This window comes from Burkholderia ambifaria AMMD, assembly GCF_000203915.1.
In the GTDB taxonomy this organism is placed as follows: domain Bacteria; phylum Pseudomonadota; class Gammaproteobacteria; order Burkholderiales; family Burkholderiaceae; genus Burkholderia; species Burkholderia ambifaria.
The window spans coordinates 344,915-400,983 of sequence record NC_008390.1 but is presented as its reverse complement, the minus strand read 5'-3'; the positions used below and the strand labels follow the sequence as shown (position 1 = coordinate 400,983).

Below are 56,069 nucleotides of genomic sequence, written 5' to 3'. Positions count from 1 at the left end.
CGAGCCCATCACGACGACGCCCCAGAACTTCGACTCCGTCAGGAACATGAACACGACGATCGCCGCGGCCAGCACCGGCAGGCCGATCTTCCACTTGCCGCGCGCGCGGACCAGGGCGAGCACGCCGAGCAGCGCGATCACGATCATCAGCACGATCTTGAACGGGTCGGTCGTCGCGCGCAGCATCGCGTAGAACGCGGTGAAATACCAGACCGGCGCGATTTCCGGCGGCGTCTGCAGCGGGTTCGCCGGCACGAAGTTGTTCGACTCGAGGAAGTAGCCGCCCATTTCCGGCGAGAAGAACACGATCAGCGCGAACACCATCAGGAACACGCAGACCCCGAAGAAATCGTGCACCGAGTAGTACGGATGGAACGGGATGCCGTCGAGCGGAATACCGTTCGCGTCCTTCTTCGCCTTGATCTCGATGCCGTCCGGGTTATTCGATCCCACTTCGTGCAGCGCCACGAGGTGCGCGATCACGAGGCCGACCAGAACGAGCGGAATCGCGATCACGTGGAACGCGAAGAAGCGGTTCAGCGTGACGTCGGACACCACATAGTCGCCGCGGATCCACAGCGACAGGTCCGGGCCAACAAATGGAATCGCCGAGAACAGGTTCACGATCACCTGCGCGCCCCAGAACGACATCTGGCCCCACGGCAGCAGGTAGCCGAAGAACGCCTCGGCCATCAGGCACAGGAAGATCGCGCAGCCGAAGATCCACACGAGCTCGCGCGGCTTCCGATACGACCCGTACATCAGCCCGCGGAACATGTGCAGGTACACGACGACGAAGAACATCGACGCGCCGGTCGAGTGCATGTAGCGGATCAGCCAGCCCCACGGCACCTCGCGCATGATGTATTCGACCGACGCGAACGCGAGCGTCGAGTCGGGCTTGTAGTTCATCGTCAGGAAGATGCCCGTGACGATCTGGTTGACGAGCACCAGTAGCGCGAGGGAGCCGAAGAAGTACCAGAAGTTGAAGTTCTTCGGCGCGTAGTACTCGGAAACGTGCTTCTTCCAGGTGGACGTGAGCGGGAAGCGCTGGTCGATCCAGCCGGTGAGACCTGTGGTGGAGACTTCCTTGTTGTCGACGGCCATCACGCTTCTCCTTTCTCGTCCTTGCCGATCACGAGGGTCGTCGCCGACGTGAACATGTAGGGCGGGATGTCGAGATTCTGAGGCGCCGGCTTGTTCTTGAACACGCGACCGGCGAGGTCGTAGGTCGAACCGTGGCACGGGCACAGGAAACCGCCCGGCCAGTCGTCCGGCAGGTTCGGCTGCGGACCCGGCGTGAAGCGTTGGCTAGGCGTGCAGCCGAGGTGCGTACAGACGGCCATCACGACGAGAATGTTCTTGCGATCGGTCCGCGCGCGATATTCGTTCGCGCAATACGCGGGCAACGGCATCGAATACGGAGATTTCGTGGTCGGATCGGCCACTTCCTTATCGGCCTTGACCACATCGGCCAGCATCGAATCAGTGCGATTCAGGATCCAGACGGGCTTGCCGCGCCACGGCACGGTGACCATTTCGCCCGGCTTCAGGCTGCTGATGTCGACCTCGACCGGCGCACCGGCCGCTTTCGCTCTCGCGGACGGCGCAAGCGACGCCGCGAAAGGTACAACGGTGGCGACACCTCCCACGCCACCTGCTACGGATGTCGCAATCAGCCAGGTACGGCGGCCGCTGTCGACGCGTTTCTCTTCCTTGTCTCGCATCACACGCCCCACTTCTGAGTTGGATTTTCCGTCACGACTTTCCATTCCGCCGCTAGTTTGCTCGAATGGAGTCGTCATTTACAAGGCCCGGAGATGAAAATCCCTTCGAAGTGATTGATAGTTAAGGGTTTTCCCGCACTATCTGAGCAATTAAATCATTCCACTTTTAAGCACTTGCTACATTGTGAAATTTCGATGCGGTGCCGCAAATCTGTCGTTCAGACCGGATTATGAATATCGATAAAAAGGTGTTCGATATCGAATTCTTCGGACAAGTGGCGTCCCAGCGCCTGGATTCCGTAGCGTTCGGTGGCATGGTGCCCTGCCGCAACGAACGCAACGCCGCTCTCCGCGGCCGCGTGCGTGACGGATTCCGATACCTCGCCGGTCAGGAACACGTCGGCGCCGGCATCGATCGCGGCATCGAAATAACTTTGCGCGGCGCCGGTGCACCACGCGATGCGGCGCAGTTGCATGTCCGCATCGCCGAGCACGAGCGGCGTGCGGCCGAGCGTGCGCTCAACCTTCGCGACGAAGTGCTCGAGCGTGACGGGCATCGGCAGCGTCGCCATCCAGCCGAGGTCGCCGTCGCCGAAACGCTGATCGCCGATCAGCCCGAGCTTCTGGCCGAGCTGCGCGTTGTTGCCGAGCTCGGGGTGCGCGTCGAGCGGCAGATGGAACGCGAACAGGTTCAGGTCGTTCGCGAGCAGCAGCTTCAGGCGCTGATACTTGCGGCCCGTGATCTGCGGCGCCTCGTTGCGCCAGAAATAACCGTGATGAACGAGCACCGCATCCGCCCCCCATTCGAGCGCGGCTTCGAGGAACGCGACCGACGCCGTCACGCCGGTGGCGATCTTCTCGATCTTGCGGCGCCCCTCGACCTGGAGGCCGTTCGGGCAATAGTCCTTGAAGCGCGCGGTTTCAAGGGTATTGTTCAAGTACAATTCAAGTTCGATCCGATCCATATAAACCTCTAATCCATTCAGATGCTTAGACGCTTCTGGCTGTTCTTCGCGCAGGCGGTGACCGTACTGCTCGCGCTGATGTTCATCGTCGTGACGCTCAAGCCGCAATGGCTGCAACGGCAAGGACAGCTCGGCAAGCAGCTCGCCACGCCGATCGTTGCGTTGCGGGAAGTAGCGCCGGGCATCGGCGGAGCGCCGGCGACCACGTCGTACGCGGAAGCCGCGCAAAAGGCGATGCCCGCCGTCGTCAACGTATTCTCCAGCAAGGACGGCTCGCTGCCGCCCGATCCGCGGGCGAAGGATCCGCTGTTCCGCTATTTCTTCGGCGACCGCAACGCACGCAAGCAGCAGGACGAACCGGCCGCCAACCTCGGCTCCGGCGTCATCGTGAGCCCTGAAGGTTACATTCTAACGAACCAGCACGTCGTGGACGGCGCCGACCAGATCGAAGTCGCGCTCGCCGACGGCCGCACGGCCACCGCGAAGGTGATCGGCAGCGACCCCGAGACCGATCTCGCCGTCCTGAAGATCAACATGACGAACCTGCCGACGATCACGCTCGGCCGTTCCGACCAGTCGCGGGTCGGCGACGTCGTCCTCGCGATCGGCAACCCGTTCGGCGTCGGCCAGACGGTCACGATGGGGATCATCAGCGCGCTCGGCCGCAATCACCTCGGCATCAACACCTTCGAGAACTTCATCCAGACCGATGCGCCGATCAACCCCGGCAACTCGGGCGGCGCGCTGGTCGACGTGAACGGCAACCTGCTCGGCATCAACACGGCGATCTATTCGCGCTCGGGCGGCTCGCTCGGCATCGGCTTCGCGATCCCTGTGTCGACCGCGCGCACCGTGCTCGAAAGCATCATCACGACCGGCTCGGTCACGCGCGGCTGGATCGGCGTCGAGCCGCAGGACGTCACGCCGGAAATCGCCGAGTCGTTCGGGCTCCAGCAGAAGACGGGCGCGATCGTCGCGGGCGTGCTGCAGGGCGGTCCGGCAGACAAGGCCGGCATCAAGCCGGGCGACATCCTCGTGAGCGTGAACGGCGACGAAATCACCGACACCACAAAGCTGCTGAACACCGTCGCGCAGATCAAGCCGGGCACGTCGACCAAGGTGCACGTCGTGCGCAAGGGCAAGGAATTCGACGTGAACGTCGTGATCGGCAAGCGCCCGCCGCCGCCGAAGCAGGCGCTCGACGAACAGGACAGCGACAGCGAGTGACATCCGGGCGGCGCGTCTGCGCCGCTTGCACGCAGCAGCCGGAAACGAAAAACCCCCAAGGGCTGGAATGATATCCAACGCTTGGGGGTCGACTCAATTCGCGGCCCTTCCGCTTTGCAACGAAACGCTTTCGTCGCGGTGAAGCCGTGATCCCGCCCTCACCACCTGCCCTTCCCGCCGCTCGCCGGCTGCGATGTTGCTTGCGACGGCAGCCAGCATGCCGGCCACCGCGCACCCTTTCCTGCTCAACTGGCGGCGCCGTTCTCCGGCTCGGGTTCTTCCGTCGTCGGCTTCGGCACGAAGAACCGCGCGGCCAGCAGCCCGACCTCGAACAGCACGATGAGCGGCAGCGCGAGCATCAGCTGCGAGAACACGTCCGGCGGCGTGACGACTGCCGCGACGACAAACGCGCCGACGATCACGTACGGCCGCATCTCCTTCAGCTTCTTCAGCGTCAGCACGCCCATCCGCACGAGCAGCACGACGATGATCGGCACCTCGAACGTGACCCCGAATGCGATGAACATCCCGAGCACGAAGCTCAGGTAGTTGTCGATGTCGGTCGACATCTCCGCGCCGAGCGGCGCGTTGTAGTGCGCCATCACGCGGAAGATCGTCGGGAACACGAGGAAGTACGCGAACGCCATCCCGCACAGGAACAGGAAGTAGCTGCTGCCGACGAGCGGCATGACGAGCTTCTTCTCATGCTGGTACAGGCCCGGCGCGACGAACGCCCAGATCTGGTACAGCACGATCGGCAACGCGATCACCAGCGCGACGAGCATCGTGACCTTCATCGGCACGAAGAACGAGCCGGTGACGTCGGTCACGATCATCCTGCCGCCCTTCGGCAGGTTTTCCATCAGCGGCCGCGCGAGCAGCCGGAAGATGTCGGGCGCCCAGTACACGAGCCCGAGGAACACGACGATCACGGCCAGCCCCGCGCGAATGATGCGATCGCGAAGCTCGACGAGATGGGAAATGAAGGTTTCTTCCGGGGCGTCGCCCGGGTTCTGCTGGGGGTCGCTCACACCGGCCCTCGGTAGGATTGACGAGCGAGCATGCGCTCGACTCAGAGAAAGCGCGTCGGCCGGCGCAGGCTGGCCGGCTGGTGGCGCGCGACACGCGCGGCGCCCGACTGCACGTGCGTGCGGCGGGTCGTCGCGCGCTTGTACCAGACAGGCATCGCCGCCTGCTTCACACGCCAGTTGCGACGCTTGCGCGCAAGCGCGGCCGTACTGCCGCGCCACGACGGCGCCGCGGGGGTGTCGGAGCCGTACGTGCCGGCATCGACCGAGCCTTCGTTAAGACCGCCGACCGCGGAATGCCACGTGTCGTTCAGTTCCTTCTCGTGCTCGCGCAGGTTGTCGTGAATCGTTGTCTCGACATTGCGCGCGGCCGACTCGAAATCGGTCTTCATCGTCCGCAGCGCGTCGAGTTCGATTTCGCGCGAGACCTCGGACTTCACGTCGTTGATGTACCGCTGCGCGCGGCCAAACAATGCGCCGGCCGTACGGGCGACGCGCGGCAGGCGCTCGGGGCCGAGCACCACGAGCGCGACGACGCCGATCAGCGCCATCTTCGAAAGACCGAGATCCAGCATCGCGTATGCCTGTCAGCTTGCCGGCGTTACGCCTTGTTCGAGTCGGAACGCGTCGTTTCCTTCGCGTTGACGTCGACCGTGCCCGTGCGCGGCAGCTGCTGTGCATCCGCCGGCGTCTCGCCTTCCTTCATGCCGTCCTTGAAGCCCTTCACGGCGCTGCCGAGGTCGTTGCCGATGTTGCGCAGCTTCTTCGTACCGAAAACCAGCGCGACGATCAGCAGCACGATCAGCCAGTGCCAAATGCTCAATCCACCCATGATGAAACCTCTCCTCAACCATGCCGCGTGGCGGCGCAAATCGCCGGCGGCACGCCGGCTTCGACTATCGATGCGGGGAAACGCCCCGCTACGTCAACCCATCCGCAGCCACGGGCGCGGACCGGCCAGGATATGCGCGTGCAGGTGGTAGACCTCCTGCCCGCCGCCGGGGCCCGTGTTGATCACCGTGCGAAAACCGGTTTCGCCGCCCGTGTAGGCCACCCCGAGCTGGTCGGCCAGACGCGCGACGAGCAGCATCAGCCGGCCGAGCATCGGCGCATCGGCTTCGCTCGCCGCCGACAGCGTCGGCAGGTGCCGGCGCGGAATCACCAGCACGTGCGTCTCGGCCGCCGGGCGGATGTCGCGAAACGCGACGAATTCGTCGTCCTCGTGCACCTTCTCGCTCGGGATCTCGCCCGCCGCGATCTTGCAGAACAGGCAATTCGGATCGTGACTCATGTTGCTCCTGCGAAACGCCCCGCGCGCGGGTCAGAACCAGGCCTGCGGATCGAGCGTCTTGTTGTCGTTCAGGTACAGCCAACCCTTGATGATACGGTACAGCGTCCAGATCCACGTGACAAACATGATCACGAATCCCACCACCACGAACATCAGCGCGAAGCCGATCACGTAGGCGATCAGCGCGCGCCAGAACGTGCGGATCTGCCACTCGAAATGGTCGGCGTACTGCGTGCCGGCCACGTCGTCGCGCTTCACGTAGTTGATGATGATCGCGATGATGCCGGTCACGCCGCCCGTCAGCCAATGAATCGCGTAGAGGCCGTACAGCACGTGCGTCAGCGTGCGCAAGCCCTTCAACCGCTCGGCGTCCGCTGCGCCCGGCAGCGACGGCGTCGGAAACTCGCTCGGCGTATCGGTCATGATGCTACCCCCGTCAGATGACAATTCTTACAGCTTACCGCACTGTTGCCGGCGCGGCAGGCCGTGAGCCGTCACCCGCCGTTTTCTTCGCGCTCGCGGCGCTTGCGCAGCGCCTTTTCCTCGATGCCCGACAACCCTTCGCGGCGCTCGAGCTCGCCGATCACGTCGGCCGGGCTCAGGTCGAAATGCGACAGCATCACGAGGCAGTGGAACCACAGATCGGCCACTTCGCCGACCAGCGCCGTCGGCGCGCCGCCCTGGCGCACGTCCTTCGCGGCCAGCACGACTTCGGTCGCCTCTTCGCCGATCTTCTTCAGCACCGCGTCGTCGCCCTTGTGAAACAGGCGCGATACGTACGATTGATCGGGGTCGCCGCCCTTGCGGCTATCGATCACGGCCGCGAGGCGCAGCAGCGTGTCTTCGGTCGATTGCGTCATTTGTAGATGTGTTCGGGGTCTTTCAGCACCGGATCGACCGCGACCCAGTCGCCGCCGTCCACCGTGCCTTCGAATTTCTGGAAGAAGCACGAATGCCGGCCGGTGTGGCATGCGATGCCCGACACCTGCTCGACCTTCAGCAGCACGACGTCCTCGTCGCAGTCGAGCCGCACCTCGTGCACGTGCTGCACGTGGCCCGACTCTTCGCCCTTGAACCACAGGCGCTTGCGCGAACGCGAATAATAAACCGCGCGCTGCGTTTCGATCGTCTTCGCGAGCGCTTCGCGATTCATCCACGCGAACATCAGCACGTCGTTCGTCGATGCTTCCTGCGCGATCACCGGCACGAGGCCGTTGTCGTCCCAGCGGACCTTGTCGAGCCACGCGGGCAGCGCTTTCGTTTCCGTATTCATCACAGCCTCACCGGAATGCCCTGATCGGACATGAAGCGCTTCGCCTCGCCGACCGTGTGCTCGCCGTAGTGGAAGATGCTGGCGGCCAGCACCGCGTCAGCGCGGCCGTCCTTGATGCCGTCGGCCAGGTGCTGCAGCGAGCCGACGCCGCCCGACGCGATCACCGGCACCGGCACCGCGTCCGACACGCCGCGCGTGAGCGCGAGGTCGAAGCCCGACTTCGTGCCGTCGCGATCCATGCTCGTGAGCAGAATCTCGCCCGCGCCGAGCTCGGCCATCTTGCGCGCCCATTCGATCGCGTCGAGGCCCGTGTTCTTGCGGCCGCCGTGCGTGAACACTTCCCAGCGCGGCGTCTCGCCGTCGGCCGACACGCGCTTCGCGTCGATCGCGACGACGATGCACTGCGAGCCGTACTTGTCGGCCGCGTCGCGTACGAGCTGCGGATTCGCGACCGCCGACGAATTCATGCTGACCTTGTCCGCGCCCGCGTTCAGCAGGCGCCGCACGTCCTCGACGGCGCGCACGCCGCCGCCGACGGTCAGCGGAATGAACACCTGCGACGCGACGGCTTCGATGATCGGCAGGATCAGGTCGCGCTGGTCGGAGGTCGCGGTGATGTCGAGGAACGTCAGTTCGTCGGCGCCCTGGTCGTCATAGCGGCGGGCGATTTCGACGGGGTCGCCGGCATCGCGCAGCTCGACGAAATTGACGCCCTTGACGACGCGCCCGGCGGTCACGTCCAGGCAGGGGATGATGCGTTTAGCTAGAGCCATGATGTTGCGCCAAAGGCCGCGATGGGACGGCCGGTTACGGAAGCCTCGCGCGAGGCTTCCGGTCGGGGCCGCCAGCAGGCAGCCCCGGCGAACGGGACAACCGCGCTTACGCGTTGTCGAGTTCGCCGTTCAGTTCGTCCGCGCGCTTTTGCGCGGCCGCGAAATCGAGATCGCCGGAGTAGATCGCACGGCCGCAGATCACGCCTTCGACGCCGTGCTCTTCCACTTCGCACAGGCTGTCGATGTCCGCGAGGTTCGACAGGCCGCCGCTGGCGATCACCGGAATGCCGACCGCCTGAGCGAGCTTCACGGTCGCCTCGATATTGATGCCCTGCAGCATCCCGTCGCGGCCGATGTCGGTGTAGACGATCGATTCGACGCCGTAGTCCTCGAACTTCAGCGCGAGATCGATCACTTCGTGGCCCGTCAGCTTGCTCCAGCCGTCGGTCGCGACCTTGCCGTCCTTCGCATCGAGGCCGACGATGATGTTGCCCGCGAACGCGGTGCACGCATCCCGCAGGAAGCCCGGGTCCTTCACGGCCGCCGTGCCGATGATCACGTAGGACAGGCCGGCGTCGAGATACTTCTCGACCGTCTCGAGGCTGCGGATGCCGCCGCCGAGCTGTACGGGGATTTCGTCGCCGACTTCGTCGAGGATCGCTTCGATCGCATCGAGGTTCTTCGGCTTGCCGGCGAATGCGCCGTTCAGGTCGACCAGATGCAGCCGCCGGGCGCCGAGATCGACCCACTTGCGGGCCATCGCCGCCGGGTCCTCGGAGAAAATCGTGGCCTGGTCCATATCGCCCTGTTTGAGGCGCACACACTGACCGTCTTTGAGATCGATGGCCGGAATCAGCAGCATAGCAATCGGGTGTCGTCGTGGAAGAAGAAAAGAATCGGGCGCGCACCGGTCGATCCGGTACCGCGCCGCCTCGCTAGTTTAGTACAACTCTTTCGGCGCTTTCGTGTGCGCGCATCGTGCGACAGGCCGTTCCGGCCCGCCGACTGTAGCACGCACGCGACGCTCACGGCTTCCAGTGTACGAAGTTGCGATACAGACGCAACCCGACTTCCGCGCTTTTCTCGGGGTGGAATTGGGTCGCGAAGAGATTGTCCCGCGCGACCGCGGACGTAAACGGCGCGCCGTATGCCGTTTCGCCGACCGTATGTGCCGGGTTGTCCGGCCTCACGTAATAGCTGTGTACGAAGTAAAAGTATGCGTCGTCGGGCACGCCGTCCCACAGCGGGTGCGGCTGCGACTGGCGCACGCGGTTCCAGCCCATCTGCGGCACCTTGAAGCGCGAGCCGTCGTCCTGCAGCCGGCCGTCGAGCTCGAAGCGCACGACCTTGCCGGGCAACAGGCCCAGGCCCTTCGTGTCGCCTTCCGCGCTCCAGTCGAACAGCATCTGCTCGCCGACGCACACGCCGAGCAGCGGCTTCGTGCGCGAGGCCTCGATCACCGCGTCCTGCAGCCCCGATTCGCCGAGGCAGCGCATGCAGTCCGGCATCGCGCCCTGGCCGGGCAGCACGACGCGGTCGGCCGCGCGAATCGCGGCCGGCGTGTCGACGATCGCCACGTCGGCGGCCGGTTCGGCCTTCTTGAGCGCCTGCGCGACCGAGCGCAGGTTGCCCATTCCATAATCCACAATCGCAATCGAAGTTTTCATCTCAGTGCAGGCAGTAGCGCCCTCAGTCCGTTGACGATGAATTCCACCGCCAGCGCCGACAGCATCAGACCCATCAGCCGCGTGGCGATGTTGATGCCGGTGCGGCCGATCCAGTTCGCGATCGGCTCGGCGAGCCGCATCGCGACGAAACACAGAAAAGCCAGGGCCGCGCCGATCGCGACCAGCCCGGCCCGCTCATACCAGTGATGCGAGTTCGCCGCATAGATGATCACCGTGCTGATCGAGCCGGGGCCCGTGAGCAGCGGAATCGCCAGCGGCACGACCGCGATGTTGTCCTTCGACTCGGCCTCGTAGCGCTCCTCCGGCGTCGATCGCGTGTTGCCGATCTGCGCGTTCAGCATGTTGATCGCCATCAGCAGCATGATGATCCCGCCGCCCACTTCGAGCGAGCCGACCGAAATGCCGAAGAAGTCGATGATCTGCTGCCCGAGCAGCGTCGTCACCGTCATCACGCAGAACACCGACACCGACGCGATCCGGATCGTGCGGCGCCGCTCGCCGTCCGTTTGCTGCGCGGTCAGGCTCAGGAAGAACGGCACGGCGCCGACCGGGTTGATCAGCGCCAGCAGCGAAATGAACGATTTGAGCAGATCCATCGCAAGCCGGCGCGCCGCGCCGAAGCCGTGAGGTTGTCCTGGGCGTGCGCCCGTCCGGAAGGTTAGAGGCTGCCCTTCGTCGACGGAATCTGCCCCGCCGCGCGCTCGTCGAGCTCCACCGCCGCACGCAGCGCCCGGCCGAAGGCCTTGAACACCGTTTCGAGTTGATGGTGCGCGTTGATCCCGCGCAGGTTGTCGATATGCAGCGTGACGCCCGCGTGGTTCACGAACCCGCGGAAGAATTCGATCGACAGGTCGACGTCGAACGTACCGATCCGCGCTCGCGTGAACGGCACGTGGAATTCGAGACCCGGCCGGCCCGAGAAGTCGATCACGACGCGCGACAGCGCCTCGTCGAGCGGCACGTACGAATGGCCGTAGCGGCGAATGCCCTTCTTGTCGCCGATTGCCTTCGCGACGGCCTGGCCGAGCGTGATACCGACGTCCTCGACCGTGTGGTGGTCGTCGATATGCGTATCGCCATGCGCTTCGACCTCGAGATCGATCAGACCATGGCGCGCGATCTGATCGAGCATATGGTCGAGAAACGGCACGCCGGTGGCCAGCTTCTGCCGGCCCGTACCGTCGAGATCGAGCTTCACACGGATCTGCGTTTCGCTGGTATTGCGAACGACTTCCGCCACACGCATGGCAATTCCTTGATTGAGTCTGATGTAAATGGGGATTGATCGTCGCGCGCCGCCGCGCCCTGGGCTCAACCGGGCAGCGCGAGTTTCAAGGCAGCCAGCAGGCGCGCGTTTTCGTCGGGAGAACCGACGGTCAGTCGCACGCATTCGGCCAGCAACGGATGCATTTTACTCACGTTTTTGATCAGCACCCGCTCGGTGAGCAGCGCATCGAACACCGCCGCCGCGTCCGGCACGCGCACCAGCAGGAAATTGCCGGCGCTCGGGAACACCGTCGCGCCCGGCAGCGCGGCCACGGCCTGCGCGAGGCGCGTGCGTTCCGCACGCAGTTCGGCCGCCTGCGCATCGAGCACGTCGAGGTGGTCGAGCAGGAAATCGGCGCTCGCCTGGGTCAGCACGTTGATGTTGTACGGCGGGCGCACCTTGTCGAACTCGGTCAGCCAGGTGGGCAGCCCCGCGAGATAGCCGAGGCGGATGCCGGCCAGGCCGAGCTTCGACACCGTGCGCATCACGACGACGTTGTCGAACTCGGCGGCGCGCGGCAGCCACGAGCGCTCCGCGAACGGTTGATACGCCTCGTCGATCACGATCAGGCTGTGTTGCGCGGCCGCGATGATCCGCTCGACGTCGGCTTCGTCGTACAGCGTGCCGGTCGGATTGTTCGGGTACGCGAGATAGACGAGCGCGGGCCGGTGCTCGGCGATCGCCGCGATCATCGCGTCGGCGTCGAGCGTCAGGTCTGCCTTGAGCGGCACGCCGACGAATTCGAGCTGCGCGAACTTCGCGGACAGCTCGTACATCACAAAGCCCGGCACCGGCGCGAGCACCTTCGCGCCCGGCTTCGCGCATGCCACCGACATCATGCTGATGATTTCGTCCGAGCCGTTGCCGAGCAGCACGTCGCACGCGGCCGGCACGCCCATCGCGCGGCGCAGCTTGTCGAGCAGCGCGCCCGGGCGCGGCGCCGGGTAGCGGTTCAGCGCGACCTGCGCGAGGCGCTCGCCGAGCGCGGCCGCCAGCGGCGCGGGCAGCGAATACGGGTTCTCCATCGCGTCGAGCTTCACGAAGCCGCTCGCGTCGGGCACCGGGTAGCTCGTCATCGCGAGCACGTCGCGGCGGATGATGTCTTGGGGCGTCGTCATGGTCTCAAGCCGGCGTGCTTCGCGCCGGCGTCAAATGGTCTCGGCACGGTGGCGGCTGCCGCCGTGCGCAGGGTCTCCTCGTCGACCGCGGCCGATGCGTCGGCACCGGCCGCGGCGCGTGTCACCCCTTCATCCGCAGCTCGGCGCTGCGCGCGTGCGCCTGCAGCCCTTCGCCGTACGCGAGCTCGGAGGCGATTTCGCCGAGCGTCTGCGCCCCTTCGGCGCTGACTTCGATCAGGCTCGAGCGCTTGATGAAGTCGTACACGCCGAGCGGCGACGAGAAGCGCGCGGTGCGCGACGTCGGCAGCACGTGGTTCGGGCCCGCGCAGTAGTCACCGAGGCTTTCGCTCGTGTAGCGGCCGAGGAAGATCGCGCCGGCGTGGCGGATCTGCTGGCCCCATTGCTGCGGCTCCAGCGCGGAAATCTCGAGGTGCTCGGGCGCGATGTCGTTCGCGATCCGGCACGCTTCGGCCATGTCGCGCACCTTGATCAGCGCGCCGCGGCCTTCGAGCGACGCACGGATCACCTCGCGGCGCGGCATCGTCGGCAGCAGCTCGTCGATCGCCTTCTCGACGCGCTCGAGGAACGCGGCGTCCGGGCACAGCAGGATCGACTGCGCGAGCTCGTCGTGTTCGGCCTGCGAGAACAGGTCCATCGCGACCCAGCTCGGATCGGTCGTGCCGTCGCACAGCACGAGGATTTCCGACGGGCCGGCGATCATGTCGATGCCGACCGTGCCGAACACGCGGCGCTTCGCGGATGCGACGTACGCATTGCCCGGCCCGCAGATCTTGTCGACCGCCGGCACCGTGGCCGTGCCGTACGCGAGCGCGCCGACCGCCTGCGCGCCGCCGATCGTGAACACGCGATCGACGCCGCCGAGCAGCGCCGCGGCGAGCACGAGGTCGTTCTTCACGCCGTCCGGGGTCGGCACGACCATCACGATCTCGCCGACGCCCGCGACCCGCGCGGGAATCGCGTTCATCAGCACCGACGACGGATACGCGGCCTTGCCGCCCGGCACGTACAGGCCGACGCGGTCGAGCGGCGTGACCTTCTGGCCGAGCACCGTGCCGTCGCTTTCCGTGTACTGCCAGCTATGCGTGCCGCACTCGATCTTCTGCTTCTCGTGGTACGCACGCACGCGGGCGGCGGCCGCTTCCAGCGCCGCGCGCGCCTTCGGCGCGAGGCCGTCGAGCGCCGTCTGCAGCGCGTCCTGCGGCAGTTCGAGCGCGGCGACGCTGCTCGCGTCCAGCCGGTCGAAACGGTTCGTGTACTCGAGCACCGCGGCGTCGCCGCGCGACTTCACGTCGGCGAGGATCTGCGCGACCGATTGCTCGATCGCTTCGTCCTCGCTTGCCTCGAACGCGAGCAGCGCGCGCAGCGCGGCGCCGAAGCCGTCGCTCGTCGAATCGAGTTTGCGGATGGTGATGGCCATGGGAGTTCCGTTACGGTGATGCGCTCAATTGCCATTCTGCGACGCGCGTTCGAACGCGTCGAGAATCGGCTTGAGCGCCGCGCGCTTCAACTTCAGCGCAGCCTGGTTCACGACGAGGCGCGACGAGATCGCCATGATCTCCTCGACCTCGACCAGATTGTTCGCCTTCAGCGTGCCGCCCGAGCTGACGAGGTCGACGATCGCGTCGGCCAGCCCGACCAGCGGCGCCAGCTCCATCGAGCCGTACAGCTTGATCAGGTCGACGTGCACGCCCTTCGCGGCGAAGTGTTCGCGTGCCGTTTCGACGTACTTGGTCGCGACCCGCAGGCGCGCGCCCTGGCGCACCGCGTTCGCGTAGTCGAAGCCGGCCGGCACCGCCACCGACATCCGGCAGCGCGCAATGTTCAGATCGATCGGCTGGTACAGGCCCGATCCGCCGTGCTCGACCAGCACGTCCTTGCCGGCCACGCCGAAATCGGCCGCGCCGTATTCGACATAGGTCGGCACGTCGCTCGCACGCACGATGATCACGCGCAGGTTCGGATCGGTCGTCGGCAGGATCAGCTTGCGCGACGTTTCCGGATCCTCGGCCACCTGCACGCCGGCGGCGGCGAGCAGCGGCAGGGTTTCCTCGAAAATCCGGCCCTTCGACAGGGCGAGGGTCAGCGGCGCGGTCATGCTTGGCTCCCGGAGAGGCGGCGCACGTTCGCGCCGACGGCGGTCAGTTTGGTTTCCATGCGGTCGTAGCCGCGGTCCAGGTGATAGATGCGGTCGACGAGCGTTTCGCCTTCGGCGCGCAGCCCGGCGATCACGAGGCTCGCCGATGCGCGCAGGTCGGTCGCCATCACGTTCGCGCCGGACAGCTTGTCGACGCCCGTCACGAGCGCGGTGTTGCCGTCGATCGTGATGTTCGCGCCGAGCCGGTTCAGCTCCTGCACGTGCATGAAGCGGTTCTCGAAGATGGTCTCGACGATCTGCGCGGTGCCCGTCGCGACCGAATTGAGGGCCATGAACTGCGCCTGCATGTCGGTCGGGAACGCCGGGTATTCCGACGTGCGGATCGTCACCGCCGACGGGCGGCGGTCCATCCGCACGCGCAGCCAGCTGTCGCCTTCCTCGATCGACACGCCGGCCTCGCGCAGCTTGTCGATCACCGCGTCGAGGATGTGCGGGCGCACGCCCGTCAGCAGCACGTCGCCGCCGGCCGCCGCGACCGCGCACAGGAACGTGCCGGCCTCGATGCGGTCGGGAATCACCGAATGGCGTGCGCCGTGCAGCCGCTCGACGCCCTGGATCACCAGGCGATCGGTGCCGATGCCCGAGATTTTCGCGCCCATCGCGACCAGCAAGTGTGCGAGATCGCTCACTTCCGGCTCGCGCGCCGCGTTCTCGATCACCGTCTCGCCGTCGGCCAGCGTCGCGGCCATCAGCAGGTTTTCCGTCCCCGTCACCGTGATCATGTCGGTCACGATGCGCGCGCCCTTCAGGCGCTTCGCGCGCGCTTCGATGAAGCCGTGCTCGATGCTGATCTCGGCGCCCATCGCCTGCAGGCCCTTGATGTGCTGGTCGACCGGACGCGCGCCGATCGCGCAGCCGCCCGGCAGCGACACCTTCGCCTCGCCGAAGCGCGCGAGCAGCGGCCCGAGCACGAGAATCGACGCGCGCATCGTCTTGACGAGCTCGTACGGCGCGACGAGGTTGTCGACGCGCGACGCGTCGAGCTGCACGCGGCAGCCGTCCGTTTCGCTCTTCACGCCCATCTGGTTCAGTACCTTCAGCGTGGTGCGCACGTCCTTCAGGTTCGGCACGTTGTCGAGCTCGACCGGCTCGGCGCTGAGCAGCCCCGCGCACAGGATCGGCAGCGCGGCATTCTTCGCGCCCGACACGACGATCTCGCCCGAAAGCCGGCGACCGCCCTCGACCACCAGCTTGTCCATCCCGTGTCCCTGCGATTCCCCGTTGGCGGCCGGGTGTGCCGTGGCGACGCTCTGGACGGCGTCGCGCTCGTTGACGGTGACTTGCACTCAGTGGTTCCGGTTATGCGTTCTGCCATTCGGCGGGCGTCAGCGTCTTCATGCTGAGCGCGTGGATTTCCTGTTTCATGCGATCGCCGAGCGCCGCATAGACGAGCTGGTGCCGCTGGATCGGCCGCTTGCCTTCGAAGGCCGCCGACACGATCGTCGCGAAGAAATGCTGGCCGTCGCCTTCGACTTCCAGATGGGTGCAGGCGAGACCGCCGGCGATGTATTGCTTGACCTGTTCGGGAGTCGGCAACATGAGGGGGCTCCTGTCGGCGCGCGCCGCCCGGGGGCGGCCGCTGCCTGTCGATATCAATGACGCAGTTTGTAGCCGGTCGCGAGCAGCCGCATCGCGAAGATCGCGAGCAGCACGAAGAAACCGGTGACGATCGCGAGGCTCGCGAGCGGGTTGATGTCGGACGCGCCGAAGAACCCGTAACGGAAGCCGTCGATCATGTAGAAAAACGGGTTGAGACGCGAGATCTCGCGCCACACGGGCGGCAGCGAGTGCGTCGAATAGAACACGCCGGACAGGAACGTCAGCGGCATGATCAGGAAGTTCTGGAACGCGGCGAGCTGGTCGAACTTCTCGGCCCAGATCCCGGCAATCAGCCCCAGCGTGCCGAGGATCGCCGAGCCGAGCAGCGCGAATGCGATGATGAACAACGGCGCCGCGAAATGCATCGGGACAAACCAGATCGTCACGACGAACACGCCCGCGCCGACCGCGAGGCCGCGCACGACGGACGCGAGCACGTAGGCGCCGAAGATGTCGCGGTACGACAGCGGCGGCAGCAGCATGAACACGAGGTTGCCGGTGATCTTCGACTGGATCAGCGATGACGAGCTGTTCGCGAACGCGTTCTGCAGCACGCTCATCATCACGAGGCCGGGCACGAGAAAGCTCACGTACTCGACGCCCGGATACACCTCGACGCGGCCCGACAGCGCATGGCCGAAGATCGTCAGATACAGCAGCGCCGTCACGATCGGCGCGCACACCGTCTGGAACGACACCTTCCAGAACCGCAGCAGTTCCTTGTAGAACAGCGTGCGAAACCCGCTGCCCGCCACGACGGCGGGCTCGGGCGTTTGCAGGGAACGGGGCGGTCGCGCCTCCCCGGGCGAACGCAGTTCGCGTGTGGGTTGTTGATTCATGCCAGCCCCTCGATCACCTCGGCCCCGTTCATCACCTGGACGAACACATCTTCGAGGTCGGCCTTGCGGACCTCGATCTCGTCGAACGTGCAGCCCGCCGCGCGACACTGCGCGAGGATGCGCTCGACGTCGTCGTAGTTCGTCAGACGCAGCAGGTGCTCGCCCGGCGTGCGTGCGGCCGGATCGGTCTCCAGCGCTCGCAGCTCGGCAGGCAGCGCGCCCGTCGCGAGCCGCAGGTACAGCTGCAGTCCCGCGAAGCGGCGCAGCAGCGCGTCGGTGCGGTCGAGCGCGACGACTTCACCGCGACGCAGCATCGCGATGCGGTCGCACAGCGACTCGGCTTCCTCGAGGTAATGGGTGGTCAGGACGATCGTGTGGCCCTCGCGGTTCAGCCGCGAGATGAATTTCCACAGCGTCTGGCGCAGTTCGACGTCGACGCCGGCGGTCGGCTCGTCGAGCACGATCACGGGCGGCCGATGCACGAGCGCCTGCGCGACCAGCACGCGGCGCTTCATCCCGCCCGAGAGCGCGCGCATGTTCGCGTCGGCCTTCTCGGTGAGGTCGAGATTGGCCATCACCTCGTCGATCCAGTCGTCGTTGCGGCGCAGCCCGAAATAGCCGGACTGGATCCGCAGCGTCTCGCGAACGGTGAAGAACGGGTCGAACACGAGCTCCTGCGGCACGACGCCGAGCGCGCGGCGCGCACCGCGGAAGTCCTTGACGACGTCGTGGCCGAGTACCGAGATACTGCCTTCATCGGCCCGGGCGAGCCCGGCGAGGATACTGATGAGCGTGGTCTTGCCTGCGCCGTTCGGGCCGAGCAGACCGAAAAACTCGCCTTCCTCGACCGACAGGCTGACGCCCTTGAGCGCCTGAAGCGATTTGTAGCGCTTCTTGACGTGACGGATTTCTATGGCTGACATGACTGTGCGCGACGCCAAGGCCGCGACGCCTATTCTGTGCTTGCTGCGGATGAAAATGGGGGCCGGACGCCGATTGGCTGCCCCGCAAAACGCTTGATTATAGGGCAAACCGGCTGGAGGGGCCGGCGCTGAAGGCGCGCGGCCTGAAGCGTGCGCGCGCCGGCTGGCGCGGCAGGCTTCGATCGGACAGGGTCAATGTCGCCCGGTGCCTTCGATGAGCGCGTCGACGCCGTAGGCGTTCGCGAGGCTGGCGAGCTTCGGGGGGAGATTGAGGATGTCGAGGGTCGCGCCGCGGGCTTTCGCGGCGCGTTGCCATGCGAGCAGCACGGCGAGCGCGGACGAGTCGAACTGCGTCAGCGCCGCGCAATCGACGGCGGTGGCGCCCGCGTCGATGCGCGCGAGACCGTCCGCGAGCGCGGACTTCGCGCTCGCGACGGTCAGCGAGGAGCCGGCCGCGAAGCCGCTCACGAGGCTTGCTTGCCCGCGGCAAGTTCCTGGTTGCGCTGCGTCAGGAACTTGATCAGGCCGTCCACGCCGCTTTGCTGGATCTTCTCGTTGAACTGCTGCTGGTACGTCTGGATCAGCCACGCGCCGAGCACGTTCAGGTCATACACCTTCCAGCCGTTGGCCGTCTTGTACAGGCGGTAGTCGATCTGGACCGGCTGGCCGTTGTTCAGCGCGACCGTCTTCACGACGACGTCGGTGTCGGCCGGATCGGCGCGGAACGGCGGGTACTGGATTTGTTGATCCGGCTTCAGCTGCGCGAGCGCGCCCGAATACGTGCGGATCAGCAGCAGCTTGAACTGCTCCTGAACCTGCTGCTGCTGCTCGGCCGACGCCGCGCGCCAGTTGCGGCCCATCGCGAGCTGCGTGGTGCGACGGAAATCCGTGTACGGCAGGATGTCCTTGTTGACGATGGTGATGATGCGGTTGGTGTCGCCCTGCTTGATCGTCTGCTGCTTGACCTCGTCGAGCACCTGCTGGGTCGCCGTCTTGATCAGCGCCTGCGGGTTCGACTGGTCGACTTGCGCGTGAGCTGCGCTGCCGAACGAGAACAGCGCCGCGAAAACGGGAATCAGGAACAGTTTTTTCATCATAGTGACCTGCATGAAGAGTCGATGCGGAGGTTGGAGCCGGTAGCTTACGCGCAAGTTCGCGAACGCTACCGACTGAATCGTTTCCGGCTGTAACGAATGTAAATGGGTCAGTGCAGCCGGATGCTCGGGAAGCGGAACCCGCCCGGCGACGGCGGCGCAACCTGCATCGCCGGCACGTTCGTTTCGCTGGCCGGGTTCGGCGCTTCGGGCGTACCCGACGCCGGTGCGGGCACCGCCGCGCCCGATGCGCCTGCCGGCGCCGTCGCGCCACCCACCGCTGCCGCGCCCGCCGTACCGGCCGCGCCGGCTGCTGCCGGTGCCGCGCCGTCGTCCGGCAGCTCGTACTTCGGCAGCGCGTCGTTGCTCGACGTCGCCGCGGCCTCGCCCCGCGCATTGCTGATCAGCATCTGGCGGCGCTGCAGGTACGCGTTGCGTACGAACGAATACTTGTCGAGCGCCGCGGCATCCAGCACGTCGCCCGCGCCGAGCAGGTTCGCACGCGTGTTGACGAGGTTCACGCCGAACAGGCCCCAGCTCAGGCCGTCCGGCTTCACGTAGGTGAGCGGGTTGCCGACGTAGTCGACGCCGAGGCCGGCCGTGTCGCGCAGCGTGCTCGGGCCGAGCAGCGGCAGCACGAGGTACGGGCCCGACGGCATGCCGTAGCGGCCCATCGTGATCCCGAAGTCGGCCGTGTGCTTCGGCAGTTTCGCGATCGTCGCGACGTCGAACAGGCCGCCGACGCCGAACACCGTGTTGATCACGACGCGCATGATGTCGCCGACGCCGTCCGCGATCCGCAGCTGCACGATGTTGTTCGCCGCGATGTAGACGTCGCCGATGTTCGAGAAGAAGTTCGTCACGCTGTCGCGCACCGGCTGCGGCACCACGTACTGGTAGCCCTTCGCGACCGGCTTCAGCGCATACGTGTCGACCGTGTCGTTGAACTTGTACATCGACCGGTTGAAACCTTCGAGCGGATCGCCCTTGGTCGGCGTCTGTACGGTCGCGCAACCGCTCAACGCGGCGACTGCCGCCACTGCGAGCGCGGCGTGCCTGATGCGGATCGTCTGCATGGTCATTCCCTCTTGTCTTTCTCTCGTGTGGTTATTGGGCGGCCGAGCCGGCCACCGCGGACGCCGGCACCGCGACCGGTGCGGGCGCGGCCGGTGCTGCCGGTGCTGCCGGTGCGCCGGATGCCGGCTTCGCGCCGCCCGCGTCGGCCGCCTTGCTGTACAGGAACTGGCCGATCAGATTCTCGAGCACGATCGCCGACTGCGTCATCGTGATCGTATCGCCCGACTTCAGCATTTCGGTGTCACCGCCCGGATCGAGGCCGATGTACTGCTCGCCGAGCAGGCCGGACGTCAGGATCTTCGCCGACGAATCCTTCGGGAACGGGTATTGGCCGTCGACGTCGATCGTCACGAGCGCCTGATACGTATTGCTGTCGAAGCCGATCGCCTTCACGCGGCCGACCACGACGCCGGCGCTCTTCACGGCCGCGCGCGGCTTCAGCCCGCCGATGTTGTCGAATTTCATCCGCACCGAGTAGGTCGGCTGAAAGGACAGCGAGCTCATGTTGCCGACCTTGAGCGCCAGGAACAGCACCGCAAGGAAGCCCACCACCACGAACAGGCCGACCCAGAAGTCGAGAGCAGTCTTTTTCATCGTCATCCCAAAATTTGGCTTGGCTGAGGCTTAGCTGAACATCAGCGCGGTCAGCAGGAAATCGAGGCCGAGTACGGCGAGCGACGCGAACACGACCGTCTTGGTCGTCGCGCGCGACACGCCCTCGGGCGTGGGCTTCGCTTCATACCCTTGAAACAGTGCAATGAAGGTCACGGCGAACCCGAACACGATGCTCTTGATCACGCCGTTGCCGACGTCGGCCCACACCTGGACCCCGCCCTGCATCTGCGACCAGAACGCGCCCGGATCGACGCCGATCAGCACGACGCCGACGAAATACCCGCCGAGCACGCCGACCGCGTTGAAGATCGCGGCGAGCAGCGGCATCGCGATGATGCCGGCCCACAGGCGCGGCGCGATCACCGTCTTGATCGGGTCGACGGCCATCATCTCGAGCGCGGTGAGCTGCTCGCCGGCCTTCATCAGGCCGATCTCGGCCGTGAGCGACGTGCCCGCGCGGCCCGCGAACAGCAGCGCGGTCACGACCGGGCCGAGCTCGCGCACGAGCGACAGCGCGACCAGCAGGCCGAGCGCCTGCTCGGACCCGTAGCGGTTCAGCGTGTAGTAGCCCTGCAGGCCGAGCACGAAGCCGACGAACAGGCCCGACACGGCAATGATCACGAACGAATAATTGCCGAGGAAGTGGATCTGCTTCGTGACCAGCCGCGGCCGGCGCAGCAGCGGGAAGAATTCCAGCACGAGGCGCACGAACAGCCGCGTGCCGTAGCCCGCGCGCTCGAGGCCGCCGATGACGTAACGTCCGATCGCGCTGATCATGCGCGCCCTCCGCCGAGCCCGAAATCCGCTGCCAGCGGCGGGCTCGTGTAATGAAATTTGAACGGGCCGTCCGGCGCGCCGTCGATGAACTGCCGCACGCTCGGCTCGGTGGACGCGCGCAGCTCGGCGGGCGTCCCCTGCGCGAGCACGCCGCCGTTGGCCAGAAAATACACGTAATCGGCGATCGCGAAGGATTCCGGCACATCGTGCGTGACGAGGATCGACGTTGCGCCGAGCGCCTGGTTCAGCGTGCGGATCAGGTTCGCGGTGATGCCGAGCGAGATCGGATCGAGGCCCGCGAACGGCTCGTCGTACATGATGAGCTGCGGATCGAGCGCGATCGCGCGCGCGAGCGCGATACGGCGCGCCATCCCGCCCGACACCTCGGAGGGCATCAGGTCGCGCGCGCCGCGCAGCCCGACCGCGTTGAGCTTCATCAGCACGAGGTCGCGGACCAGGTCTTCGGGCAGGTCGGTGTGTTCGCGCAGCGCGAACGCGACGTTCTCGAACACCGACATGTCGGTGAACAGCGCGCCGAACTGGAACAGCATGCCCATCTTGCGGCGCAGCGCGTACAGGCCGTCGCGCGTCTGCGCGCCGACGTCGGCGCCGTCGAACAGCACCTGGCCGCGGCTTGCACGCACGAGGCCGCCGATCAGGCGCAGCACGGTCGTCTTGCCGCAGCCCGACCCGCCCATGACAGCGACGACCTGGCCGCGCCCGAAGCGCAGGTTCAGGTTCGACAGGACGAGGCGCTCGCCATAGCCAAAGTCGACGTCGCGAAGTTCCAGCAGAGTCTCGGTAGGAGTGGGGCTCACGGAGCGGACGGTCCTTTAACGCAGAACGCCGAATTATAGGGCCTGCATTGGAATGATGTCGTGACGGCGTTCCAGGCCCTGCGGTCAATGATTGTCAAATTGTCGGGCAAAACATTGCTGCAACGCAACAACCGCCGCCCGATAATCGATCGCGCCCGTGATCGCACTGACGACCGCGACGCTGCCGACGCCCGTCGCGAGCACGTCAGGCAACGCGTCGAGGCCCACGCCGCCGATCGCGACGAGCGGCGCCCGCGCGCCCGCGAAGCGCGCATAGCGGGCGATCCGCGCGAGTCCCTGCGGCGGCGCCGCAACTGCCTTGGTCGCGGTCGCGTACACGGGGCCGAGCGCGAGATAGCTCGGGCGCTCGTGCAATGCCCGCAACATTTCGTAATAGCCGTGGCTCGACAGCCCGAGCCGTAGGCCCGCGTGCGCGATCGCGGCCAGATCGGCCGTCTCCAGGTCTTCCTGACCCAGATGTACGCCGTACGCCCCCTCTTCTACCGCGATCTGCCAGTGATCGTTGATGAACACGCGCGCATCGGGATAGCGGCGCCCGGCCGCGACCGCACGCGCGATTTCGCCGCGCAACGCGGCAGGGTGCGCGCCTTTCACGCGCAGCTGCACGGTCCGCGCGCCGCAATCGAGCACGCGCTCGACCCATTCGGCGTCGGGGACGACCGGATACAGGCCGAGTTGCGCGGGGCACGGCGGGAATGCGGGCTCCGGCGCGGCGGCCAGGCCGGCGACGCGCGGAAATCGCGCGGCGTCGACCGGCCACGCATCCGCGCCGCGCGTTTCGTCGCCGTCACGCCACGCGAGCGCCAGCACCAGCGCGTCGATCGGCGCGAAACCGCAATCGAGGAATGCGGCGAGTGCCGCGATCCAGTCGTCGCCGAGCGGATGCGCGGCTTCCAGCGCATGGCGCACGCCCGCGGCATGCAGCGTCGCGCCGTGTTCGTCGAACTCGATCGCGACCGCATCCGGCGCCGCGGGGCGCGATGCGGCCGACGCGCGCGCCTGCGCGGCACGGTCGCCGGCCGACACGATCAGCACGTCGCCGTCGACCGGCACGTCGGGCGCCGCGACGCACAGCCGCCACGGCGTCGTGCCGGCCGGCCAGTCGCCCAGGCGGGCGCGAATCCGCTCGGCCGCTTCGGCCAGCTCGTCGGCCGGCGGCCAGAACGCATCGGCAAAGCGCTCGCTCATGCGCCGCCCCCGTCCTGGTGCCAGAACGGCATCCCGACGACCGGCGTGCTCGCGTGCGCGGTCTCGCGCGCGTCCATCGGCCCGGCGAGGTAGGCCGCACGGCCGGCCTCGACGCCCTGCGCGAACGCGCGCGCCATGATCTCCGGATGCGTGGCCTGCGACACGGCCGTGTTCAGCAGCACGCCGTCGAAACCCCACTCCATGACCTGGCACGCATGCGACGGCACGCCGAGCCCGGCGTCGACGATCAGCGGCACGTCCGGCAGCCGCTCGCGCAGCACGCGCAGCCCGTACGGGTTCACCACGCCCTTGCCGGTGCCGATCGGCGCGCCCCACGGCATCAGCGCCTCGCAGCCTACGTCGAGCAGGCGCCGGCCGATCACGAGATCCTCGGTGCAGTACGGCAGCACCTTGAAGCCGTCCTTGACCAGTTGCGCGGCCGCCTCGATCAGCCCGACCGGGTCGGGCTGCAGCGTGTAGTCGTCGCCGATCAGCTCGAGCTTGATCCAGTCGGTCTCGAAGACCTCGCGCGCCATATGCGCGGTCGTCACCGCCTCGGCGACGGTCTGGCAACCGGCCGTGTTTGGCAACAGCGGCACCGCGTGACGCTTGAGCAGGTCGAAGAAGCCGGCTTCGGCGGTGCCGCCCGTCATCTGGCGGCGCAGCGCGACCGTCACCATGCCGGGACGCGACGCGGCGATCGAATCGGACAGCGACTGCAGCGACGGATAGCGCGACGTGCCGAGCAGCACGCGGCTTGCGAAGGTTTCGCCGTACAGCGTCAGCGCGTCGGCAGAAGTGAGGGACGTCATGTCGTTTTCCTGGAAGAGCGGGGGCGAACCGGCGGCGCTCAGCCGCCCGCGACGGGGTGCACCACGTCGAGCTTGTCGCCCGTCGCGAGCGCGCGCGCCGCATGCTGCGTGCGCGCGACGAAATTGCCGTTCAGCGCGACCGCGTATGGCGGACGCGCGCCGAACGCGGCGAGTGCGTCGGCCACCGTCGCGCCGTCGGGCAGCGTCAGGGTCTGTTGGTTGATCTGGATGTCCATGAGGCTTGATCGAATTCGGTCGGCGGCGCGCATCAGGCCGGCTGGCGCACGTCGTCGCGGTGATGAAGGAGCGCCGGCCAGCGCGCGGCATCGCGCCATGCGGCGAACGCATCGGCATCGGCGAACGCGCCGCCGAGCGCGGCCTGCGCGAACGCGACCGCCGCATGCGCGACTTCCGGCGCGATCATGAAGCCGTGCCGGTACAGGCCGTTGACGGCGAGCGTCGTCGCGCCGTCCCAGATCACCGCCGGGCGGTGGTCGGGCAGCGTCGGGCGGCACTGCGCATTCAGTTCGAGGATGCGCGCCTCGCCGAACGCCGGGTGCACGGAGAACGCCGCGCTCAGCAGTTCGAGCGCGGAGCGCACGCTGACGGGCGACATGTCCTCGCCCTCCACCTCGGTTGCGCCGATCACGTACAGGTCGTCCTGCTTCGGCGCGATGTACAGCGGATAGCGCGGATGCAACAGCCGCACGGGCCGCGTGAGCCCGATGCCCGGCGCGTGCACCCGCGCGACTTCGCCGCGGATGCCGCGCAGCGCGGGCAGCGCGGCTTTCGCGCCGAGACCGCGGCAATCGATCGTGAAATGTGCGTCGGGCCGGTTCGCGTCGTCGATCGTCGCGTGCCAGTGCAGCTCGACGCCGCGCTGCGCGAGGCCCGCCGCCAGCGCGCGCAGCGCCTGACGATTATCGAGCTGCCCTTCGCGCGGCAGCAGCAGGCCGCGCGCGAAGCGCCCCGCGAGCGCGGGCTCGGCCGCGTCGACCTGCGCGCCGGCCAGCGTGACGAAGCCGCCGTCGAACAGCTCGGCCGGCGCGTTCGCGCGCACGCGCCGCTCGAACAGCGGCGCCTCCGCCCGATCCGCGTGATGCCAGACGACGAGCGTGCCGTGATGCTGGAAGAACACCGGTTCGGGCAGCTCCGCGAGCCATTGCGGCCAGCGCGCGAGCGACGCGGCGCCGAGCTCGGTGATCAGCAGTTCGGCGCTCGCCGCCTCGGCGAGCGGCGCAAGCATCGCGGCCGCGATCCACGCGGCCGATTGCTCGCCGTCCGGGCCGCCGCGCTCGTACAGCGCGACGCGATGCCCGTCGCCCGCGAGCCGCCAGGCGATCAGCCGGCCGACGAGGCCGCCGCCTAGCACCGCGAAATCCGGCCGGGAAGCGTGGACGTTCATCGCGCACCCTCCCCGCGAACCGCGCGTGCTCGTGCGACGGACGTCGACACGCGCGCGCCGTCCCGTGCCAACGCACGCGACAGCGGATCGGGAACAGCGCAAAAGACTGAAGATTGAGCGGTCATCATTCCTTCCGTAACGCGCAACGCGCGTACCCAAAAGGACGAAACCGGCAGCAAAGGCCGGCCGGGCGGGATTCGGGCGCTGACCATGTGGGATGGCGGCCAGCGCGGCCCGGCGGGATCAGAAACTTCCCTCGCCGGTATTACCCGGATCGGGTGCGAAGGGTCTTTCTCAGCCTCGCCGCGTCGCCCGGAATGAACCGTCGGCCGCGCTCGAAGCACCCCTGTTTCGTCGTCGGCCATTAGACCATAAAAGCGGAAAGCGCCGCAAACTGTCCCCCTTGCGGCAAATTCGCCGTCGCGCTGCGCCGCTCTGGCACAATGCCCGCAGGCCGGCCGCGCGAGCGGCCGGTTGCCGTGTCACCGCCGGCCCTTAAGCGCCGTTTAAGACGCGCGGGCGACCATCCGAGCGCCCGCCGTCAGTCGGCGCCGCGCCCCGGCATGCCTTATCGCGGCGCGCGCCCGGCTTCGCCCGGCCCGCGCGCCGGCTACTCATCAGGAAGCACATGACCCAATCGATCGATCCCGTCCGCTCCGCCTCAGACGCGCCGCAGGACGAGCGCCCGGTATCCGCATGGAGCCTCATCAAGCCCTACTGGGTGTCGTCCGAATGGAAAACCGCGTGGGGGTTGCTCGTCACGATCATCGTGATCAATCTCTGCGTCGTCTGGATCAACGTCAAGCTGAACAAGTGGAACGCGCAGTTCTACAACGCGCTGCAGTCGAAGGATGTCCACGACTTCCCGAACCTGCTGATGCAGTTCTCGGCACTCGCGTTTGGCTTCATCATCCTCGCGGTGTATGGCCGCTACCTGCGGCAGATGCTCGGGTTCCGCTGGCGCCAGTGGCTCACCGATCGCTTTCTCGGCCAGTGGCTCGGCGATCGCGCGTTCTACCGGATCGAACGCGACCGCCTCGCCGACAACCCCGACCAGCGGATCACCGACGACCTCCAGTCGTTCGCGACGACGACACTCGCGCTGTCGCTCGACCTGCTGTCGACGGTCGTCACGCTCGTGTCGTTCATCACGATCCTGTGGTCGCTCGCCGGCGCGCTGACGCTCTCGCTCGGCGCGACGCCGATCACGATCCCCGGCTACATGGTGTGGGCGGCCGCGTTGTACGCGGTGGTCGGCTCGCTGATCATCCAGAAGGTCGGCCACCCGCTCGTGTCGATCAACTACCAGCAGCAGCGCGTCGAGGCCGATTTCCGCTTCGGGCTGATCCGCGTGCGCGAGAACGCCGAGCAGATCGCGTTCTACGACGGCGAGAAAACCGAGACCCGCAACGCGCAGAGCCTGTTCATGCGCATTCGCGACAACTGGTGGCGCGTGATGAAGTACACGAAGCGCCTCACGTTCGTGCTGAGCTTCTACGGGCAGATCGCGATCATCTTCCCGCTCGTCGTCGCCGCGCCGCGCTATTTCGCGGGCGCGTTCTCGTTCGGCGTGCTGATGCAGATCTCGTCCGCGTTCGGCACCGTCAGCGATTCGTTCTCGTGGTTCATCAACAGTTACTCGACCCTCGTCGAATGGCGCGCAACCGTCAACCGTCTGCGTGAATTCAAGCGCGTGATGGGCACGTCGCACCTGAAGGAAAGCCTGTCGCCGGCAACCGAGCACGGCGGCATCAACCTGCACTACGTCGATGCCGCGAAGCTGTCCACATCGTCGCTGAAGCTCGCGCTGCCGAACGGCACCGCGCTCGCGAACATCGGCAGCCTGACGATCGAACCCGGCTCGCGCTGGCTCGTGATCGGCAAGTCGGGTTCCGGCAAGAGCACGTTCATGCGCGCGCTTGCGGGCCTGTGGCCGTTCGGCGACGGCGCGATCGACGCGCCGGTCGGCGCGCGGATGATGTTCGTGCCGCAGACGAGCTACTTGCCGATCGGCACGCTGAAGGCCGCGCTCACCTATCCGGCCGCGCCCGACGCGTTCACCGACGACGCGTGCCGCGACGCGCTGCGCGCGTGCCGCCTCGAAGACTACGTCGGTCGCCTCGACGAGACCGGCCACTGGACGCGCGTGCTGTCGCCCGGCGAACAGCAGCGTCTCGCCGGCGCGCGCGTGCTGCTGCACAAGCCGGACTTCCTGTTCCTCGACGAAGCGACGAGCGCGCTCGACGCGGACAACGAAGCGCGGCTCTATCACCTGTTCGCCGAACGGCTGCCGAAGGCCGCGATCGTCAGCATCGCCCACCGCGAGTCGCTGGCCGCGTTCCACGTCGGCATGATCAACGTCGAGCGCGTGACCGACACCGACAAGGTTGCCGCGTAAGCGCAAAAACAAAAGGCCGGCGCACACCGCGTCGGCCTTCTCTCGTTCGCCCCCCTTCCCTCTACGCCCGCCCGATCGGCACCGACACGATCGGCACATGCGACACACCGTCGTGCGACAGCCGGCTTTCGAACAGCGTCAGCGCGACGAAGCGCACCGCGACCGGCCGGCCGGTCGCGCCGCCGTGCGCGGGCTGTCCGTCGGCATCGCGCGGCAGCCGCGCGAGCGTCACATGCGGCCGGAACGGCCGGCGGTCGGCCGGCACGCCCAGTTCGCGCAATAGCGCGGATAAATCGGCATTCAGCGCCGTACAGGCGGGATCGGCGGCGAGTTCCGCGACGATCAGCCGCGCGCGCGGCAGGCTCGGCCACCACGCGATCCGCTCGACCCGCTGCAACGGCAGCGCATGCGCGCTCGCGAGCGCCGGCAACCGCTCGGCCAGCGCGTCGCACCGCGCACGTTCGATCGCGCCGATGAACGCAAGCGTTACGTGCAGTTGCGCGGGCAGCGTGCGCCGTGCACCGCGGGTGACCGGCAGCGCGTGCAGCGCGTCGCGCGATGCCGTATCGGGCATCAGCGCGACGAACGCACGGAGCCGGTCGCCGTTCATGACTCGCGCACCGCGACGCGGGCTTCGGCCACCGCGTCGTTCGCCGCTTCATCCGCCACATCGGCCGAAGCCGGACGCAGCGGCAGTGGGCCGTGCTCGCCCCACACGTCGGCCGGCAGCACGCGTGCGAGCTCGGGAATCGTGTTGCGCGTGAACACCGGCTCGGCAATGCCCTGCGCGCGCTGGTGGCGATAGTCGCGCCACGCGGCATGCGCATACTTGCCGAGCGCGAGAATCGCGACGAGGTTGATGATCGCCATCAGCCCCATGCTCGTATCGGCCATCGCCCACACCAGCGGCAGTTGCCCGACGCTGCCGAACATCACCATCCCCAGCACCGCGATGCGGAACAGCGGCAGCACGCCGCGCCGCTTCGTGATGAACTCGACGTTGCCTTCCGCATACGCGTAGTTGCCGATCACCGACGAGTACGCGAAAAAGAAGATCGCGACGGCCATGTAGATGCTGCCCCAGCCGCCGACGTGGCTCGCGATCGCGCGCTGCGTGAGCGCCGCGCCTTCCATGCCGGTGCCGAGCTCGTACTGGCCCGACAGCAGGATCACGAACGCGGTCGCGCTGCAGATCACGATCGTGTCGACGAATACGCCGAGCATCTGGATCAGCCCCTGCACGACCGGATGCCGCACGCTCGCGGTCGCGGCCGCGTTCGGCGCGCTACCCATGCCGGCTTCGTTCGAGAACAGCCCGCGTTTCACCCCCATCGCGACTGCCTGGCTGACCGCATAGCCGGTCAGGCCGCCCGCCGCCTGCTCGAGCCCGAACGCACTCTTCACGATCAGCGCGAGCACGCCCGGCACCAGCGCCGCGTGCGTCGCGACCGCGTAGACGGCCAGCCCGAGGTAGCCGATCGCCATCACCGGCACGATCACCTGCGCGACCGACGCGATGCGGCGAATGCCGCCGAAGATGAGCGGCGCGGTGAGCAACACGAGGCCGAGGCCGACGGTCTCGCGGCTCCAGCCGAACGACGTGTGAAATGCATCGGCGATCGCATTGGCCTGCACCGCGTTGAACACGAAGCCGAACGCGAGGATCAGCGACAGCGAGAACAGCACGCCGAAGCCGCGCGAGCGCAGGCCCGTCTGGATGTAGTAAGCGGGGCCGCCGCGATAGCTGCCGTCCGGATGCGACACCTTGAAGATCTGCGCGAGCGTCGCCTCGACGAACGCGGACGACATGCCGACGAGCGCCGTCATCCACATCCAGAAGATCGCGCCCGGCCCGCCGACCGTCAGCGCGACCGCGACACCCGCGATGTTGCCGGTGCCCACGCGGCTCGCGAGGCCGGTCGCGAACGCCTGGAACGACGAGATGCTGCCCGGCTCGCCCTTGCTGCCGACCAGCTTCATGCTGAGGAACAGCGCCTTCAACTGGATCATCCGGAACCGCAGCGTGAACCACGCGCCCACGCCGAGCAGCAGCGCGATCAGCACGTAGTTCCACAGCACACCGTTGACGGCATCGATCAGCCCTTGCACGAATGCTTCCATCCAGAATCCTTGTAAACGGGGTAAGTCATATTCGGCGGTCGCGCGAACGCTGCCGGTGGGGCGACATGATATGACAGTTTCCAAGGATTATTACGAATTGAAAGGATTTGGTGGGGCGGAAAATCAATATCCGATGTGATCAGGTTACGTGACGCTTCGGGGAAATGCCGCAGGTGCAAGAGGTGACACGGCGACGGGCGCATGCCGCCGCACTTACGCCCGTCGCCCAGTCCACATTCGCCAGCCATGCGGAGTACTTGACCTTAGCCCTTGCCTCCTGGACGGGGGCGATCCAACGCGAAAACCCTGTTGCGGACGATTCTCAACCTTTGACATTCCGAAACATTTTCAAGACCGGATCACCGAATAGGCGCCGCAGACCGTTGCTCCTTCTCATCGCCCAGCCCGGGCGCACAGTTTGATTCCTATCGGTCAATCCAAAATTTCACCAGACATGCCCTCGCGCCATGCAGTAGAAGCTTCCCGCGCGATCGGAACATCCTGAAACTCCAGGACTTCTCGCCAGATACCAAGACGGAAATTTTGCGCAAGCATTCGTCCGAGGGTGCAAAACTGAACACATCGTCGCCGCCAAAGACAACGACACATAGAGTCTCGCTTGCATCAATGCTCGAAAAGCACGAATCCTATCAACTTCGGATTGCAAACTATTTGACAGCGAAGGAGATGCAAAATGAGGAAGCGAGGCTCTTCATCGGACCACGTTGCCGAGCAAACGCAACGACATAGAAAAAGGAGAATGCTCGTCGCGGCGTCACCCTACCTCCCGATTTATGCACTGTTGAAACAATCAATCAGCTTGGCACAAACCAATGTGTTGCCGGAAATTTCAGTCAACGCACCGCGCCTCCCCAGTCTCGACGGATTTTCAAACAAGGTCGGTGGAGGAGGAGCGATGTCAGAGGCTGCACTCGGTTATCCCAAGCTTCTGTGCTTCGGTAGATACTGTTCCGCCACCGAGATGTTCAATAACGCTGACCATGGCGACATGATCTCCACCACGGAGGAATTCTTCAAATTCCTGTTCGAGTACCGCAATGAGATTTTCTGGCGCAACCAACTAACTTTGGTCGGCGAATTTACCGGGTGGCTGGCGCGAGGCGGTTATCAGAATTTCCCGGGAGCGAATTCATACAACCTTAACGTCGCCCTGGCCCAGCATGGTGATGTTTCGACACTGTTCGGCATCTATGCAAATCAGCTGAACGGGATCCGGCCGGTCTCCGAGTTTCAGTTTTACGGCAATCCCTTCATGTTCATCGGGGCCGTCTACTACTGGGTGTTCGGAAATGGCGAGCGCAGATCAATCAACCTGGAATCCATGAATTTGAGAATGAGTGCCTCCGATTTCAAGTTGATCCAGGACAGCATCGACAATCCAGGATATGGCCCGGGCACCTACTCAATCGACGGACCATTCAGCACAAACATCTTCAACCACGGTGCCCATGACTTCTGGTCCGCCACGACTGTAGGGCGTGTCTCGGGGCACGTACGAGGGACCTTGACGATGCAGCAGGACAATACCTATCGATTCGTTGGCTCCTACACGTTGAATCCAGACAAATTCGACGCCGATAGCTCCAATCGTCCGTTTCTACAAGAGTGGATGACTACCGTGTTGAGAGAAATTGGCTCCATGCTCGGACATGCCGATTATCAAATCTACTTCACTGGTGAAAAGGAGGTCTCGTTCTCAGGTCAAAGAACGATTCAGAACGGGCAAACGCGTCCACCGCAAGCGGTTCACCGGCCATCGTTCGGTGGCCTTATGCGCCCCGGACCCCAGTAGACTGCGATCAGTGTCACATTGGCCCTGTGTTCGTTGGGAGAGCCGACCGCCATGACTTCGACAGCTGCTAGACAGGTCGTTCGTATCGTACTTGCTAGTGTCGCTGTGGCCGCCGCGACCCTCATCGCATTTCTCGTCATTGTCGGAATTGCGAGATACGAGAAAGACGACGGCTACTGTCCGGGCGCTTCCGTCGCAGAGCTCGAAGCAAAAATTCTGGCGTTCGCGAAAGAACAGCACGTCTATCCGGACGACGCGGAATTCGTGGGAAAGCCGCGCTACCATGCCGACACGTATGGTTGGTGGGGATTCGATCTGAGAGCACCGGACGGAAACTACGTTGCGACGATCGATTGCAATGGCCGCGTCACCGGCTTCGGGAAGATTCAAAAACTTCCTCTTGTGCCTGCGACGCCGACGCAATGACTCCGCTCACAGGGAGCATCGCCCCCAATTGCTCCGAGCGGCCGCTCCTGTAACCGGTGTTCCATAAAAAAACCGGGCGCCCTTTCGGACGCCCGGCTGCTACGGCAGTGGCCCGCGAACCGCGCTTATCGCGGCAGGTTCGAATGCCCCATCAGATACGCGTCGACCGAGCGCGCGCACTGGCGGCCTTCGCGGATCGCCCACACGACGAGCGACTGACCGCGACGCATGTCGCCGGCCGCGAACACCTTGTCGACCGACGTGTAGTACGAGCGATCGCCTTCGGTTGCCGCACGCGCGTTGCCGCGCGCATCCTTCGCGACGCCGAACGCCTCGAGCACGGTGGCTGCCGGCTGCGTGAAGCCCATCGCGAGCAGCACCAGGTCGGCCTTCATCTCGAATTCGGAGCCCGGCACTTCCTGCATCTTGCCGTCCTTCCACTCGACGCGCACCGCGATCAGCTTCTCGACCTTGCCGTTCTTGCCTTCGAGACGCTTCGTCGCGACCGCCCAGTCACGCTCGCAACCTTCTTCGTGCGACGACGACGTGCGCAGCTTGATCGGCCAGTACGGCCACACGAGCGGCTTGTTTTCCTCTTCCGGCGGCTGCGGCAGCAGCTCGAACTGCGTGACCTGCTTCGCGCCGTGACGGTTCGACGTGCCGACGCAGTCCGAACCCGTATCGCCGCCGCCGATCACGATCACGTGCTTGCCCTTCGCGAGCAGCTGGTCGACGAGCTTGTCGCCCGCGTTCACGCGGTTCTGCTGCGGCAGGAAGTCCATCGCGAAATGGACGCCGGCGAGCTCGCGGCCCGGCACCGGCAGGTCGCGCGGCGTCTCCGAACCGCCCGCGATCACGACCGCGTCGAATTCTTCCTTCAGCTGCTCCGGCGAAATGGTTTCCTTCGCGAGGCTGCCGATCGACTCGGGCAGCGGATCCTTGCCGATGAACACGCTGGTGCGGAACGTCACGCCTTCCGCTTCCATCTGGCGCATGCGGCGATCGATCAGCCACTTCTCGAGCTTGAAGTCGGGGATCCCGTAACGCAGCAGGCCGCCGATGCGATCGTTCTTCTCGAACACCGTCACGTCGTGGCCCGCACGCGCGAGCTGCTGCGCGACGGCGAGGCCCGCGGGGCCCGAACCGACGACCGCGACCGTCTTGCCGGTCTTGTGCTCGGGCGGCAGCGGCTTCACCCAGCCTTCCGCCCAGGCCTTGTCGATGATCGCGTGCTCGATCGACTTGATGCCGACCGGATCGTCGTTGATCCCGAGCGTGCACGCCGCCTCGCACGGCGCCGGGCAGATGCGGCCCGTGAACTCGGGGAAGTTGTTGGTCGAATGCAGGACTTCGATCGCCTGCTGCCAGTCCTGGCGGTAAACGAGATCGTTGAAGTCCGGGATGATGTTGTTGACCGGGCAGCCGTTGTTGCAGAACGGGATGCCGCAATCCATACAGCGCGCGCCCTGGACCTTCGCGTCCGCGTCGGCCAGCGCCGCGACGAATTCCTTGTAGTGCTTCACGCGCGTGAGCGGTGCTTCGTACGCCTCGTGGCGGCGTTCGAACTCCAGAAAACCGGTTGCCTTGCCCATAAGGTGCTCTTCTGTTCGGTGTATCGGGTGGGGGAGCCACGCGCGGCAGTCATGCGCGCGCGGCATTCGCTATGTCGTTCGTCGCTCAGGCGGCCAGCACTTCCTTCGCCGCCTTCTTCGCACCGATCTCGCCCAGCGCGCGCTTGTATTCGTGCGGGAACACCTTCACGAACTGGCGGCGCGCCGCGTCCCAGTTTTCCAGCAGCGACTTCGCGCGCGGCGAACCCGTGAACTGGAAATGACGCTCGACGAGCCCCTTCAGCAGCGCTTCGTCCGTCATGCCTGCATGCCAGAGCGCGCGGTCGACCGTACGCTCCTGCTCGGCCTGCTGCAGCACCGGATCGAGTGCGACCATCGACTTGTTGCACTTCGCCGCGAACGTGCCTTCCGGATCGTAGATGTACGCGAGGCCGCCCGACATGCCGGCCGCGAAGTTGCGCCCGGTTTCGCCGAGCACGACGACCGTGCCGCCCGTCATGTATTCGCAACCGTGGTCGCCCGTGCCTTCGACGACCGCCGTCGCACCCGAGTTGCGCACGCAGAAACGCTCGCCCGCGACGCCGCGGAAGAACGCCTCGCCTTCGATCGCGCCGTACATCACCGTGTTGCCGCAGATGATGTTTTCCTCGGACTTGCCGCGGAAGTCGTTGGTCGGACGGATGATGATCCGCCCGCCCGACAGGCCCTTGCCGACGTAGTCGTTGCCGTCGCCGACGAGGTCGAGCGTCACGCCCTTCGCGAGGAACGCGCCGAAGCTCTGGCCGGCCGTGCCCTTCAGCTGGATGTGCACCGCGTCGTCGGCCAGGCCGTCGTGGCCGTGCTTCTTCGCGATCACGCCCGACAGCATCGCGCCGACGGTACGGTTCACGTTGCGCACCGGCTGGATGAACGACACATGCTCGCCGTTCTCGATCGCGGCCTTCGCCTTCTCGATCAGCACGTGGTCGAGCGCGCGCTCGAGGCCGTGATCCTGCACGTCGACGTGACGCCGCGCGACTTCCTCGCACTCCTCCGGCTGGTAGAACACGCGCGAGAAGTCGAGGCCCTTCGCCTTCCAGTGCTCGACGCCCTTGCGCGTATCGAGCAGGTCGGCGCGGCCGATCAGGTCGTCGAACTTCGCGATGCCGAGCTGCGCCATGATCTCGCGCACTTCTTCAGCGACGAAGAAGAAGTAGTTCACGACGTGCTCGGGCTGGCCCTTGAACTTCGCACGCAGCACCGGATCCTGCGTCGCGACGCCGACCGGGCACGTGTTCAGGTGGCACTTGCGCATCATGATGCAGCCTTCGACGACGAGCGGTGCCGTCGCGAAGCCGAATTCGTCCGCGCCGAGCAGCGCGCCGATCACGACGTCGCGGCCCGTCTTCATCTGGCCGTCGGCCTGCACGCGGATCCGGCCACGCAGGCGGTTCAGCACCAGCGTCTGCTGCGTTTCGGCCAGGCCGAGTTCCCACGGCGTGCCCGCATGCTTGACCGACGACAGCGGCGATGCGCCCGTGCCGCCGTCGTGGCCCGCGATCACGACGTGATCGGCCTTCGCCTTCGCGACACCGGCCGCGACCGTGCCGACGCCGACTTCCGACACGAGCTTCACCGAGATGCTCGAGCTCGGGTTCACGTTCTTCAGGTCGTGGATCAGCTGCGCCAGATCCTCGATCGAGTAGATGTCGTGGTGCGGCGGCGGCGAGATCAGGCCGACGCCCGGCACCGAGTAGCGCAGCTTGCCGATGTATTCCGACACCTTGTGGCCCGGCAGCTGGCCACCTTCGCCCGGCTTCGCGCCCTGCGCCATCTTGATCTGGATCTGATCGGCCGATGCGAGGTACTCGGCGGTGACGCCGAAGCGGCCCGACGCAACCTGCTTGATCTTCGAGCGCAGCGAATCGCCATCCTTCAGCGCAATGTCGCTGACGATCTCGTCGCCGATTACCGACTTCAGCGTCTCGCCCGACTTGATCGGAATGCCGCGCAGCTCGTTGCGATAACGCTTCTGGTCCTCGCCGCCTTCGCCGGTGTTCGACTTGCCGCCGATCCGGTTCATCGCGATCGCGAGCGTCGCGTGCGCCTCGGTGCTGATCGAACCGAGCGACATCGCGCCCGTCGCGAAGCGCTTGACGATGTCCTTCGCCGGCTCGACGTCGTCGATCGGGATCGCCTTGGTCGGCTCGACCTTGAACTCGAACAGGCCGCGGAACGTCATGTGACGCTTGGTCTGGTCGTTGATCAGGTGCGCGTATTCCTTGTACGTCTGGTACGAGTTGCTGCGCGTCGCGTGCTGGAGCTTCGCGATCGAGTCCGGCGTCCACATGTGGTCTTCGCCGCGCACGCGGTACGCGTACTCGCCGCCCGCGTCGAGCATGTCGCGCAGGACCGGGTTGTCGCCGAACGCATCGCGGTGCAGGCGGATCGCTTCTTCCGCGACTTCGAACAGGCCGATGCCGCCGACCTTCGAGGCCGTGCCCTTGAAGTACTTCTCGACGAGGTCGCTCGACAGGCCGAGCGCTTCGAAGATCTGCGCGCCGGTGTACGACATGTACGTCGAGATGCCCATCTTCGACATCACCTTCTGCAGACCCTTGCCGACCGCCTTCGTGAAGTTGTAGACGGCCTTCTCCGGCGACAGGTCGCCCGGCAGGCCTTCCGCCATCTTCGCGAGCGTTTCCATCGCGAGGTACGGGTGCACGGCTTCCGCGCCGTAGCCCGCGAGCAGCGCGAAATGGTGCGTCTCACGTGCCGAGCCCGTCTCGACGACGAGGCCCGTGCTCGTGCGCAGCCCTTGCTGGACGAGGTGCGTGTGGATCGCCGACGTGGCGAGCAGCGCCGGAATCGCGACGTGTTCGGCGTCCGTCTTGCGGTCCGACACGATCAGCATGTTGTAGCCCGACTTGACCGCGTCGACGGCTTCCGCGCACAGCGACGCGAGGCGTGCCTCGATGCCTTCCTTGCCCCATGCGACCGGGTAGCAGATGTTCAGCTCGTATGCGCTGAACTTGCCGCCCGTGTACTGGTCGATCGCGCGGATCTTCGCGATGTCCTTGAAGTCGAGCACCGGCTGCGACACTTCGAGACGCATCGGCGGGTTGATGTTGTTCGTGTCGAGCAGGTTCGGCTTCGGGCCGATGAACGACACGAGCGACATGACCATGTTTTCGCGGATCGGGTCGATCGGCGGGTTCGTGACCTGCGCGAACAGCTGCTTGAAGTAGTGATAGAGCGTCTTGTTCTTGTTCGACATCACCGCGAGCGGCGAGTCGTTGCCCATCGAACCGACGGCCTCCTCACCCTGCTGCGCCATCGGCGCCATCAGGAACTTCAGGTCTTCCTGCGTATAGCCGAACGCCTGCTGGCGGTCGAGCAGCGCGGCGCCCTGCGTGCGGCCGGCCGCGACGTCCTCGGCCTTCGGCTCGATCTCGTCGAGCTTGATGCGCACGGCGTCGATCCAGCTCTTGTACGGCTTCGCGTTCGCGAGGTTGTCCTTGAGTTCCTTGTCGTCGATGATGCGGCCGTGCTCCATGTCGATCAGGAACATCTTGCCCGGCTGCAGGCGCCACTTCTTGACGATCTTCGATTCGGGGATCGGCAGCGTGCCGGCTTCCGACGCCATGATGACGAGGTCGTCGTCCGTGACGATGTAGCGCGCCGGGCGCAGGCCGTTACGGTCGAGCGTCGCGCCGATCTGGCGGCCGTCGGTGAATGCGATCGCGGCGGGGCCGTCCCACGGCTCCATCATCGCGGCGTGGTATTCGTAGAACGCGCGGCGGTTGTCGTCCATCAGCGTGTGCTGTTCCCACGCTTCCGGGATCATCATCATCACCGCGTGCACGAGCGGGTAGCCGGCCATCACCAGCAGTTCGAGACAGTTGTCGAACGACGCGGTGTCCGACTGGCCCGGGTAGATCAGCGGCCAGAGCTTCGGGAGGTCGTCGCCGAGCACGTGCGATGCGATCGCGCCGGTACGCGCGTTCAGCCAGTTCACGTTGCCCTTCACGGTGTTGATCTCGCCGTTGTGCGCGATCATCCGGTACGGGTGAGCGAGTTCCCATGCCGGGAACGTGTTGGTCGAGAAGCGCTGGTGCACGAGCGCGAGCGCCGACACGACGCGCGCGTCCTGCAGGTCGCGGTAATACACGCCGACCTGGCCTGCCAGCAGCAGCCCCTTGTAGACGACCGTGCGCGCCGACATCGACGGCACGAAGTATTCCTTGCCGTGCTTGAGCTTCAGCGCCTGGATGCGGTGGCTCGCGGTCTTGCGGATCACGTACAGCTTCCGCTCGAGCGCGTCCGTCACCATGATGTCCTTGCCGCGGCCGATGAAGATCTGGCGGATCAGCGGCTCGCTCGCCTTTACCGTCGGCGAGATCGGCATCGCATGGTCAACCGGCACGTCGCGCCAGCCGAGCACGACCTGCCCCTCGGCCCGCACCGTCCGCTCGAGCTCCTGCTCGCACGCGAGACGCGACGCGTTTTCCTTCGGCAGGAAGATCATCCCGACCCCATATTCGCCGGCCGGCGGCAGCGTCACGCCCTGCTTCGACATTTCCTCGCGATAGAACGCGTCCGGAATCTGGATCAGGATGCCGGCGCCGTCGCCCATCAGCGGATCGGCACCGACGGCGCCGCGGTGATCGAGGTTCTCGAGGATCTTCAGACCCTGCTGGATGATCTCGTGGCTCTTCTTGCCCTTGATGTGAGCGACGAAGCCGACGCCGCAGGCGTCGTGTTCGTTTTGCGGGTCGTACAGACCTTGTGCGGCGGGCACCGCGGCGAGCGGCTTCTGGTGGTCGTTCATGGGGACACCGTCGTAAAGGGGGCCTCGAGGGCCGTTGAACCATTTTTTTGTTGCCGTCGATCCCGCTCCCGACGGGAGACGGCACGGCCGACAGTGGTTGGGCGAGCTTCACCCGGGCCACCGGAATTCGGAATATACGCGACGAATCAAAGGAATAGCAACAAAAACCGCTTGATCGCACCCCAATTAAAGCCACGCTCTGATCTGGTGCTGTTTTATTGGGGCCGTATCGTTTTGGTGCAAAAAGAAGCGGCGCCCGCGGCGCCGCCTCGTTATCCGCCTGTCCCGCGCTATTGCTGGATGGGCGGCGTGTTTTCACGCACCTTTCTGGGGCGTCCGCGCGGCAGCGGCGACACGCGACGATTGGCGGTGCGAGCCGCCCACTCGCGGTAATTCTCGCCGCCGAGCACCCAGCCCTTCAGCGTCGCTTGTTGAAGCTGATCGGCCTGCCGCTCGTCGAGCGGCTGTTCGCACAGCTCCTTGTACGCACGCTGCCGGTCGAACGGCGTGTTGCCGAGCGCCCAGTAGAGCGGATGGTCGGTGATCAGGCTGTCGACGGTGAGCCCGACGTGGTGCCGGTAGCTCGACCAGCGATAGGCGTCGGGCGTCGCGACCAGCTGCGCGCGCACCGGGCTCATCTCGACCACGCGGCTCGCGAGCAGGAAATAGCGCTCGCCCTCGATCACGGTCGCCCGATAGCGGCCTTCCCACAGGGTGCCGCGACGCGAATAGCGCCGGTTGAAATGCGCGACGTAGCGGCGGCCGACCGCCTGCATCGCCTTCGGCAGGCTCGCCTCGTCGCTCGGCGTCACGAGGAGTTGCACCTGACGCGGGAGCAGCACATAGGCATGCACCGAAAGATGGTGATCGCGTGCCGCGGCCTTCAGGCAATCGATGAAGAGTTCGTAGTCCTGGTCGTCGACGAACGCGGGTTGCTGATCCAGGCCGCGCAGTATCACGTGCTGCGGCTGGTCGGGAACGTAGAGTCGTGCTAACCGTGCCATGCTGAATGTCCGTTTGAACGCGTTAGGAAATACCCGAAGGTCCGAAAGTGCGCACCTGCGTAGAATGCCTGTCCCTACGGGGCGCGGAAGCGTACGGTCGTGCGAATCCTAGGGAGAAAGCTCTAACTTGCGAGCTTGTTTGGTTTTAAACGCAGTCGTCATAATGAGCACGCCTTTGATCGGAGGAGACACAATGAAACGAAAACTGGCCATTACGGGGGCCGCAGCGCTCGCATTCGCATTTGCGGGCGGCCCGGCACACGCACAATCCGCAGGTGACTTCTACGTCAGCACCGGCTGGCTGCACCTGTCACCGCAGGACAGCAGCGACCCGCTGTTCGTCTACCGCGTCGGCGGCACGCCCATCAACCAATCGATTCCCAACACGGGCGCCGGCATCAACGACGCCGATACGCTCGGCCTCGCCGCGGGCTACTTCGTTACCGACCACATCTCCACCGAGCTCGTCATGGGGATACCGCCGAAGTTCGACATCACCGGCAAGGGTCGGTTCGAAAACTTCGGCGTACTCGGCCGTGCGTACCAGTGGAGCCCCGCCCTGTTGCTTCGCTACCACTTCAACGACGCCAACGCGAAGTTCCGTCCGTATCTCGGCGTCGGCGCGACGTATGTCTGGTTCACCGGCGCAAAGATCACGAACAGCAGCTTCGAGAACGGCGTGCTCGGCGGCCCGACCAGCGCGACGACCAGCAACCAGTGGGCGCCCGTGCTCAACGCCGGCTTCACGTACAACTTCACGAAACACTGGTTCGGGGGCCTGTCGATCTCGTACATCCCGGTCAGCGTGACCGCCACCTTCACGACGGCCCGCCGCACGCCGGTCGGCACCCTGACCGAAACGTCGAAAGCGAAGATCTCGCTGAACCCGATCGTCACGTACCTGAACGTCGGCTACCGCTTCTAAGCGTAGTCGAATATTTGGGGAATGGTTAATCCTGCTGCAATTTGTAGCGGATTTTTCCCGACGTAACGTCTCCACGATGCAAAACGCCCCGGCGGGAATCCCGCCGGGGCGTCGTTTTTTCGCGTCACGCAGGTTCCCGGACAGAATTTTGCCCGGGGTGCGCGGCGCTATACGAGGTCGTCGAGTGCCGTCGGGCCGATCAGGTCGATCCGGTCCGTGCAGACCGCGTCGACGCCCCAGCGCACGAGTTCGCACGCCCGTTCGAGGTCGTTGACCGTGTAGACCAGGATGCGCAGCCCGGCCGCCTTGATCGCGCGCACGAGCGATTCGTCGAGCCGTGTGTGGTCTGCATGCAACGAAACGCAGCCGAGCGCTCCGACCACCTGGGCGTGCCAGTCGTCCGGCACGGCTTCGTAGAGCATCCCGCGCGGCAGCGCCGGCGCGGTCGCGCGCGCCTGTTGCAGCGCATCGAACGAGAACGACGACAGCAGCGGCGGCACCGCCGCATCGCGCCAGTACGCAGCCGCGTCGGCTGCCACGCGCTGCCCGGTTTCGCGCTCGCGCCCCGGGCACGGCTTGATCTCGACATTCGCGGCGAGCCCGTGCGCGATGCAGCACGCCGCCGCCGCATCGAGCGTCGGCATCCGCTCGCCCGCGAAGCGCGCGTCGAACCACGCGCCGGCGTCGAGCGCGGCCAGTGCCGCATAACGCATGCCCGCCGCCGGCCCGCTGCCGTTCGACGTGCGCTCGACCGTGTCGTCGTGCAGCAGGAACGTCACGTCGTCGGCGGACAGCTTCGCGTCGAACTCGACCATCCGGTGCCCGCGCCGCGCGCCCTCGTCGAGCGCGGCGAGCGTGTTCTCCGGCGCGAGCGTGCCGCCGCCGCGATGGGCGACCACGCGCGGATAGGGCCAGTCGGTACGGGAAGTCATCGTGCGCCTCGCAGCAGGTTCGTCAGGGTCAGCCGGCGCGCTTGCCGGTCTCGGGATCGAAGAAATGCAGCCGGTGCGCGGGCAGCGCCGCGCCCAGCGCCGTGCCGCGCGCGGGACGATCCGCGTGCGGCAGGCGTACCACGACGTCGTGGTTGCCCCAGCGGCCGTGCGCGAGGTTGTCCGCGCCGAGCAGTTCGCACGAATCGACAGGCAACGATGCCTGCGCGACGCCCGGCTGCGGCGTCATGTGCTCCGGGCGCACGCCGAGCACCCAGTCGCGCCCGGTGGCGATCGTGGTGCCGATGCCGGGCGCGCCGGCGACCGGCAGCGCCGGACCGCCGCCCGCGACCGCAAAGGTCGCGCCATCCTCGGACAGCCGGCCATGCATCAGGTTCATCGCCGGGGAGCCGATGAAGCCCGCGACGAACACCGTCTCCGGCTTCTCGTACACGTCGACCGGCGCGCCGATCTGCTCCGCATAGCCGCGGTTCATCACGATCACGCGCTGCGCGAGCGTCATCGCCTCGATCTGGTCGTGCGTCACGTACACGCTCGTCGTCGCGAGCCGCGCATGCAGCCGCTGGATCTCGAGCCGCATCTGCACGCGCAGCTTCGCATCGAGGTTCGACAGCGGCTCGTCGAACAGGAACACCGAAGGCTCGCGCACGATCGCACGCCCCATCGCGACGCGCTGCCGCTGGCCGCCCGACAGTTCGCGCGGGCGCCGCGCGAGCAGCGGCTCGAGTTCGAGGATCTTCGCGGCCGCGGCCACCCGCGAGTCGATCGTCGCGCGCTCGATGCCGCGGATCTTCAGCCCGTAGCCCATGTTCTGCGCGACCGTCATGTGCGGATAGAGCGCGTAGTTCTGGAACACCATCGCGATGTCGCGATCCTTGGGCTCCAGCGCGTTGACCACGCGGTCGCCGATCGCGATCTCGCCGTCCGTCACCGTCTCGAGCCCCGCGATCATCCGCAGCAGCGTCGACTTGCCGCAGCCCGACGGGCCGACCAGCACGACGAATTCGCCGTCGGCGATCTCCACGTCGATGCCGTGCAGCACGTGCTGCTTGCCGTCGTAGGATTTCCTGATGCCCTTCAAGCTCAGCGCAGCCATACTTGGTCCTTCTCCCGGTTGCCGTCCGTGTTCATTTCTCGGAATCGACGAGGCCGCGCACGAACCAGCGCTGCATCGCCAGCACGACGACGAGCGGCGGAATCATCGCCAGCAGCGTCGCCGCCATCACGTATTGCCATTCGGTCGCGGCGTCGCCGCTCGCGATCATCGTCTTGATGCCCACCACCGCCGTCGACAGCGACGCCTCCGTCGTGATCAGGATCGGCCACAGATACTGGTTCCAGCCGTAGATGAAGGTGATCACGAACAGCGCCGCGATGGTCGTCTTCGACAGCGGCAGCACGACGTCCCAGAAGAAGCGCATCGGCCCCGCGCCGTCGATGCGCGCGGCGTCCATCAGCTCGTCGGGCAGCGTCATGAAGAACTGGCGGAACAGGAACGTCGCCGTCGCCGACGCGATCAGCGGCAGCGTGAGCCCCGCGTAGGCGTTCGTCAGGTGCAGCGTCGACACCACCTGCACGGTCGGGAAGATCCGCACCTCGACCGGCAGCATCAGCGTGATGAAGATCAGCCAGAACGCCGTGTTGCGGAACGGGAAGCGGAAATAGACGATCGCGTACGCGGACAGGATCGACACCGCGATCTTGCCGACCGCGATCCCGAGCGCCATCACGAAGCTGTTGACGAGCAGCCGGCCGAACGGCGCGGTCGTGCCGCCGCTGCCGTGCCCCCAGATGTACGCGATGTTCTCCAGCAGGTGCGTGCTCGGCACCAGCGACAGCGGGATCGTGAACACCTCCTGCGCGTTCATCGTAGCCGCGCAGAATGCGACGTAGACGGGGAACACGATCGCCACGACGCCCGCGACCAGCACCGCGTGGCAGAACAGGTCGAAACCCTTGCGATTTTCGATCATGCGTATTGCACCCTGCGTTCGACGAAGCGGAACTGGATCACCGTGAGCCCGACGACGATGATCATCAGCACGACCGACTGCGCGCCCGAACTGCCGATGTCGAGCCCCTGGAAGCCTTCCGTGAAGATCTTGTAGATCAGCGTCTTGGTGCTTTGCGCGGGGCCGCCCGCGGTGGCAGCGTCGATCACCGGGAACGTGTCGAAGAACGCGTAGACGAGGTTCACGACGAGCAGGAAGAAGCTCGTCGGCGACAGCAGCGGCAGCACGATGTTGAAGAAACGCCGCACCGGCCCGGCACCGTCGATCGCCGCCGCCTCGATCAGCGAGCGCGGAATCGCCTGGAGCCCCGCATAGAAGAACAGGAAGTTGTAGCTCACCTGCTTCCACACCGACGCGAGCACGACGAGGAACATCGCCTGGCTGCCGTTCAACGCGTGATTCCAGACAATGCCGCCCTTTGCGAGCGCATAGGTGACGAGACCGATGCTCGGGTTGAACAGGAACGCCCACAGCACGGCGGCGATCGTCGGCGCGACCGCATACGGCCAGATCAGCAGCGTGCGGTACACGCGCGCGCCGCGAACCACGCGGTCGGCGCACGCGGCGAGCAGCAGCGACACGACGAGCCCGCTGACCGTGACGAGCGAGCTGAACACCAGTGTCGTGCGGAACGAGTCGAGGTACAGCGGATCGGCGAACAGGTGCGTGAAATTCGCGAAGCCGACGAATTCGCTCGACGTGCCGAACGCATCCTGCATCTGCGTCGACTGCCACAGCGCGACGCCGGCCGGCCACAGGAAGAACACGGCGGTGATCGCGAGCTGCGGCGCGATCAGCAGGTACGGCAGCAGGCTCGCGCCGAAACGGGAACGGGATTGCATCGCGGGCATCCGGTCAGGCGAAACGGAAAGGGAACCGCGCCGCCGGCCCGCGCGCATGCGCGAGGCGGCGGCCGGCGGCACGGACGCGATGCGGGATCAGCCGCCCGACTTCTCGAAGCGGCGCAGCAGCTCGTCGCCGCGCGAGGCGGCCGAGTCGAGCGCGTCCTTCGGCGACTTCTTCTGCGCCCAGACCTGCTCCAGCTCTTCGTCGACGACCGTGCGGATCTGCGGCATGTTGCCCAGACGCAGCCCCTTCGTGTAGGGCAGCGGCGGTTTGTTCAACATCTGCTTGATCGCGGTTTCCGCGCTCGGGTTCTTCGCATAGAAGCCCTGCTGGCGCGTGAGGTCGTACGCGGCCGTCGTGACCGGCAGGTAGCCCGTTTCCTGGTGCCACTTCGCGGCGACCGGCGGCGAGGCGAGGAACGCGAGGAATTTCGCGACGCCCTTGTAGGTCGCCGGATCCTTGCCGGCCAGCACCCACAGGCTCGCGCCGCCGATGATCGCGTTCTGCGGTGCGCCCTTCACGTTCGCGTCGTACGGCATCATGCCCGTGCCGTAGCTGAACTTCGCGAATTTCTGCACGTTCGCGAGCGCACCCGACGACGTCGTCAGGATCCCGCAGTCGCCGCTGTAGAACTTCGCCGACGCTTCGTCCTTGCGGCCCGCGTACGTGAACGTGCCGTCCTTCTGCATCTGCTGCAGGAACGCGATGTGGGCGATCTGCTGCGGCTTGTTGAATTCGAGCACCGCGTCGGCGCCGTCGAAGCCGTTGTTGCGGCTCGCGAACGGCAGCGCGTGCCACACGCTGTAGTTCTCGAGCTGGATCCAGCCCTGCCAGCCGGTCGTGAAGCCGCAGGTCATCCCCGACTTGCGCAGTTTCTCCGCATCGGCCTGCACGTCCGCCCACGTCTTCGGCGGCTGGTTCGGATCGAGCCCGGCCTTCTTGAACGCGTCCTTGTTGTAGTACAGCACCGGCGTCGAGCTGTTGAACGGCATCGACACGAGATGGCCCGTCTTCGCATCGCTGTAGTAGCTCGCGATGGTCGGCACGAACGCCTTTTCGTCGAGCGGCACGCCGGCCTGCTTGAACACGTCGTAGACGGGCACGACGGCCTTCTTCGCCTTCATCATCGTCGCGGTGCCGACTTCATAGACCTGGAGGATCGCCGGCGCGTTGCCGCTGCGATAGGCGGCGATGCCTGCCGCGAGCGCCTGGTCGTAGGTGCCCTTGAAGACCGGCACGATCTTGTAGTCGCTCTGCGATGCGTTGAACTGCGTGGCGAGCTCGTTTACGCGCTCGCCGAGCGCCGACTCCATCGCATGCCAGAACTGGATCTCCGTCGCGGCGAACGCCGCATGCTGCACACCGAACATCAGCGCGCCGCCAAGCGCGATCGAGCGAATCGTGGTCCCCGCAGGCTTCTTCTTCATCGACCTCTCCTATGAAAACGTTACCAACAGCGTGTGCAACATTCCCGTCGCCATTGAACCGGCGAAGTCTAGTGATCGTTTGTGACAGTCAGTTGTCGTTGACGACGAACAGGCGCTGGTATTCCTTCAGCGCGAAGCGGTCGGTCATGCCGGCGATGTAGTGCGCGACGAGGCGCGGCTGCTGCGCTTCGTCATCCGACTGGTACGGCGGCGGCAGCAGGCGCGGATCGTCGATGAACGCGTCGAACAGCCCGGTGACGACGCGCTGCGCCTTGTTCGCCATGCGCATCACCTTGTAATGGCGGTACAGGTTCTTGAACAGGAAACGCTTGAGGGCGGCGGCCTGCGCGGCGACCGCTTCGCTGTGCGCGACGAGCGGCGGCGCCGCGCGCACGTCGTCGAGCGACGCGGGCGCGACGCGCATGAGATTGCGCGTGGTCTCGTCGATCAGGTCGACGATCAGCGTGTTGATGATGCGGCGCACCGTCTCGTGCACGAGGCGGCGACCTTCGAGATGCGGGAATTCCGCCAGCGCGGCCTCGTAGTGGCGCTGCCAGAGCTCGACTTCGGCGAGCTGCCCGATCGTGATGAGGCCCGAGCGCAGGCCGTCGTCGACGTCATGGTTGTTGTAGGCGATTTCGTCCGCGATGTTCGCGAGTTGCGCCTCCAGCGACGGCTGGCGCCCTTGCAGGAAACGTTCGCCGAGCGCGCCGAGCTTGCGCGCATTTTCGCGCGAGCAGTGCTTGAGGATGCCTTCGCGCGTCTCGAAGCACAGGTTCAGGCCGTTGAACGCGCCGTAATGCTCCTCGAGCTCGTCGACGACGGCCAGGCTCTGCAGGTTGTGCTCGAAGCCGCCGTGCTCGCGCATGCATGCATTCAGCGCGTCCTGCCCGGCATGGCCGAACGGCGTATGGCCGAGATCGTGCGCGAGCGAGATCGCTTCGACGAGATCCTCGTTCAGGCGCAGGTTGCGCGCGACCGAGCGCGCGATCTGCGCGACTTCGAGGCTGTGCGTGAGGCGGGTGCGGAACAGGTCGCCTTCGTGATTGACGAAGACCTGCGTCTTGTATTCGAGCCGGCGAAACGCGGTCGAATGAACGATGCGGTCGCGGTCGCGCTGGAATTCGGTGCGCGCCGCCGGCGGCGTTTCCGGATGGCGGCGGCCGCGCGACTGCGACGCGTGTGCGGCATACGGAGCGAGATGGGCTTCCAGCGCCGCCAGCGTCGGCGGCTCGACCAGCGTCGCGACGGATGCGCGGCTGGCCTCGGGCAGTTTGCTGCTGGATGTCTCGCTCACGTCTGCTCCATGTCAGTGGCGCCGGGGCATCCGGGGCGCCGTTACCGGGTCGTCTGCGCCAGTGTAGCGAACACCGCTTCGTCGGGCGCCTGGGTGATCAGCGTATCGCCGAATCGCTTCAGCAGGATGAACTTGATCGCGCCGGCTTCGGCCTTCTTGTCGACACGCATCAGCTCCATGTAGCGCGCATCGCCGAGTGCCGGCCCGCGCACCGGCAGGTGCGCGGCGGCAATCACGGCATCGAGCCGCTGCCGCGACGCTTCATCGAGGAGGCCGAGCCGCACCGACAGGTCGGCCGCCATCACCATTCCGCAGCCGACTGCTTCGCCGTGCAGCCATTCGCCGTAGCCGAGCCCGGCCTCGATCGCATGGCCGAACGTATGGCCGAAGTTCAGGATCGCGCGCAGGCCGCCTTCGCGCTCGTCGGCCGCGACCACGCTCGCCTTGATCTCGCACGAGCGCTTCACCGCATGCGCGAGCGCGGCCGGCTCGCGGCGGTTCAGCGCGTCGACGTTCGCCTCGATCCAGTCGAAGAATGCCGCATCGGCGATCGCGCCCGTCTTGATGACCTCGGCCACGCCGGCCGCCAGCTCGCGATCGGGCAGCGTGGTCAGCGCGCCGATATCGGCGATCACCGCCTGCGGCTGGTAGAACGCGCCGATCATGTTCTTGCCGAGCGGATGATTGATGCCGGTCTTGCCGCCGACCGACGAATCGACCTGCGACAGCAGCGTCGTCGGCACCTGGATGAACGGCACGCCGCGCATGTAGCACGCGGCGGCGAAGCCGGTCATGTCGCCGATCACGCCGCCGCCGAGTGCGACGAGCGTCGTCTTGCGGTCGGCGCGCTCGGTCAGCAGGCCGTCGAAGATCAGGTTCAGCGTTTCCCAGTTCTTGTAGGCCTCGCCGTCCGGCAGCACGACCGTCGATACGCGCTTGCCGAGCGGCGCGAGCGCCGCGCGCAGCGCGTCGCCGTAGAGCGGATCGACCGTCGTGTTCGTGACGATCGTGACCGACGAACCGGTGATATGAGGGGCGAACAGGTCGGTGCGGCCGATCAGGCCGGCACCAATGTGAATCGGGTAGGCGCGCTCGCCCAGGTCGACGTTGACGGTAATCATGCTTGTAGCGGCTTGGCGATGACGCCTGCGAGTTCGAGTTGCATCAGCACCATGTTGACGAGGCCGTTGACCGACGGACGGCCGGTCTCGATGATGAAGTCCGCGCATTCGCGGTACAGCGGATCGCGCACTTCGTAGAGCGCTTCGAGACGCGCCTTCGGGTCGCCGGTCTGCAACAGCGGGCGGTTCTTGTCCTTGCGCGTGCGCAGCCACAGATCGTGCGGATTGGCGCGCAGATAGATGACGATGCCGTGGCCTTTCAGGCAATCGCGATTTTCGGCGCGCAACACCGCGCCGCCGCCCGTCGCGAGCACGATGTTCTCGCGCTGCGTGAGATCCGCGATCACCTGCGATTCGCGGTCGCGAAAGCCGGCCTCGCCTTCCATCTCGAAGATCACCGGAATGCGCGCACCCGTGCGGGCCTCGATTTCGTGGTCGGAGTCGAAGAACGTCCTGTCGAGCCGGCGCGCGACCGCACGGCCCACGGTGGTCTTACCCGCTCCCATAAGGCCGACGAAAAATACGTTTGCGTGTGGGTCCCGCGCTTGCAACGGCTTCCTCTGCTTGAATCTTGCTGGTGTGTGGCGCAGCTTACTGGCAAAGCGGCTGCCTTGTCGAGCCTGCGCCACCCGCTTCCGGCCCCCTTTTTCCCGCGTCCGCATCGCCCGCGCTGGACGTCGCGCACTGCGTGCCGACGACCGTCGGCGTGATGAAGACGACCAGTTCGCTGCGCTGGTCGCGCCGCGCGCGGTGCCGGAAAAGCGCGCCCAGTACCGGTATTTTGCCCAAGAGCGGCACCCGCGTCACATCATCCCGGTTCAACTGCTCGTAAATCCCGCCGATCGCGACCGTCCCGCCGTTTTCGACCTCCACGCGCGTCTGGACGTGCTTCGTATGGATCGCGGGGCCGGCCGCGGTCGGCTCGCCGATGCTGTCCTTCGTCACGTCGAGGTCGAGCACGACCCGCCCGTCGGGCGTGATCTGCGGCTCGACCTCGAGCTTCAGTGTCGCGCGGCGGAACTGCACGCCGCTCACGCCATTGCCGACCTTGGCCTGATACGGCAGCTCCGAGCCCTGTTCGACGATCGCCTTCACGCGGTCGGCCGTGACCACCCGCGGGCTGGAGACGATCTGGCCCCGCCCCTGCGCCTCGAGCGCGCTCAGCTCGACGTCGAGCACGCGGCTCAGCGGCGCGGCGAACAACGTGAAGCCGGCCGTCGCCGCCTCGAAGCCGCCGAGCGGCCGCGCGGCGAGATCGAGCGCGTTGCGCGTGTCGGTCGCGGATGCCGCGCCGTCGGCGGTGGGCGCCCGTCCCTGCGCGCGCAACGCGATGCGAGCACCGAGGTTACGCGAGAAGCCCTGTTCGCCTTCGACGATGCGCGCCTCGATCCGCACCTGTCGCGACGGCCGGTCGATCGCGTCGATCAGCCCCGCGATCTGCGCGATGCGCGGCGCAAGATCGGTGACGAACAGCAGGTTCGTGCGCGGATCGGCCGCCGCCGCGCCGCGTTTCGACAGCAGGCGCTGGCCGGTCGCACCGGCCAGCAGCCGCTGCACGTCCAGCGCGCGCGGGTAATGCAGCGCGAAGGTCCGGCTCGCGAGCGGCTCCAGCTCGGCCGCGCGGGCGTGCGTTTCGAAGCGCTCGCGCTCCCGCGCCGCGAGTTCGGCCGCCGGCGTGACCCAGATCACGTTGCCGCGCCGCGACATGGCCAGCCCGTGCGTATCGAGCAACGTATCGAACGCATCGCGCCAGCGGACATTGTTCAGACGTAACGTCACGGTGCCGCGCACCTGTTCACCGACGATGATGTTGAGCCCGGTGAATCGTGCGAGCGCATCGAATGCAGCCGCGAGCCCGGCGCCTTGCAGGTTCAGCGAGATCCGCCGCGCGTCGTCCGCATCGCCGGGGTGCCGCGCCGCGGCGTCGCTCATGCGCGTCGGCGGCGGCAAGGGGATCGGCGGCCCTTCCAGCAACGGTACCGGCGCGGTCGTGCCTGCCCGAACGGCTGCACGCGCGGCCCGATCGAACGGCTGTGGGCCGTCCTGTGTGGAGGCGGCACCATTCATGCCGTCCGCGCCATCGAGCGCGCCGTGCGGCAGCGGTGTGTCCTCAACGGACGCCTGCATCGATGCGATCGACCAGCCGGCCGGCGGCAAAGGGGGCAACGGAGGCAAAGGCGGTAGCGCCGCGTGTGCCGCGGCCATGCATGATGCGACCTGGAATGCGATCGCCCACCATCCGTATTTCGTCATGGACGACCTCCGTCGTCCATGACGAACCGGCGCGCGCCATCGGCCGTTGCAAGCGTTACGGCATCGGCTTCGACGCGCATCACCCGCGCGGCCCCAAGCGCTTCGCCCCGCGCGACGGTCGCGAACCCGCCGTCACCGGCGTCGAACAACGCAAGCCCGGCGCGCGCGTCGCGAATCGTGCCGGCCAGACGCGGCACCGCATCGTCGGCTACCGGAAGCGAACCCGCGCCGCCGAATGGATCGTCGCCTGACGCACCGGCGAGCATGGGCGCCGCGCCACCCGGCAAACGGGCTCCCGGGAGCGCCGGAAATACGTCGATCGTCATGTCGACCCGCGCCGTGGGCGGTTTTCGTTCGATATGCAGGACCGACGGCACCACCAGCGCGGGCAACCCTGCCAGCCCGCCCATCAGCCGCAACAGCGCCGGAAAGCCGCCGTCCGCGACCATCCGCACCGTGCGTCGGCCGTCCGGTGCCGCATCGTCGGCGCGCTGCGGTTCGATCGACACGATCCGCAGTCCGCTCACTCCGGCCAGGTCGGCCAGTTCCAGCATCAGCGCGGGCCACGCCGGCGCACGCGTCGCGCTGACATTGCGCCCGGCAACCGAGCCCGGGGCCGGGTCGTGCCGTTGCGCGGCGGCGAGTGCGCGCTGCGTTTCAGCGGCACGCACCTGTGCCGTCGCCAGCAATGCGCGACTGCGCGTGAGCCCGCTCCAGTCGCCGGCATCCATCAGATGAATGCCGCCCAGCAGCACGGACACGAATGCCACCACGCAGCCGACGGCGTGCGCGGTGGCCGGCGACACCCGCGTCACGTGGCCAAGCGCCCCGGCAACGCGCGGCACGGACCTATGCACGATCGCCGTCATGCGCCGCCTCCCGCTGCGCCTTGCGGCGACGCGTCGTGCCAGCGCACCTGTACGGAAAACCGGAACGGCGCGGCTGACGCCGTGACCGGCATGGCCGAAGCCTGTGTCAGCTCTCCGATATCGAATCGCCAGTCGCGCTGCTCGGCCGCGATCCGCGCGAGCCACCGCGCGGCCGCCCGGTAACTCGTCGCGCGCGCGTCGAGCACGGCGCCCGACGAAGTCGTGCGCAATGCGTCGAGCCGCACGGTGTCGTCGCGCACCTGAGCCAGCGTCACAAGCAGCCCCGTGGCACGCCGGTAAGGCGCGGCAAGCACGACCGACCGCGCATCGCGTTGCGCGAGGTCGGCGGCCACGCCGGCGGCGCGCCGGACGGCCGCGACCTTGGGCTCCAATTGCCGCAGTTGCGCCTCCACACGCGCACGCTCGGCATCCACGCCCCATCTCCACATAGTCTGCGCGCCCGTCCACACGCAGGCCCCGAATACGCCGAGCACGATCGCTGCTCCGCACTGCGTGGCACGGCGCCGCCGCAACGCGTGCGCCAGCCGCTCCCGGTACGGCAGCAGATTGAAGCCGCCGAGCGCGGCGTGGCCGGCGCTAGTCCGCCCGAACCCCGTATCGGCCATCATTCCCACACCCCGCGCAGCGCCAGCCCGACCGCGAGCGCAAATGCCGCAGCGTCCGGCACACCGCCGGGCTCGCCCGGCAGCCCGTTCCATCCCGTGCAGTCGAACGGCACCGCCGCCACGCCGAGTGCATCTCCGATGTCGGCGACCGACGTACCGCAGCGGGCGATGCAGCGCGCGTCGCCGGCCACGAGCACGCAGCGCACCGGCTCGAATACGCACTGGCGCAATGCGTCGGGGAGCGCCGCCTGCACGTCGCCGGATACCGCGAGCACAGGTGCGGCGACCGGGCCGTCGACCCGCCAGCCGCGCACACCCGTGTCGCCGAACCAGAATGCGGCGTACGGGCCGTGCGCGTCGAGCTCGAACTGCGCGGCATGGCGCAATGCGCGCAGCGCGGCGGCCGACTCGCCGTCGACGGCCGTCAGGTCGATGCCGGCCTGCGCGGCCACGTCGACCCGCCGCTCGAGCAAGGCCTGCGGCGCCACGGCGACCGCGATCTCGCCCGAATGTTCGCCGCCTTCCTGCCGCCAGTCGAACGCGAAACTGTCCGGCGCCAGCCCCGAGATGCGTTCGGCCGCCTGCCGGGCGGCGTGGGCGACGTCCTCGCGCCCGGCCAGGTCGAGCGTTGCCGTGCGCATTTCGTCGTCGCGCAGCGCCATCACGCCATGCGCGTCGCAGCGCACGCCTGCCGCCGACAGCCGCGACACGGCGGCCGCCAGCGCCCGCGCGACCGCGGCCCAGCGCGCGTCCTCCGGCCCGTCCGCGAGTCCCACCGGCTCCCGCTCGAGCCCTTCGACCCGCACATCCGCGCCCCGGCCGCGCCGGCTCAGCACGGCTACTCTCACCTCGTCCGCCCCGACGTCGATGCCCGTCGAACGGTGCCTGCCCGGCGCGAACCGCGCCGCCCATCGTGCTGTCATCCCAGCCTCCCGCGCTCGTTGCGGCCCACGCCGCGTTTCCGATGCCTGATTCTGCAAAGTGGCGCGTGCCTCCGACAGTCGGCCGGACGGCCAGGCGTGGCGCGCGGCGGCCGCGCGGACGTTATGCTGGCGGCACCGCGATGCGCCGCTTTTCGCCGGCCACCCGTCGCGTCAGGGCCGGTCTTACCGGGCAGCTATAATCGCGGGACTGTTTTCCGGTATGCCTATGCAATCCACGTCTCCTACGTCCCCGCCTCCCCCGCCGGAGCCGAAGAAACGGCCCTGGTGGCAGAAAGCCCTGATCGGCGTCGCCGCGATGTGCGTGGCCCTCGTCGTGGCCGGCGGCCTCGTGCTCGGCTACGCGCTCGTCGTCGCGTGGCCGAACATGCCGTCGCTCGACGCGCTGACCGACTATCGTCCGAAGGTACCGCTGCGCATCTACACGTCCGATCACGTGCTGATCGGCGAATTCGGCGAGGAACGCCGCGACATCGTCCATTTCAAGGAGGTGCCCGACTCGCTCAAGAAGGCGATCCTCGCGATCGAGGACGCACGCTTCTACGATCACGGCGGCGTCGACCTCACCGGCATCGCCCGCGCCGGCTTCGTCGCGCTGACGAACGGCCATGCGTCGCAGGGCGCGAGCACGATCACGATGCAGGTCGCGCGCAACTTCTTCCTGTCGAGCGAGAAGACCTACACGCGCAAGATCTACGAGATGCTGCTCGCGTACCGCATCGAGCGCGCGCTGACGAAGGATCAGATTCTCGAGGTCTATATGAATCAGATCTATCTCGGCCAGCGTGCGTACGGCTTCGCGAGCGCCGCGCGCGTGTATTTCGGCAAGGACCTGAAGGACATCACGCTCGCGGAAGCGGCGATGCTAGCGGGGCTGCCGAAGGCGCCGTCCGCGTATAACCCGGTCGTCAACCCGAAGCGCGCGAAGGTCCGCCAGGAATACATCCTGCAGCGGATGCTCGAGCTGAACTTCATCACGCGCGAGCAGTACGACGAGGCTGCCGCGCAGCCGCTCGTCGTCAAGGGCGCGGGCCGCGAGTTCAGCGTGCACGCCGAGTACGTCGCGGAAATGGTCCGGCAGATGATGTATGCGCAGTACCGCGAGGAAACCTACACGCGCGGCTTCAACGTCGTCACGACGATCGATTCCGCCGACCAGCAGGTCGCGTACACCGCGCTGCGCAAGGGCATCATGGATTACGAGCGTCGCCACGGCTATCGCGGGCCGGAAGGCTTCATCGAGCTGCCGGCCGGCGCCGACGACCGCGAACAGGCGATCGACGACGCGCTGCTCGAGCATCCCGACAACGGCGAATTGATCGCGGCGGTCGTCACCGCGGCCACCCCGCGCCAGATCACGGTAGCCTTCATCGACGGCAGCACCGCGACGATCGAAGGCGACAACCTGCGCTTCGCGTCGGGCGCGCTGTCGGCCAACGCGCAGCCGAACCGCCGCATCCGCCCGGGCGCGATCGTCCGTGTCGTGAAGAACGACGCCGGCAAGTGGTCGATCACGCAGTTGCCGCAGGTCGAGGGCGCGTTCATCTCGATCGTCCCGCAAGACGGCGCGATCCGCTCGCTCGTCGGCGGCTTCGACTACAACAAGAACAAGTTCAACCACGTCACGCAGGCGTGGCGGCAACCGGGTTCGTCGTTCAAGCCGTTCATCTACTCGGCGTCACTCGACAAGGGCCTCGGGCCGGCCACGGTGATCAACGACGGCCCGCTGTATTTCAGCGCCGCGGAAACCGGCGGCCAGCCGTGGGAACCGAAGAACTACGGCGGCGGCTTCGAAGGTCCGATGTCGATGCGCACCGCGCTGCAGCGCTCACGCAACCTCGTGTCGATCCGGATCCTGAACCAGATCGGCACGAAGTACGCGCAGCAGTACATCACGCGCTTCGGCTTCGACGCCGACCGCCATCCGGCCTACCTGCCGATGGCGCTCGGTGCGGGCCAGGTCACGCCGCTGCAGATGGCCGGCGCGTACTCGGTGTTCGCGAACGGCGGCTTCCGCGTGAACCCGTATCTGATCGCCGAAGTGACCGATCCGAACGGCGCGATCGTCGCACGCGCGCAGCCGCTCATCGCCGAGCAGAACGCGCCGCGCGCGATCGACGCACGCAACGCGTACGTGACGAACAGCCTGCTGCAGAGCGTCGCGCAGCGCGGCACGGGCGCACGCACCAACGTGCTGAAGCGCACCGACCTCGCGGGCAAGACTGGTACGACGAACGACTCGCACGACGCGTGGTTCGCCGGCTACCAGCACACGCTCGCGGCGATCGCATGGATCGGCTACGACAATCCGCGCAGCCTCGGCGATCGCGAAACCGGCGGCGGCCTGTCGCTGCCGGTCTGGATCGAATACATGGGTGCGGCGCTGAAGGGCGTGCCGGAGTTCAAGCCGACGATGCCGGACGACGTCCAGTCGATCGGCGGCGAGCTGTACTTCACCGAGTTCACGCCGGGGCACGGCTTCGTATCGACGGTCGGCGTGCCGCAGGCGCCGGCTGTGCAGGACACCGAGGAACCGGTGCCGCACGTCGACGAGCAGGAAAAGCAGGACATCATGAACCTGTTCCGCGGCCACTGACGAACGGCCCGGCCATGAAAAAAGCGCCCCGCTGGGGCGCTTTTTCTTTGTGCATTGATCCGACGTATCGGCGCCCGGCGGGCGGGCGAGCGTCGTTATGCGCGGAACGTGATCGGCAGGCCGGCCTGCTGCGTCGCGTAGTCGGTGAGCGCCGAGAAGAACTCGGTGCCGGTGCGCGTATCGCGCCATTCACCGTCGACGAAACGGTAATGGAATCCGCCCGCCTTCGCGGCGATCCACAGCTCCTTCATCGGCGGCTGCAGGTTGATGATGATCTTCGAGCCGTTCTCGAACGTGAGCGTCAGCACGCTGCCGTTGCGCTCCAGATCGATGTCGTGATCGCCGTCGTTCGCGGCGTCCAC

The 56,069-nt window shown here is 66.6% G+C and carries 56 protein-coding genes and 1 riboswitch (2 of these 57 running past the window's edge); of the genes, 6 read left to right on the top strand and 50 right to left on the bottom strand.

Translation table 11 applies throughout. The features are described 5' to 3' along the window. The 3 genes from BAMB_RS01850 to BAMB_RS01840 all read right to left on the bottom strand — a co-directional run. A protein-coding gene (locus BAMB_RS01850) for a cytochrome b (RefSeq protein ID WP_011655807.1) crosses the window boundary here: on the bottom strand, positions 1-1,107 show its 5' portion. Its footprint begins 276 nt before the window's first position; the window shows 1,107 of its 1,383 coding nt (coding positions 1-1,107); its start codon is at positions 1,105-1,107; the stop codon falls past the left edge of the window. Further along, a complete protein-coding gene (gene petA / locus BAMB_RS01845; protein WP_006751790.1) occupies positions 1,107-1,727 on the bottom strand; it encodes a ubiquinol-cytochrome c reductase iron-sulfur subunit in 621 nt (206 codons plus the stop codon). Before petA ends, BAMB_RS01850 begins: the two co-directional genes overlap by 1 nt. A gap of 218 nt (positions 1,728-1,945) precedes the next feature. Then, positions 1,946-2,692: a Nif3-like dinuclear metal center hexameric protein gene (locus tag BAMB_RS01840; protein ID WP_011655806.1), complete on the bottom strand. Its 747-nt coding sequence runs from the start codon at positions 2,690-2,692 to the stop codon at positions 1,946-1,948. Positions 2,693-2,713: 21 nt separating this feature from the next. Here BAMB_RS01840 and BAMB_RS01835 point away from each other — a divergent pair, with 21 nt between their 5' ends. After that, positions 2,714-3,919 carry a Do family serine endopeptidase gene (locus tag BAMB_RS01835; protein WP_006751792.1) on the top strand — a complete coding sequence of 402 codons (1,206 nt, stop codon included), beginning with the start codon at positions 2,714-2,716 and terminating at the stop codon, positions 3,917-3,919. A 245-nt stretch (positions 3,920-4,164) separates the two neighbouring features. Here the strand turns inward: BAMB_RS01835 and tatC are convergent, their stop codons facing one another. The 29 genes from tatC to BAMB_RS01690 form a co-directional block, all read right to left on the bottom strand. Further along, entirely contained in the window at positions 4,165-4,950 is a 786-nt protein-coding gene (tatC, locus tag BAMB_RS01830; protein ID WP_006751793.1) for a twin-arginine translocase subunit TatC, read from the bottom strand. 41 nt (positions 4,951-4,991) lie between these two features. Continuing rightward, a complete protein-coding gene (gene tatB / locus BAMB_RS01825; protein ID WP_006751794.1) occupies positions 4,992-5,522 on the bottom strand; it encodes a Sec-independent protein translocase protein TatB in 531 nt (176 codons plus the stop codon). A gap of 26 nt (positions 5,523-5,548) precedes the next feature. Continuing rightward, positions 5,549-5,779: a Sec-independent protein translocase subunit TatA gene (gene tatA / locus BAMB_RS01820; protein ID WP_006751795.1), complete on the bottom strand. Its 231-nt coding sequence runs from the start codon at positions 5,777-5,779 to the stop codon at positions 5,549-5,551. Positions 5,780-5,872: 93 nt separating this feature from the next. After that, positions 5,873-6,238, bottom strand: a complete 366-nt coding sequence (locus tag BAMB_RS01815) for a histidine triad nucleotide-binding protein (RefSeq protein ID WP_006757064.1) — start codon at positions 6,236-6,238, stop codon at positions 5,873-5,875. A 30-nt stretch (positions 6,239-6,268) separates the two neighbouring features. Continuing rightward, a complete protein-coding gene (locus tag BAMB_RS01810; protein WP_011655805.1) occupies positions 6,269-6,661 on the bottom strand; it encodes a DUF4870 family protein in 393 nt (130 codons plus the stop codon). Positions 6,662-6,732: 71 nt separating this feature from the next. Then, complete coding sequence (locus tag BAMB_RS01805) at positions 6,733-7,098, bottom strand: phosphoribosyl-ATP diphosphatase (protein ID WP_006751798.1); 366 nt, start codon at positions 7,096-7,098, stop codon at positions 6,733-6,735. Further along, positions 7,095-7,511 (bottom strand): phosphoribosyl-AMP cyclohydrolase, encoded by a 417-nt coding sequence (gene hisI / locus BAMB_RS01800; RefSeq protein WP_006751799.1) that lies wholly within the window; start codon positions 7,509-7,511, stop codon positions 7,095-7,097. Before hisI ends, BAMB_RS01805 begins: the two co-directional genes overlap by 4 nt. After that, on the bottom strand, positions 7,511-8,284 hold the full coding sequence (gene hisF, locus BAMB_RS01795; protein ID WP_006751800.1) for an imidazole glycerol phosphate synthase subunit HisF: 774 nt from the start codon (positions 8,282-8,284) through the stop codon (positions 7,511-7,513). The genes hisI and hisF overlap by 1 nt, the downstream gene beginning before the upstream one ends. 106 nt (positions 8,285-8,390) lie before the next feature. Next, complete coding sequence (gene hisA / locus BAMB_RS01790) at positions 8,391-9,146, bottom strand: 1-(5-phosphoribosyl)-5-[(5-phosphoribosylamino)methylideneamino]imidazole-4-carboxamide isomerase (RefSeq protein ID WP_006751801.1); 756 nt, start codon at positions 9,144-9,146, stop codon at positions 8,391-8,393. 163 nt (positions 9,147-9,309) lie between these two features. Further along, positions 9,310-9,951 (bottom strand): imidazole glycerol phosphate synthase subunit HisH, encoded by a 642-nt coding sequence (gene hisH, locus BAMB_RS01785; RefSeq protein ID WP_006757059.1) that lies wholly within the window; start codon positions 9,949-9,951, stop codon positions 9,310-9,312. Further along, positions 9,948-10,568, bottom strand: coding sequence for a YchE family NAAT transporter (locus BAMB_RS01780; protein ID WP_006751803.1), 621 nt, complete (start codon positions 10,566-10,568; stop codon positions 9,948-9,950). Before BAMB_RS01780 ends, hisH begins: the two co-directional genes overlap by 4 nt. Before the next feature lie 62 nt (positions 10,569-10,630). After that, on the bottom strand, positions 10,631-11,218 hold the full coding sequence (hisB, locus tag BAMB_RS01775; RefSeq protein ID WP_006751804.1) for an imidazoleglycerol-phosphate dehydratase HisB: 588 nt from the start codon (positions 11,216-11,218) through the stop codon (positions 10,631-10,633). Positions 11,219-11,283: 65 nt separating this feature from the next. Further along, a complete protein-coding gene (gene hisC / locus BAMB_RS01770) occupies positions 11,284-12,357 on the bottom strand; it encodes a histidinol-phosphate transaminase (protein WP_011655804.1) in 1,074 nt (357 codons plus the stop codon). A gap of 121 nt (positions 12,358-12,478) precedes the next feature. Next, complete coding sequence (gene hisD, locus BAMB_RS01765; protein ID WP_011655803.1) at positions 12,479-13,795, bottom strand: histidinol dehydrogenase; 1,317 nt, start codon at positions 13,793-13,795, stop codon at positions 12,479-12,481. Between the two features lie 24 nt (positions 13,796-13,819). Continuing rightward, positions 13,820-14,473, bottom strand: a complete 654-nt coding sequence (gene hisG, locus BAMB_RS01760; RefSeq protein ID WP_006751807.1) for an ATP phosphoribosyltransferase — start codon at positions 14,471-14,473, stop codon at positions 13,820-13,822. Then, on the bottom strand, positions 14,470-15,819 hold the full coding sequence (murA, locus tag BAMB_RS01755) for a UDP-N-acetylglucosamine 1-carboxyvinyltransferase (RefSeq protein ID WP_011655802.1): 1,350 nt from the start codon (positions 15,817-15,819) through the stop codon (positions 14,470-14,472). Before murA ends, hisG begins: the two co-directional genes overlap by 4 nt. 13 nt (positions 15,820-15,832) lie before the next feature. Continuing rightward, the gene (locus BAMB_RS01750; RefSeq protein WP_006477131.1) at positions 15,833-16,072 is read right to left on the bottom strand and encodes a BolA family protein; all 240 of its coding nucleotides are present in this window, start codon (positions 16,070-16,072) and stop codon (positions 15,833-15,835) included. 53 nt (positions 16,073-16,125) lie between these two features. Then, positions 16,126-16,971: an ABC transporter permease gene (locus BAMB_RS01745; RefSeq protein ID WP_011655801.1), complete on the bottom strand. Its 846-nt coding sequence runs from the start codon at positions 16,969-16,971 to the stop codon at positions 16,126-16,128. Beyond that, entirely contained in the window at positions 16,968-17,894 is a 927-nt protein-coding gene (locus BAMB_RS01740) for an ABC transporter ATP-binding protein (protein WP_011655800.1), read from the bottom strand. Before BAMB_RS01740 ends, BAMB_RS01745 begins: the two co-directional genes overlap by 4 nt. 192 nt (positions 17,895-18,086) lie before the next feature. After that, a complete protein-coding gene (locus BAMB_RS01735) occupies positions 18,087-18,362 on the bottom strand; it encodes an STAS domain-containing protein (protein WP_006751811.1) in 276 nt (91 codons plus the stop codon). Beyond that, entirely contained in the window at positions 18,359-18,988 is a 630-nt protein-coding gene (locus BAMB_RS01730) for an MlaC/ttg2D family ABC transporter substrate-binding protein (protein WP_034176288.1), read from the bottom strand. Before BAMB_RS01730 ends, BAMB_RS01735 begins: the two co-directional genes overlap by 4 nt. A 110-nt stretch (positions 18,989-19,098) precedes the next feature. Then, on the bottom strand, positions 19,099-20,064 hold the full coding sequence (locus BAMB_RS01725) for an MlaA family lipoprotein (protein WP_011655798.1): 966 nt from the start codon (positions 20,062-20,064) through the stop codon (positions 19,099-19,101). A 31-nt stretch (positions 20,065-20,095) separates the two neighbouring features. Further along, positions 20,096-20,665 carry an outer membrane lipid asymmetry maintenance protein MlaD gene (mlaD, locus tag BAMB_RS01720; RefSeq protein WP_041491074.1) on the bottom strand — a complete coding sequence of 190 codons (570 nt, stop codon included), beginning with the start codon at positions 20,663-20,665 and terminating at the stop codon, positions 20,096-20,098. A 24-nt stretch (positions 20,666-20,689) separates the two neighbouring features. Next, positions 20,690-21,457 carry a lipid asymmetry maintenance ABC transporter permease subunit MlaE gene (mlaE, locus tag BAMB_RS01715; RefSeq protein WP_011655796.1) on the bottom strand — a complete coding sequence of 256 codons (768 nt, stop codon included), beginning with the start codon at positions 21,455-21,457 and terminating at the stop codon, positions 20,690-20,692. Then, complete coding sequence (locus tag BAMB_RS01710) at positions 21,454-22,275, bottom strand: ABC transporter ATP-binding protein (RefSeq protein ID WP_011655795.1); 822 nt, start codon at positions 22,273-22,275, stop codon at positions 21,454-21,456. The genes mlaE and BAMB_RS01710 overlap by 4 nt, the downstream gene beginning before the upstream one ends. Positions 22,276-22,359: 84 nt before the next feature. Further along, positions 22,360-23,484 (bottom strand): thiamine phosphate synthase, encoded by a 1,125-nt coding sequence (gene thiE / locus BAMB_RS33240; protein ID WP_011655794.1) that lies wholly within the window; start codon positions 23,482-23,484, stop codon positions 22,360-22,362. Further along, positions 23,481-24,296 (bottom strand): thiazole synthase, encoded by an 816-nt coding sequence (locus tag BAMB_RS01700; protein WP_006755423.1) that lies wholly within the window; start codon positions 24,294-24,296, stop codon positions 23,481-23,483. Before BAMB_RS01700 ends, thiE begins: the two co-directional genes overlap by 4 nt. Before the next feature lie 38 nt (positions 24,297-24,334). Further along, the gene (gene thiS / locus BAMB_RS01695) at positions 24,335-24,532 is read right to left on the bottom strand and encodes a sulfur carrier protein ThiS (RefSeq protein ID WP_011655793.1); all 198 of its coding nucleotides are present in this window, start codon (positions 24,530-24,532) and stop codon (positions 24,335-24,337) included. Between the two features lie 32 nt (positions 24,533-24,564). Then, a complete protein-coding gene (locus tag BAMB_RS01690; RefSeq protein WP_011655792.1) occupies positions 24,565-25,701 on the bottom strand; it encodes an FAD-dependent oxidoreductase in 1,137 nt (378 codons plus the stop codon). A 234-nt stretch (positions 25,702-25,935) separates the two neighbouring features. After that, positions 25,936-26,059, bottom strand: a riboswitch (TPP riboswitch). A gap of 270 nt (positions 26,060-26,329) precedes the next feature. Here BAMB_RS01690 and BAMB_RS01685 point away from each other — a divergent pair. Then, positions 26,330-28,099, top strand: a complete 1,770-nt coding sequence (locus tag BAMB_RS01685; RefSeq protein ID WP_011655791.1) for an ABC transporter ATP-binding protein/permease — start codon at positions 26,330-26,332, stop codon at positions 28,097-28,099. A 61-nt stretch (positions 28,100-28,160) separates the two neighbouring features. On the opposite strand, the gene thpR is transcribed toward BAMB_RS01685, so the two are convergent. Further along, the gene (gene thpR / locus BAMB_RS01680; protein ID WP_011655790.1) at positions 28,161-28,709 is read right to left on the bottom strand and encodes an RNA 2',3'-cyclic phosphodiesterase; all 549 of its coding nucleotides are present in this window, start codon (positions 28,707-28,709) and stop codon (positions 28,161-28,163) included. Further along, positions 28,706-30,220: an alanine/glycine:cation symporter family protein gene (locus BAMB_RS01675; protein ID WP_011655789.1), complete on the bottom strand. Its 1,515-nt coding sequence runs from the start codon at positions 30,218-30,220 to the stop codon at positions 28,706-28,708. The genes thpR and BAMB_RS01675 overlap by 4 nt, the downstream gene beginning before the upstream one ends. A gap of 760 nt (positions 30,221-30,980) precedes the next feature. Here BAMB_RS01675 and BAMB_RS01670 point away from each other — a divergent pair. Together BAMB_RS01670 and BAMB_RS01665 are read left to right on the top strand one after the other, a co-directional pair. After that, positions 30,981-32,033: a lipid II-degrading bacteriocin gene (locus tag BAMB_RS01670; RefSeq protein WP_227739463.1), complete on the top strand. Its 1,053-nt coding sequence runs from the start codon at positions 30,981-30,983 to the stop codon at positions 32,031-32,033. 51 nt (positions 32,034-32,084) lie between these two features. After that, entirely contained in the window at positions 32,085-32,459 is a 375-nt protein-coding gene (locus BAMB_RS01665; RefSeq protein ID WP_041491073.1) for a hypothetical protein, read from the top strand. Positions 32,460-32,584: 125 nt separating this feature from the next. Here BAMB_RS01665 and BAMB_RS01660 read toward each other — a convergent pair whose 3' ends face one another. The 3 genes from BAMB_RS01660 to BAMB_RS01650 form a co-directional block, all read right to left on the bottom strand. Continuing rightward, positions 32,585-34,051: a glutamate synthase subunit beta gene (locus tag BAMB_RS01660; RefSeq protein ID WP_011655786.1), complete on the bottom strand. Its 1,467-nt coding sequence runs from the start codon at positions 34,049-34,051 to the stop codon at positions 32,585-32,587. Between the two features lie 85 nt (positions 34,052-34,136). Further along, a complete protein-coding gene (locus BAMB_RS01655) occupies positions 34,137-38,840 on the bottom strand; it encodes a glutamate synthase-related protein (RefSeq protein WP_011655785.1) in 4,704 nt (1,567 codons plus the stop codon). A gap of 290 nt (positions 38,841-39,130) precedes the next feature. Next, on the bottom strand, positions 39,131-39,844 hold the full coding sequence (locus tag BAMB_RS01650) for a transposase (protein WP_006752972.1): 714 nt from the start codon (positions 39,842-39,844) through the stop codon (positions 39,131-39,133). 193 nt (positions 39,845-40,037) lie between these two features. Between BAMB_RS01650 and BAMB_RS01645 the strand changes: the two genes are divergently transcribed. After that, positions 40,038-40,769 (top strand): OmpW/AlkL family protein, encoded by a 732-nt coding sequence (locus BAMB_RS01645; RefSeq protein WP_011655784.1) that lies wholly within the window; start codon positions 40,038-40,040, stop codon positions 40,767-40,769. A 167-nt stretch (positions 40,770-40,936) separates the two neighbouring features. On the opposite strand, the gene ugpQ is transcribed toward BAMB_RS01645, so the two are convergent. The 12 genes from ugpQ to BAMB_RS01585 form a co-directional block, all read right to left on the bottom strand. Further along, positions 40,937-41,701 (bottom strand): glycerophosphodiester phosphodiesterase, encoded by a 765-nt coding sequence (ugpQ, locus tag BAMB_RS01640; RefSeq protein WP_011655783.1) that lies wholly within the window; start codon positions 41,699-41,701, stop codon positions 40,937-40,939. A 28-nt stretch (positions 41,702-41,729) separates the two neighbouring features. Beyond that, positions 41,730-42,815, bottom strand: a complete 1,086-nt coding sequence (locus BAMB_RS01635) for a sn-glycerol-3-phosphate import ATP-binding protein UgpC (protein ID WP_011655782.1) — start codon at positions 42,813-42,815, stop codon at positions 41,730-41,732. Between the two features lie 31 nt (positions 42,816-42,846). Beyond that, positions 42,847-43,692, bottom strand: coding sequence for a sn-glycerol-3-phosphate ABC transporter permease UgpE (gene ugpE / locus BAMB_RS01630; RefSeq protein WP_011655781.1), 846 nt, complete (start codon positions 43,690-43,692; stop codon positions 42,847-42,849). Beyond that, positions 43,689-44,573 (bottom strand): sn-glycerol-3-phosphate ABC transporter permease UgpA, encoded by an 885-nt coding sequence (ugpA, locus tag BAMB_RS01625; RefSeq protein ID WP_012362911.1) that lies wholly within the window; start codon positions 44,571-44,573, stop codon positions 43,689-43,691. The genes ugpE and ugpA overlap by 4 nt, the downstream gene beginning before the upstream one ends. Positions 44,574-44,669: 96 nt before the next feature. Then, the gene (gene ugpB, locus BAMB_RS01620) at positions 44,670-46,004 is read right to left on the bottom strand and encodes a sn-glycerol-3-phosphate ABC transporter substrate-binding protein UgpB (protein WP_011655779.1); all 1,335 of its coding nucleotides are present in this window, start codon (positions 46,002-46,004) and stop codon (positions 44,670-44,672) included. Positions 46,005-46,092: 88 nt separating this feature from the next. Beyond that, positions 46,093-47,277 (bottom strand): deoxyguanosinetriphosphate triphosphohydrolase, encoded by a 1,185-nt coding sequence (locus BAMB_RS01615; protein ID WP_085963138.1) that lies wholly within the window; start codon positions 47,275-47,277, stop codon positions 46,093-46,095. Between the two features lie 65 nt (positions 47,278-47,342). Then, positions 47,343-48,422, bottom strand: coding sequence for a 3-dehydroquinate synthase (gene aroB, locus BAMB_RS01610; RefSeq protein ID WP_011655777.1), 1,080 nt, complete (start codon positions 48,420-48,422; stop codon positions 47,343-47,345). Beyond that, positions 48,419-48,973, bottom strand: a complete 555-nt coding sequence (locus tag BAMB_RS01605) for a shikimate kinase (RefSeq protein WP_011655776.1) — start codon at positions 48,971-48,973, stop codon at positions 48,419-48,421. The genes aroB and BAMB_RS01605 overlap by 4 nt, the downstream gene beginning before the upstream one ends. 40 nt (positions 48,974-49,013) lie before the next feature. Beyond that, entirely contained in the window at positions 49,014-50,675 is a 1,662-nt protein-coding gene (locus BAMB_RS01600) for a type IV pilus secretin PilQ (RefSeq protein WP_011655775.1), read from the bottom strand. Then, positions 50,672-51,544 (bottom strand): hypothetical protein, encoded by an 873-nt coding sequence (locus BAMB_RS01595; protein WP_011655774.1) that lies wholly within the window; start codon positions 51,542-51,544, stop codon positions 50,672-50,674. The genes BAMB_RS01600 and BAMB_RS01595 overlap by 4 nt, the downstream gene beginning before the upstream one ends. Further along, complete coding sequence (locus BAMB_RS01590) at positions 51,541-52,173, bottom strand: hypothetical protein (RefSeq protein ID WP_041491310.1); 633 nt, start codon at positions 52,171-52,173, stop codon at positions 51,541-51,543. The genes BAMB_RS01595 and BAMB_RS01590 overlap by 4 nt, the downstream gene beginning before the upstream one ends. After that, positions 52,170-53,093 (bottom strand): hypothetical protein, encoded by a 924-nt coding sequence (locus tag BAMB_RS01585; RefSeq protein ID WP_011655772.1) that lies wholly within the window; start codon positions 53,091-53,093, stop codon positions 52,170-52,172. The genes BAMB_RS01590 and BAMB_RS01585 overlap by 4 nt, the downstream gene beginning before the upstream one ends. Positions 53,094-53,319: 226 nt before the next feature. Between BAMB_RS01585 and BAMB_RS01580 the strand changes: the two genes are divergently transcribed. Beyond that, positions 53,320-55,707: a penicillin-binding protein 1A gene (locus BAMB_RS01580; protein WP_082089592.1), complete on the top strand. Its 2,388-nt coding sequence runs from the start codon at positions 53,320-53,322 to the stop codon at positions 55,705-55,707. 95 nt (positions 55,708-55,802) lie between these two features. Here the strand turns inward: BAMB_RS01580 and cyaY are convergent, their stop codons facing one another. Continuing rightward, positions 55,803-56,069, bottom strand: the 3' portion of a protein-coding gene (gene cyaY / locus BAMB_RS01575; RefSeq protein WP_006758798.1) for an iron donor protein CyaY. Its footprint extends 60 nt past the window's final position; 267 of the gene's 327 nt are visible here — the last part of the coding sequence; its start codon lies off the right edge, out of view; the stop codon is at positions 55,803-55,805.

What these genes read in the sequence shown, in the direction of transcription:
- petA (WP_006751790.1), bottom strand. Translation starts at nt 1,727, where the DNA reads ATGCGAGACAAGGAAGAGAAACGCGTCGACAGCGGCCGCCGTACCTGG.
- BAMB_RS01840 (WP_011655806.1), bottom strand. Translation starts at nt 2,692, where the DNA reads ATGGATCGGATCGAACTTGAATTGTACTTGAACAATACCCTTGAAACC.
- BAMB_RS01835 (WP_006751792.1), top strand. Translation starts at nt 2,714, where the DNA reads ATGCTTAGACGCTTCTGGCTGTTCTTCGCGCAGGCGGTGACCGTACTG.
- tatB (WP_006751794.1), bottom strand. Translation starts at nt 5,522, where the DNA reads ATGCTGGATCTCGGTCTTTCGAAGATGGCGCTGATCGGCGTCGTCGCG.
- tatA (WP_006751795.1), bottom strand. Translation starts at nt 5,779, where the DNA reads ATGGGTGGATTGAGCATTTGGCACTGGCTGATCGTGCTGCTGATCGTC.
- BAMB_RS01815 (WP_006757064.1), bottom strand. Translation starts at nt 6,238, where the DNA reads ATGAGTCACGATCCGAATTGCCTGTTCTGCAAGATCGCGGCGGGCGAG.
- BAMB_RS01810 (WP_011655805.1), bottom strand. Translation starts at nt 6,661, where the DNA reads ATGACCGATACGCCGAGCGAGTTTCCGACGCCGTCGCTGCCGGGCGCA.
- BAMB_RS01805 (WP_006751798.1), bottom strand. Translation starts at nt 7,098, where the DNA reads ATGACGCAATCGACCGAAGACACGCTGCTGCGCCTCGCGGCCGTGATC.
- hisI (WP_006751799.1), bottom strand. Translation starts at nt 7,511, where the DNA reads ATGAATACGGAAACGAAAGCGCTGCCCGCGTGGCTCGACAAGGTCCGC.
- hisF (WP_006751800.1), bottom strand. Translation starts at nt 8,284, where the DNA reads ATGGCTCTAGCTAAACGCATCATCCCCTGCCTGGACGTGACCGCCGGG.
- hisA (WP_006751801.1), bottom strand. Translation starts at nt 9,146, where the DNA reads ATGCTGCTGATTCCGGCCATCGATCTCAAAGACGGTCAGTGTGTGCGC.
- hisH (WP_006757059.1), bottom strand. Translation starts at nt 9,951, where the DNA reads ATGAAAACTTCGATTGCGATTGTGGATTATGGAATGGGCAACCTGCGC.
- BAMB_RS01780 (WP_006751803.1), bottom strand. Translation starts at nt 10,568, where the DNA reads ATGGATCTGCTCAAATCGTTCATTTCGCTGCTGGCGCTGATCAACCCG.
- hisB (WP_006751804.1), bottom strand. Translation starts at nt 11,218, where the DNA reads ATGCGTGTGGCGGAAGTCGTTCGCAATACCAGCGAAACGCAGATCCGT.
- hisC (WP_011655804.1), bottom strand. Translation starts at nt 12,357, where the DNA reads ATGACGACGCCCCAAGACATCATCCGCCGCGACGTGCTCGCGATGACG.
- hisD (WP_011655803.1), bottom strand. Translation starts at nt 13,795, where the DNA reads ATGGCCATCACCATCCGCAAACTCGATTCGACGAGCGACGGCTTCGGC.
- hisG (WP_006751807.1), bottom strand. Translation starts at nt 14,473, where the DNA reads ATGACCGCGCCGCTGACCCTCGCCCTGTCGAAGGGCCGGATTTTCGAG.
- BAMB_RS01750 (WP_006477131.1), bottom strand. Translation starts at nt 16,072, where the DNA reads ATGTTGCCGACTCCCGAACAGGTCAAGCAATACATCGCCGGCGGTCTC.
- BAMB_RS01745 (WP_011655801.1), bottom strand. Translation starts at nt 16,971, where the DNA reads ATGAATCAACAACCCACACGCGAACTGCGTTCGCCCGGGGAGGCGCGA.
- BAMB_RS01740 (WP_011655800.1), bottom strand. Translation starts at nt 17,894, where the DNA reads ATGTCAGCCATAGAAATCCGTCACGTCAAGAAGCGCTACAAATCGCTT.
- BAMB_RS01730 (WP_034176288.1), bottom strand. Translation starts at nt 18,988, where the DNA reads ATGAAAAAACTGTTCCTGATTCCCGTTTTCGCGGCGCTGTTCTCGTTC.
- BAMB_RS01725 (WP_011655798.1), bottom strand. Translation starts at nt 20,064, where the DNA reads ATGCAGACGATCCGCATCAGGCACGCCGCGCTCGCAGTGGCGGCAGTC.
- mlaD (WP_041491074.1), bottom strand. Translation starts at nt 20,665, where the DNA reads ATGACGATGAAAAAGACTGCTCTCGACTTCTGGGTCGGCCTGTTCGTG.
- mlaE (WP_011655796.1), bottom strand. Translation starts at nt 21,457, where the DNA reads ATGATCAGCGCGATCGGACGTTACGTCATCGGCGGCCTCGAGCGCGCG.
- thiE (WP_011655794.1), bottom strand. Translation starts at nt 23,484, where the DNA reads ATGAGCGAGCGCTTTGCCGATGCGTTCTGGCCGCCGGCCGACGAGCTG.
- BAMB_RS01700 (WP_006755423.1), bottom strand. Translation starts at nt 24,296, where the DNA reads ATGACGTCCCTCACTTCTGCCGACGCGCTGACGCTGTACGGCGAAACC.
- thiS (WP_011655793.1), bottom strand. Translation starts at nt 24,532, where the DNA reads ATGGACATCCAGATCAACCAACAGACCCTGACGCTGCCCGACGGCGCG.
- BAMB_RS01690 (WP_011655792.1), bottom strand. Translation starts at nt 25,701, where the DNA reads ATGAACGTCCACGCTTCCCGGCCGGATTTCGCGGTGCTAGGCGGCGGC.
- BAMB_RS01685 (WP_011655791.1), top strand. Translation starts at nt 26,330, where the DNA reads ATGACCCAATCGATCGATCCCGTCCGCTCCGCCTCAGACGCGCCGCAG.
- thpR (WP_011655790.1), bottom strand. Translation starts at nt 28,709, where the DNA reads ATGAACGGCGACCGGCTCCGTGCGTTCGTCGCGCTGATGCCCGATACG.
- BAMB_RS01675 (WP_011655789.1), bottom strand. Translation starts at nt 30,220, where the DNA reads ATGGAAGCATTCGTGCAAGGGCTGATCGATGCCGTCAACGGTGTGCTG.
- BAMB_RS01670 (WP_227739463.1), top strand. Translation starts at nt 30,981, where the DNA reads ATGCTCGTCGCGGCGTCACCCTACCTCCCGATTTATGCACTGTTGAAA.
- BAMB_RS01665 (WP_041491073.1), top strand. Translation starts at nt 32,085, where the DNA reads ATGACTTCGACAGCTGCTAGACAGGTCGTTCGTATCGTACTTGCTAGT.
- BAMB_RS01660 (WP_011655786.1), bottom strand. Translation starts at nt 34,051, where the DNA reads ATGGGCAAGGCAACCGGTTTTCTGGAGTTCGAACGCCGCCACGAGGCG.
- BAMB_RS01655 (WP_011655785.1), bottom strand. Translation starts at nt 38,840, where the DNA reads ATGAACGACCACCAGAAGCCGCTCGCCGCGGTGCCCGCCGCACAAGGT.
- BAMB_RS01650 (WP_006752972.1), bottom strand. Translation starts at nt 39,844, where the DNA reads ATGGCACGGTTAGCACGACTCTACGTTCCCGACCAGCCGCAGCACGTG.
- BAMB_RS01645 (WP_011655784.1), top strand. Translation starts at nt 40,038, where the DNA reads ATGAAACGAAAACTGGCCATTACGGGGGCCGCAGCGCTCGCATTCGCA.
- ugpQ (WP_011655783.1), bottom strand. Translation starts at nt 41,701, where the DNA reads ATGACTTCCCGTACCGACTGGCCCTATCCGCGCGTGGTCGCCCATCGC.
- BAMB_RS01635 (WP_011655782.1), bottom strand. Translation starts at nt 42,815, where the DNA reads ATGGCTGCGCTGAGCTTGAAGGGCATCAGGAAATCCTACGACGGCAAG.
- ugpE (WP_011655781.1), bottom strand. Translation starts at nt 43,692, where the DNA reads ATGATCGAAAATCGCAAGGGTTTCGACCTGTTCTGCCACGCGGTGCTG.
- ugpA (WP_012362911.1), bottom strand. Translation starts at nt 44,573, where the DNA reads ATGCAATCCCGTTCCCGTTTCGGCGCGAGCCTGCTGCCGTACCTGCTG.
- ugpB (WP_011655779.1), bottom strand. Translation starts at nt 46,004, where the DNA reads ATGAAGAAGAAGCCTGCGGGGACCACGATTCGCTCGATCGCGCTTGGC.
- aroB (WP_011655777.1), bottom strand. Translation starts at nt 48,422, where the DNA reads ATGATTACCGTCAACGTCGACCTGGGCGAGCGCGCCTACCCGATTCAC.
- BAMB_RS01600 (WP_011655775.1), bottom strand. Translation starts at nt 50,675, where the DNA reads ATGACGAAATACGGATGGTGGGCGATCGCATTCCAGGTCGCATCATGC.
- BAMB_RS01595 (WP_011655774.1), bottom strand. Translation starts at nt 51,544, where the DNA reads ATGACGGCGATCGTGCATAGGTCCGTGCCGCGCGTTGCCGGGGCGCTT.
- BAMB_RS01590 (WP_041491310.1), bottom strand. Translation starts at nt 52,173, where the DNA reads ATGATGGCCGATACGGGGTTCGGGCGGACTAGCGCCGGCCACGCCGCG.
- BAMB_RS01585 (WP_011655772.1), bottom strand. Translation starts at nt 53,093, where the DNA reads ATGACAGCACGATGGGCGGCGCGGTTCGCGCCGGGCAGGCACCGTTCG.
- BAMB_RS01580 (WP_082089592.1), top strand. Translation starts at nt 53,320, where the DNA reads ATGCAATCCACGTCTCCTACGTCCCCGCCTCCCCCGCCGGAGCCGAAG.